Source organism: Rhizobium leguminosarum (genome assembly GCF_004123835.1).
GTDB classification, from domain to species: Bacteria; Pseudomonadota; Alphaproteobacteria; order Rhizobiales; family Rhizobiaceae; genus Rhizobium; species Rhizobium leguminosarum_M.
This window is the reverse complement of the sequence record NZ_MZMU01000003.1, coordinates 790,925-847,162: the sequence shown is the minus strand read 5'-3', so window position 1 is coordinate 847,162 and position 56,238 is coordinate 790,925. Positions and strand designations below refer to the sequence as shown.

The following is a 56,238-nucleotide window of genomic DNA, read 5'->3' as shown; positions in this document are numbered from 1 at the left end:
ATTGACGCTGAAGAACAGACGGGAACGTGGCTTCTTCGATGGCCAGTTCCTGATCGCCATGCCGGGCATGGAAGACCGCAATTTTGCGCGCACGGTGATCTATATCTGCGCGCATTCCGATGCCGGCGCCATGGGCTTCGTCATCAACCGGCCGCAGAGCCTCACCTTCACCGATGTGCTGCTGCATCTCGACATGATCAAGCAGGAAGATTCGATCGTGCTGCCGAAGCGGGCGCGCGATTTCCCGATCCAGACCGGCGGCCCGGTGGAAAGCGGCCGCGGCTTCGTGCTGCATTCGGACGATTATTCCAGCGACTCCAGCATTCCCGTCAGCGACGACATCTGCCTGACGGCGACGCTCGACATCATCCGCGCCATCTCCAAGGGCGATGGGCCGACGAGGGCGACGATGCTGCTCGGCTATTCCTCCTGGTCGGCCGGCCAGCTCGAAAGCGAGGTCGTCAACAATGGCTGGCTCACCTGCCCGGCCAATGAGGAATTGATCTTCGACCGCAGCCTCGACGACAAATACGAGCGGGCGCTTGCCGGCATGGGCGTAACCGCTGCCATGCTTTCGGCCGAAGCCGGCCATGCTTGAGAGTTGGCCTGACAGCAGCTGACCTGGCGGCAGCGGGAACGAATAGCCGCGAGTGACGTTTCATTTCGGCAAGCATGGACACGAGGCCCATGCCGACCAAGGAGACATCACAGATGGGTAGCACCAGCGACAAGATTTCCGGCAAGACAAACGAAATTGCCGGCAAGACCAAGCAGGCCGTCGGCAAGGCGACCGACGATCGCGAAATGCAGGCCAAGGGCGCCGTCCAGGAAGCCAAGGGCAAGGGACAGGTCGCGACCGGCAAGGTCAAAGATAAGCTCAAGGGCGCCGTCGACCGGCTCTGAGCAATAGTGCATCCTTCAAGAACCATGCCTGCTGCGCCCCTCGCGCAGCAGGCATTTTTAATCCCCCACCCTCATGCTTTGCAGAGATAGACAAGATGAAGCTTTTTGCCTGCGACAATTGCGATCAGGTCGTCCACTTCGACAACCGTCGATGCGTGCGTTGCAACCATCGCCTCGGCTTCCTGCCCGGCGATCTCGCGATGCATGCGCTGGAGCCGCGCGACGAGGCGCTCTGGCAGCTCGTTTCCAATCCCGATCGCGACGTCCGCTTCTGCGCCAATGCCAGCCTCGACATCTGCAACTGGCTGGTGGACGGCGATGGCGAAAGTGAATTCTGCGTTGCCTGCCGCCATAACCGGCTGGTTCCGAACACCGACACCCAGGACGGCATCGATCGCTGGCGGCGCATCAGCCAGGCGCAGCGTCATCTGTTTTATTCGCTGCTGCGCTGGAAGCTGCCGCATCCGGATCGAGCGCAAGATCCGCAGGGCGGCCTGGTCTTCGATTTTCTCGAGGATTCGATCGAGAGCAACGGCTATATCGTGCCGGCCATGACCGGCCACGAGGAAGGCCTGATCACCATCCGCGCCGCAGAGGCCGACGATGCCACGCGCGAACAGGCGCGCAGCTCGATGAACGAACCCTATCGCACGCTACTCGGCCATTTCCGCCACGAGGCCGGCCATTTCATCTGGAACAAGCTGGTGCGCGATCGGGGCGGCCTTGCCGATTTCCGCACGGTCTTCGGCGACGAACGGCAGGATTATATGGCAGCCCTCCAGACCCATTATGCCGGCGGGGCGCCCTTGGGATGGCCGGACAATTTCATCAGCGCCTATGCGGCGTCGCACCCCTGGGAGGATTTCGCCGAATGCTTCGCGCATTACCTCCATATCGTCGATACGCTCGAAACCGCGCGCGCCTTCGGCATCGCCATCGATCCGCGCGGCCATGAGGAAATCGCCGGCGAGGTGGATTTCATCCCCTACAGGGCAAGAAGCGCCGAACAGCTGGTCAGCGCCTGGGTGCCGCTCAGCATCGCGATCAACGCCATCCAGCGCAGCATGGGCCAGCCTGACTCCTATCCCTTCGTGCTGTCTTCGCCCGTCGTCGCAAAGCTCGAATATCTGCACCGGCTGATCCAGGGCGCGGCGACCGCGCCGCAGCAGCGGGCGGCGTGAAAGAGGTTCGGGCGCGCTGCTTGCTCCCTCTTCTCCCCAGCGGGGAGAAGGTGGCCCGAAGGGTCGGATGAGGGGGCCGCACGGCACACCATTCATTGCCCGTCGCTTGCGCTCAGCGCATTCGCTCCTAACGTCGCTCACCCCCTCATCTGCCTGCCGGCATCTTCTCCCCGCTGGGGAGAAGGGGGATGTGGCAGCGCCGTATCCTCTCATCCGTCAGGAGCCCGAAGGAACAGCAGGAACTCGGCATCGGAACAGCGCGGTTCTCTTGCTTCGAGTCAACTGGCGCGCGCCATCTTCAGCGAAGAGCTTAGATTCCTAAAACGAAACCGCCTTGCCCTTCTTGAAGGGCTCCATGCCCCGGCGGGCGAGTTCGTCGGCGCGTTCGTTTTCCGGGTGGCCGGCATGGCCCTTCACCCAGTGCAGCGTCACCTTGTGGCGGTCACGGGCCGCCTCCAGCGCCTGCCAGAGCTCGGCATTCTTCACCGGCTTCTTGTCGGCGGTTTTCCAGCCGTTCTTCTTCCAGCCGAAAATCCACTTGGAAATACCGTCCTTGACATAGGCGCTGTCGGTATAGAGATCGACCTCGCAAGGGCTCTTCAAGGCCGATAGCGCCGAGATCGCCGCCAGCAATTCCATGCGATTGTTGGTCGTATCCGCCTCGCCGCCGCAAAGCTCCTTTTCGACGTCTCCATAGCGCAGCACCGCGCCCCATCCACCGGGGCCGGGATTGCCGGAGCATGCGCCGTCGGTAAAAATATCGACGTGTTTCATAGGCTCAATCCGTATTCCGCTGGCGATTTGATCTGGCGGTGGAACCGCAGCTTGCGGAGATATTCGAGCGGGTCCTTCTTGGTGACCATGGCTCCCTCAGGCGTCGTCAACCAGTCGTAGAGCCGGGTCAGGAAGAACCGCAGCGCCGACCCACGCGACAGCACCGGCAGGGCTGAGATTTCGACGTCGCTCAGCGGCCGAACGCTCTGGTACCCCTCGAGCATCGCCGTGCCCTTGGTGATGTTGTAGGCGCCGTCCTTCTCGAAACACCAGGCATTCAGGCAGATCGAGACGTCATAGGCGAGCAGGTCGTTGCAGGCGAAATAGAAATCGATCAGGCCGGAGAGTTGATCGCCGAGGAAGAAGACGTTGTCGGGGAAGAGGTCGGCGTGGATGACGCCGGCAGGCAGGCCACTCGGCCAGGCGGCGGAGAGAAAATCGAGTTCGCTGCGGATCTCGGTCTGCAGGCCGGGCTCGACCTCGCCGGCGCGCACCTCGGATTTTTCCCAGAGCCCCCGCCAGCCGTCGATCGACAGCGCATTCGCCCGCTTCAACTCGAAACCGTCGCCGGCCACATGCATCTCGGCCAGCGCCCTGCCGACCTCGCGGCAATGTTTCGCCTCCGGCTTTCTCAGCCACATGCCTTCGAGGAAGGAGATCAGCGCCGCCGGACGGCCAGACAGCGAGCCGAGCAGCGCGCCATCCCGGCGCGACAGCGGCAGCGGGCAGGACAGACCGCGAGCGGAAAGATGCTGCATCAGGCCGAGGAAGAAAGGCAGGTCGCTCTTTTCCACCCGCTTCTCATAGAGCGTCAGGATCAGCGGATCCTTGGAGGTATGAAGCAGGAAGTTGGAGTTTTCGACGCCTTCGGCAATCCCCTTGTAGGAGAGCAGCGTGCCTGCGTCATATTCCGTCAGGAACCATTTCAGATCGTCTTCGGCGATATCGGTATAGACTGCCAAGTGAGGTCTCGTCTCTGCATTATGGATGAAGGATTGCCCAGGCCGCAATGACGACCTAGCCGTTGACGAAGGCCATGTCGGCGGCCGTCAGCTCGATGCTGCGCAGTTCGCGGTTGACCAGAAAATTTTCGGTTTCCTGTACCGTTTCGGCCAGCTCAACGCGGGCGTCGAAGCGGGCGCGGAAAGCCTCGATGATCTCGTTGACGATAACCTCGGGGGCGGAGGCGCCGGCGGAAAGGCCGAGCGTTGAAATCGCGCCGATCTCGTCCCAGTCGAGCTCGGCGGCGCGCTGCACGAGGATCGATTTCTTCGCCCCTGCCCTGAGCGCCACTTCGACGAGACGCTTGGAATTGGACGAATTCGGCGCGCCGACGATGATGAAGAGATCGCAGCCGGGGGCTGCCTGCTTCACCACTTCCTGGCGGTTGGTCGTCGCATAACAGATCGAGTCCGCTGCCGGCGCCGTCAGGTTCGGGAAGCGCTCGTGCAGGCGGGTGATGACGCCGGCCGTATCGTCGACAGACAGCGTCGTCTGGGTGACATAGCCGAGATTGTCGGGATCGACGGGGACATAGGCGTCGGCATCCTCGATCGTCTCGATCAGCGAGACCGACCCCTCCGGCAGCTGACCCATAGTGCCGATCACCTCAGGATGGCCGGCATGGCCGATGAGGACTACATGGCGGCCGAGGCGATTGTGGCGCATCGCCTGCTTGTGGACCTTGGAGACCAGCGGGCAGGTGGCGTCGAGATAGAAGAGGTTGCGGCTCGCTGCATCCTCCGGCACGGATTTCGGCACGCCGTGGGCGGAAAAAACCACCGGCTGGGCGCGATGTTCGGCCGGGATCTCGTCCAGTTCCTCGACGAAGACGGCGCCCTTGGCCTCCAGCCCTTCGACGACATAACGATTGTGGACGATCTCGTGGCGCACATAGACCGGCGCACCATAGGATTTCAGCGCCAGCACGACGATCTGGATCGCGCGGTCGACGCCGGCGCAGAAGCCGCGCGGACCGCAGAGCCTGATCGTCAAAGGAGGTTTCGCCGCAATATTCATGTCTGTTCCGGGTTGAGAGATTTAGGGACCTCTAGCCCAAAATGGTCGAGAATTGAAGTGATACTATTGCTGAGGTGTCTTGGCCCCCTTGCGGAACCAGGAGATCGCCACCACGACGACCAGCACGGCGGCAAGCCCGTACCAGGTGAAAGCATATTGCAGATGGTCGTTCGGCAGATCCACCTGGGTGACGCCGCCGATTGGCAGGCCGGCCGGATTGGGGGTGGAATCGGCATCGACGAAAAAGGGAATGACGCTCGCTTTCTCCAGCCCGACGCTCGCGGCCATGACGTCGAGATCCTTCCAGTAGAAGATGTTCTTGGCGACGTCGTTGTCGGGCACCACCCAGGAAGGCTTGCCGGGAAGCTTTTCGCGCGCCAGGCCGGTGACGGTCTGCTGATCCGTCAGCTGGCCCTGCATGCGCATTTCCGGCTCCTTGTTGTCATAGGGAACGAAGCCGCGATTGACGAAGAGAATGCGCCCGTCGGCAAGCTCCAGCGGGGTATAGATGTAATAGCCGGTCTGGCCGCGCCAGGTGGCGAAGAAGTGCCGCTCCTTGTTGTTGATATAGCGGCCGGTAGCGGTGACCTTGCGGTATTCGATGTCGCCACCTGCAGCCATCATCGCCTCGATGTCGGCAAGCGGCACGGGGCTTGCTGCCTGCCGCGCGGCGATATCGGCGATCAGGCCCTCCTTCCAGTGGAGGCGCTCCACCTGCCAGGTGCCGAGCGAAATGAGGATGGCAAGGGCGATCAGCACCAGGATGCCGGTGAAAACCGGCAGCCGGCGGCGCGGCGCGGCATGGTCGATATCAGTCACTCAGGCGTCCTTCGCGGGCATTATGGCGGTATTGCATGGCGATCAGGATGCCCTTGAACCAGCGTAGCGTCAGCAGCGACAGGATAATCGTCAACGGAGCGAAGAGCAGGATATGCACCCAGATCGGCGGCCCGTAATTCACCTGCAGCCACAGCACCATGCCGATGACGATGAAGCCGACGATGAGGATGACGAAGACGGCCGGGCCGTCACCGGAATCGGCAAAGGAATAATCGAGGCCGCAGGCCGCACAGCGCGGCTTCACGCCGAGCAGTCCATCGAACAGCTTGCCTTGCCCGCAGCGCGGGCAGCAGCCCTTGATGCCGGTTTTCACCGGATCGACGGGGGGAAAGTGGGCGCTGTCCTCGTTCATTCCACTCCTTCTGGCCATTCCTTCCGGCAGCCTTGGTGGCCGCGGCGCGATGCCGCCTTAACTCTCCCATAAAGTATTCGCAGGACGAAGGGAAATGCCTGCGTGATTTCGTCCCGCTGATAGTTCCTCACATCGGAATCGATGTGAGGAACTATCAGCAATTCAAAGTGTTACAGCGTCCTTGCCGCGTCAGAAAAGTCGCGCGGCGCTGTAATGATTCGCGCCAAACAGAAGAAGAAGACTGATGACCAATGATAGCCATTCCGTGCAGATCATTATCCTGAACGGCGCGCCGCGGAGCGGCAAATCGAGCATCGCGCGCGCCGTACAGGAACACTTCGAGGGGCCGTGGATCAACCTCGGCGTCGACAGCTACAATGCCATGACACCGAAACGCTACCTTCCGGGCATCGGACTGCGGCCGGGCGGCGAGCGGCCGGACCTGGAGGAACTGGTGCCGTTCTTTTATGCGGCGCTCTACGAATCGATCGCCATCCATGCCAGCCTGGGGCTTAATGTCATCGCCGATCTCGGCCACCACGACAGCTATTCGCAGCCGCTCGGCATCCTCGGCGATTGCGCCCGGCGACTGGAAGACTTTCCCGTGCTGTTCGTCGGCGTGCGCTGTCCGATCGAGACGATCATGCAGCGGCGCGACATTGCCCAGGAAGGGCGCGAGACGCTTTATCTGCGTGCCACGGAGGACGTGCCTGTTCCAGAACCGGTGCAACGCTGGCAGGATGAGGTTCATCGTCCTGGCATCTACGATATGGAGGTCGATACATCCGTGCTGACGCCGCTCGAATGCGCCGAGGCGATCCGCCACCAGTTGGATCTCGGTATTCCCGAGCCTTCGGCCTTAGAACGGATCGCTGGAGTACGCTGAGCCGAAAAAGCGGCCCGAGCCGCGCCTCAGATTGATGGCAAATCGGCACCTCGACTAAAGAGATCGGCGACCGTCCCTCCATCCGGCTGCCCCCGCAAATGGGGCGAAGGAAATGCCGCAACGTCTCGATTCCCTCTTCTCCCCTCGGGGAGAAGGTGCCCGTAGGGCGGATGAGGGGGCCGGCAAAGCCAGTCTTTCCGAATAAGGCCCATGCGGGTTCGACCGCGCTGGCATGGTCTCGACCGTATCGGCGCGGTTGGATAGGCGATCACGAGAGGGGTGTGCCGTGTAGCCCCCTCATCCGCCTGCCGGCACCTTCTCCCCGAGGGGAGAAGAGATTTGCGGCAACCTCCACTGCCCGTCCCACGATGACGGAGCGTGGGGAACCGCCAACAAAAAAGGCGGGCACCAGGCCCGCCTTTTCTCAAGTTTCGTTCCGGTCAGCCGGCTGCGACGGGTGCGCCCCAGCCGCCCCAGACGTAGATGCAGAAGAACAGGAACAGCCAGACGACGTCGACGAAGTGCCAGTACCAGGCTGCCGCCTCGAAGCCGAAATGCTGTTTCGGGGTGAAGTCGCCGCGCAGCGCACGGATCAGGCAGACGCCCAAGAAGATCGTGCCGACGAGGACGTGGAAGCCGTGGAAACCGGTCGCCATGAAGAAGGTCGCGCCGTAGATCGAACTCTTGAAGGCGAACGGGGCGTGAGCATATTCGTAGGCCTGAACGGCAGAGAAGAACATGCCAAGCAGCACCGTCAGCGTCAGGCCCTGGATCAGGCCCTTGCGGTCGTTGTGCAGCAGCGCATGGTGCGCCCAGGTGACCGTGGTGCCCGACAGGAGCAGAATGACGGTGTTGTAGATCGGCAGGTGCCAGGGGTCGAGAACCTCGATACCCTTCGGCGGCCAGGTGCCGCCGGTATAGAGCAGACGCGAGGCCTGGATCGCTTCGTTCGGATAGAGGCTGGCGTCGAAATAGGCCCAGAACCAGGCGACGAAGAACATCACTTCCGAAGCGATGAACATGATCATGCCGTAGCGCAGGTGCAGCGAGACGACACGGGTGTGGGCGCCCTCATGGGCTTCCTTCACCGTATCGGCCCACCAGCCGTACATGACGTAGAGCACCAGCGCGAAGCCGATATAGAAAACCCAGGGATTGGCAAGCTCGAAGCCGGCGACCTTGAACGAACCGCCGTTCAGGTAGCGCATGTAGGAGACGCCGCCGAGCGCCATGATGAAGGCGCCGAGCGAGGCGAGAATCGGCCACGGGCTCGGATCGATGATGTGGTAGTCGTGATTCTTCTGATGAGCATCGGCCATGTCGCTATCCCCGGATGTCTTCCTTCACTCCGCTCCCGGCATAACCGGAAACGAGCCTTGATCAAAGTTTCTTTTCAATCTTCTCCGCTCCACCCTCATTCGAAGCCACCGGCTTCGGACCCTCTTTCGGGTAGAACGTATATGACAGCGTAACCGTATGGATATTCTTGGATTCCACCGCCTTGACGATTTCAGGATCGATGTAGAACACCACCGGCATGTCGAGCTTCTCGCCCGGCTTCAGGTCCGTTTCCGTAAAGCAGAAACATTGCACCTTGTTGAAATAGACGCCGGCTTCGCCCGGCGTGACGTTGAAAACCGCCTGGCCGCGCTGGGTCTCGTTCGAACGATTCTCGGCGGTGAAATTGACCTGGATGGTCTCGCCGATCTTGGGATTGACCTCGCGCTCGACCGGCTTGAAGTCCCATTGCAGGCCGGGGGCGACATTGGCGTCGAAGGTGACGCGCATCGTGCGATCGAGCACGACGCTCGAAACCTGGTCGACGCGCTGCGTCGTGCCGTTATAGCCGGTCACCTGGCAGAAGATGCGGTAGAGCGGCACGGCGGCATAGCTCATCGCGCCCATGCCGAAGACGAAGCTCAGGCACATCATGACGACGGCGCCGTTGTTGCGGCCCTGCTTCTTCGGTGCGGCGGCGTTTTCGCTCATCCAGCCATTCCTCCGCCGATCTTCACGATGGTGATCGCGTAGAAGAGAATGACGAGGCCGGCAAGCACCAGCCCGAGGGCGATGTTGCGGTTGCGGCGCGACTTGCGCTGCGCTTCCGTGAGCTTGAGCAATTCCATCAGAACCAACCTCCCGCATGCGAGACCAGCACCGACGCCAGCCGGTCGATCATCAAGGCGGAGAACACGGCGAAAAGATAAAAGATCGAGAAACCGAAGAGCTTCTTCGCCGGGATCATCTTCAGATCGCCGTCGGGCATGCGCCAGACGGCGATGGAACAGTATATGAAGATCGCGCCGAGGGCGGCGGCGACAAAGCCGTAACCGAGGCTCGCGAAACCGAGGAAGGACGGCAAGACCGCGCAGACGGCGGTCAGCACCGCATAGGCGACGATCTGATGCTTGGTCACCCGCTCGCCGGCGACGTTCGGCAGCATCGGCACGCCGACGGCCTCGTAATCGCGCATCTTGAAGAGGGCAAGCGCCCAGAAATGCGCCGGCGTCCACAGGAAGATGATGAGGAACAGAACGGTGCTCTCGATCGTCACGCTGTTGGTGACGCAAGCCCAGCCGATCATAGGCGGGAAGGCGCCGGCGGCACCGCCGATGACGATGTTCTGCGGCGTCGAGCGCTTGAGCCACATGGTGTAGACCACGGCATAGAAGAAGATGGTGAAGGCGAGGATGCCGGCCGAGAGCCAGTTGACGGCCAGGCCGAGGATCACCACCGAAAAGCCCGACAGGACCAGACCGAAGGCGAGTGCCTCGGAGGGCGCGATGCGGCCGGCCGGGATCGGACGGTTGGCGGTGCGGCTCATGATGGCGTCGATATCGGCGTCATACCACATGTTCAGCGCGCCGGAGGCGCCGGCGCCGACGGCGATACAGAGAATTGCGATCAGGCCGAGGACGGGATGGATGTGGCCCGGCGCCAGCACGAGACCGGCAAAGGCAGTGAAGACCACGAGCGACATGACCCGTGGCTTCAACAATTCGAAATAATCGCGCGCACTCGCTTCCGACAATTCGCCGTCCTTTGCAAGCGCCCCGTGATTGTCGATGACCGTCATCATTCCGTCCTGAATGTCTTACGATCAGGACGCCGTATCGAATGCGGCGTCCTGATGTCCGCGCAATTTACTTGATGCGCGGAAGCTGTTCCCACTGGTGATAAGGCGGCGGCGAAGGCAGCTGCCATTCGAGCGTCGTTGCACCCTCACCCCACGGATTGTCGCCGGCGACACGCTTCCTGGCGAAGGCTTCGAAGACGCCGTAGAGGAAGATCAACACACCGAAGGCCGAGATGTAGGAGCCGATCGAGGAAACGTAGTTCCAGCCGGCAAAGGCATCCGGATAATCGATGTAGCGGCGCGGCATGCCGGCGAGGCCGAGGAAGTGCTGCGGGAAGAACACCAGGTTGACGCCGATGAACATGATCCAGAAATGCAGCTTGCCGACCAGCTCGTTGTACATGTAGCCGGTCATCTTCGGGAACCAGTAGTACCAGCCGGCGAAGATCGCAAAGACGGCGCCGAGCGACAGAACGTAGTGGAAGTGAGCCACGACGTAATAGGTGTCATGCAGCGAGCGGTCGAGACCGGCATTGGCGAGCTGGACGCCGGTGACGCCGCCGACCGTGAACAGGAAGATGAAGCCGATCGCCCAGAGCATCGGCGTGCGGAACGAGATCGAGCCGCCCCACATCGTCGCGATCCAGGAGAAGATCTTCACGCCCGTCGGAACGGCGATGACCATCGTCGCGAAGACGAAGTAGCGCTGCGCGTCGAGCGACAGGCCGACAGTGTACATGTGGTGGGCCCAGACGACGAAGCCGACGGCGCCGATCGCGACCATGGCGTAGGCCATGCCGAGATAGCCGAAGATCGGCTTCTTCGAGAAGGTCGAGATGATGTGGCTGACCATGCCGAAGCCCGGCAGGATGAGGATGTAGACCTCGGGGTGACCGAAGAACCAGAACAGGTGCTGGTAAAGGATCGGATCGCCGCCGCCTTCCGGAGAGAAGAACGCAGTGCCGAAATTGCGGTCGGTGAGCAGCATGGTGATGCCGCCTGCCAGAACCGGCAGCGACAGCAAGAGCAGGAAGGCGGTGATCAGCACGGACCATGCAAACAGCGGCATCTTGTGCAGCGTCATGCCGGGAGCGCGCATATTGAGGATCGTGGTGATGAAGTTGATCGCACCGAGGATCGACGAGGCGCCGGCAATGTGGAGCGCGAAGATCGCAAGATCGACCGCCGGTCCCGGCGTGCCGCTTGTCGCCAGCGGCGGATACATCGTCCAGCCGCCACCCGTGCCATAAGCGCCTGCCGGGCCTTCGACGAACATCGACAGCAGCAGCAGCGCGAAGGCGGGAACGATCAGCCAGAAGGAGATGTTGTTCAGACGCGGGAAGGCCATGTCCGGCGCGCCGATCATGATCGGCACCATCCAGTTGGCGAAACCGCCGATCATCGCCGGCATGACCATGAAGAAGATCATGATCAGCGCGTGCGCTGTCGTGAACATGTTGAACATCTGCTTGGCGCCGTCGATCGCGGCATCGCCCTCATAGCCGTAGACCATCGAGGCCAGGCCGTGGAAGATCTGGATGCCAGGATCCTGCAGCTCCATGCGCATGGCAACCGACAGCGCGCCGCCGATGATGCCGGCAATGATCGCGAAGATCAGGTAGAGCGTGCCGATGTCCTTGTGGTTGGTCGAGAACAGCCAGCGATTGGCAAAGCTCGGCTTGTGCCCGTGATCGTGATCGTCATGCGCGTGGTCATGATGGGCGGCGTGATCATGAGAATGATCGTCGTGAGCGGAAGGTCCAGCCATTGTCCCGATCCCCTTAATTACTGTGCTTCGGCGACGTTGACGGTCTTTGCGGGACCATCGGTTGCGGCCATGAGTGACTTGTAGGCGCCGGGCAGGTCGCTGGCGGCTGCGGTCAGCCACTGCTTATACTTGTCCTCGGAGACGACGCGGATGGCGATCGGCATGAACGCATGGTCCTTGCCGCAGAGCTCGGAACACTGGCCGTAGAACAGGCCTTCGCGCTCGGCCTTGAACCAGGTCTCGTTCAGGCGGCCCGGCACGGCATCGATCTTGACGCCGAAGGACGGCATGGCGAAAGCGTGAATGACGTCGGTGGGTGCTGCGGTCACGAGAACGCGGACCGTCTTATTGACCGGCAGGACCAGTTCGTTATCGACGGCGAGAAGACGCGGATAGATCGACTTGTCTTCCTTGCCGGCGGCCGGGCGATCCTGATCCTTCAGCAGGAAGGAATCGAAAGCGAGCGGGCTTTCGCCCGAACCTTCATATTCGTAGTTCCACTGCCACTGGGTGGCGGTCGCCTTGATCGTGACGTCGGGGTTTTCGGGCAGCGTCAGCTGCGCCGTCAGCAGGTTGAACGAAGGAATGGCGAGAAGAAGCAGCACCAGGACCGGCCCCACGGTCCAGGCAATCTCGATCAGCGTGTTGTGGCTCGTCTTCGAGGGAACCGGGTTCGCGCTGGCGCGGAACTTGACACAGACGACGATGAGCAGGACCAGTACAAAGAGCGTGATCGGAACGATAAACCACAGGGTATATTGTTCGAACCAGTGGATTTCCCGCATGATCGGCGTTGCCGCCGGCTGCAGCGTCGCCTGCCACGGCGTGGGCTGGTCGGCATATGTGCCGGAAGCAAAAAGCAGACAGACCAGCGTGGTCAGGGCTGCATAAGCCTTCTTCATCACCTTATTATCTCCCTCGAGCGCTTGACCTGCAAAATAGAACGCAGAATCCTTGCCATCTTCAGCGCTTCAAACCACAGTTTGGCATTCGCCGCAACAGGTCAGAGCAATTGTCTATGCGGCATTTTTGCTCAAAGCATAGGCAGGCCAGAACGGCAAAACATCCCAAGTTTTTCATCAGCATATGAAAAATCGGCTTTCCGGCCAATCCGTGCGCGACACATTATTTCGCAAAGGTCCAATTTCCGCCGCAGTCCCCCGGTTTTCACGGGGTGGGGCTTTTCATTTTTGGTGGGCAGCTTCAACAATAGCCGCAATGATTCGATATCCAGAGGTTTCCATGGGTTTCCGTTCCCTCGCGCAGTCGCTTCTCCTGGCTGCCAGCATCGCGGCCGCAGCGACGACGCCCGTTTTCGCACAGCAGCAACCCGCCCCCTCGCAGGCCAAGCCTCCGGCTGCCGCACCGGCACCTGCTCCCGCCCCGGCGCCGCAACAGCCGAGTGCCGCCAAACCGAATGTCGAACCGGTGACACCCGGCCAGACACAGCCGCCGGCGCCCGGCACGGTGAAGTCCAATCATGGCGCATGGTCCGTCGTCTGCGACAAGCCGGCGGGTGCGGCCACCGAGCAATGCGCTCTGATGCAGAATGTCATCGCCGAGGATCGGCCGGAGGTTGGGCTTTCCGTCGTCGTCCTGAAGACGGCCGACCGCAAGTCGAAGATCCTGCGCGTGCTCGCGCCGCTTGGCGTGCTGCTGCCGAACGGCCTCGGGCTCAATGTCGACGGCAAGGATATCGGCCGCGCCTATTTCGTCCGCTGCTTCGCCGATGGCTGCTATGCCGAAGTCGTGCTCGAGGACGAGCTGCTCAAGACCTTCCGCAGCGGCGCGCAGGCAACCTTCATCGTCTTCCAGACCCCGGAAGAAGGCATCGGCATCCCCGTCGACCTCAAGGGCTTCGCCGAAGGTTTCGACGCTCTGCCGTGAGGTCAATTGGCGGCTTCCGTGGGTCCGCCCCTCCCAGGCGGCGCGGAGGGTAGGTCGTTACGTCTCGATTCCCTCTTCTCCCCAGCGGGGAGAAGGTGCCCGTAGGGCGGATGAGGGGGCCGGCGAAGCCGGTCTTTTCAACAAAGCCCATGCGAGCTTCGACCGCGCTGGCATCGTCCTCGACCCGCGCTCAGGGTCTTGAGAGCGCGCGGTGTTATCGTGGGCGAACCGGGAATAGGATTTACGTGAGGATGTGCCGTGCGGCCTCCTCATCCGCCTGCCGGCACCTTCTCCCCGAGGGGAGAAGAGATTGCGCCGCGCCCTCTCCGTTCCCCGCCTGCTCATCGCGTGGTACGTTCCGTCTCGCCACATCATCCTGCCCAACAAAGAATAATTCGACGGCAGGGCTTCACTCCTTATTATATTGAGCCCTATCTAGATGACTAAGTGCATTCCCGAACGCATGCCCATTGGAGCCATATCATGACCACCGATCTCCTGACGCTTTTCGATGCCGACGAAGCTACGATGCGTGGCCTTGTCGCCGAGGCCTTGTCCGGCGCCGATGACGGCGAACTGTTCATCGAGCATGCGCAGGCGGAAGCGCTGACCTTCGACAATGGCCGGCTGAAGGGTGGCAGCTTCAACACCGAGCAAGGGTTCGGCCTGCGTGCCGTTGCCGGCGAAGCGGTCGGCTATGCCCATGCCGGCGATCTCTCGGTGGCGGCGTTGAAGCGGGCGGCCGATGCCGTCGGCGCGGTGACGCGCGGCTATTCCGGCTCCTATGCGGCCGCACCCCAGGGCACCAACAAGAAATTCTACAGCGATGAGAACCCGATCGGCCAGCCGAGCTTCGAGGAGAAGGTCAAGGTCCTGCAGGACATCGACGCTTATCTCAGGGGCAAGGATGACAAGGTGCGCCAGGTGACGGCCTCGGTCGCCGCAAGCTGGCAGGTCGTCGATATCCTGCGCGCCGACGGACACCGCGTGCGCGACATCAGGCCGATGACGCGCATCAACATTTCGGTCATGGTCGGCGAAGGCGAGCGGCAGGAGAGCGGCTCCTATGGCAGCGGCGGGCGCATCGGCTTCGGTGATTTCATCGCCGAGGGCAGCTGGCAATACGGCGCGGACGAGGCGCTGCGCCAGGCGCTCGTCAATCTCGAGGCGATCGATGCGCCGGCGGGCACGATGGACGTGGTGCTCGGCTCCGGCTGGCCGGGCGTGATGCTGCACGAGGCGGTCGGTCACGGGCTGGAAGGCGATTTCAACCGCAAGAAGACCTCGGCCTTTGCCGGCCTTCTCGGCCAGATGGTCGCCGCTCCCGGCGTCACCGTCGTCGATGACGGCACGATCGACAATCGCCGCGGCTCGATCACCATCGACGACGAGGGCACGCCGTCCGCCTACAACGTGCTGATCGAAAACGGCAAGCTCGTCGGCTATATGCAGGATCGGCAGAATGCCCGGCTGATGGGCATGGCGCCCACCGGCAACGGCCGCCGCCAGGGCTATTCCCATGTGCCGATGCCGCGCATGACCAACACCTATATGCTCGGCGGCGACAAGACACCTGAGGAAATCATCGCCTCGGTGAAGAAGGGCATCTACGCCGTCTCCTTCGGCGGCGGCCAGGTGGACATCACCTCCGGCAAGTTCGTCTTCGGCTGCACCGAGGCCTATCTGATCGAGAACGGCAAGGTCGGCGCGCCGATCAAGGGCGCGATGCTGATCGGCAACGGCCCGGATGCGATGAAGCGGGTGTCGATGATCGGCAACGACATGAAGCTCGATACCGGCATCGGCAATTGCGGCAAGGCCGGCCAATGGGTTCCGGTCGGCGTCGGCCAGCCACATCTGCGCATGGATCAGATGACGGTCGGCGGCACGCAGACCTGAGGCGAAAGGATTCACTGATGGCGGAGGTCGAAATCAGACCCTTCACAACCGATGACGCCGATGCCGTGCTTTCGGTGATCCTGCCGATCCAGCGCGAGGAATTCGGCATCGACATCACCGTGGATGCGCAGCCGGATCTCAGGGTCATCCCGGATTTCTATCAGTCCGGGAAGGGGCAGTTCTGGGTCGCCGTCAAGGATGGCGCTATCGTCGGTACGGTCGGGCTCAAGGATATCGGCAACAACCAGGCGGCGCTGCGCAAGATGTTCGTCTCAGCTGAGGTTCGCGGCTCCGAGCATGGCGTGGCCGCACGGCTTCTCGATCGGCTGTTTGCCCATGCCAGGGATGCCGGCCTCACCGATATCTTCCTCGGCACGACGGACAAGTTCGTCGCCGCGCACCGTTTCTACGAGAAGAACGGCTTTAGCGAGATCGCCAAAAGCGCCCTGCCCCGCGCCTTCCCGCTGATGGCGGTGGACAGCAAATTCTACCGCTATAAGGTCGGCTGACTTAAGCTGCGAGAGAATCCTTGTGCGGTTGACGAGGGACAGCCTCGCCTAAAGCGCGTCACATCGAAATGCCGTCGTCCCCAAACACATTGCGCATTTTCGGCGCCTTGGATCAGCTCTTCGACGTTTGCGCCGGCTGAAACAGCCACTTGCGTTCGATCGCGGCGGCAAGGTCGATATCGTTGTGTCGGGCGAAGAGCAGGAGGTGGCCGAGGACGTCAGCGGTCTCGTCGGCAAGGTCTTGCTGCATATCTTCCGGTGAACGCCCCTTCGCACGACCGCGCCCGGTCAGCCGGTTCCAGGCCTGTGTCAGCTCGCCCATTTCCTCCTGCAGTTTTAGAAGGAACCAATCGGCATCACGCTCAATGCCGTGGGCCGCAACATGGGTGGAGGAAGAAATTTCGAACTGGTCGGCGAGACGGCGCAGCATAGGCGTTCTCCTTTTGTTTAGGGAGGAGACGCTGATTCCCGCTGCTTGTCCAGAGTGGATTGTCCAGACCGCCGGGCGGCGATCAGCCGTGGTCCGGCAGCAGCATGCAGTCATAGGAGCGCTGCTTCAGGGCATCGCAGGCCGAGACGGCGGCATCCTTGCTGACGAAACCGACGAAGCGGGCGCGATAGATCTTGTTGGCCCCCTGCCCGACCGCTTCGGTATAGGGCGAAGCGGAAACGAGCGGCGCGCCACCTTCCGACTGCGCCTGGGCGAGAAGCGCACGCGCCGCATCGGCGCTCGGTGCGGCTGAGATCTGGATCTGCCAGTCGCCATTGGTCTTCTCTGCCGATGTCTTCGGCGTCTTGCCGGCGTTCAGGATCTCGTCCATCGCGACGGGACGCTCCAGCGGCACGACGGCGTCATCGGCATAGGCAAGGCTCTTTGCTGCGAGATCGTCGGCCGGGCGCGGTGCGTTGAGCGGCACCGGAACATCGGAGGCCTCGGCGGCGGACGCGACTTCGACGGGTTCCCGCGCGCCGACGCTCGCCATCAGCTTTGCGCCGCCGGAAGACGAGGCGCGGCCGAGATAACGGTCGAGCAAACCAGCCATCTTGGCGTCGCGGCTGCGGGCGGTGCGGCCGCCGAGCACGACGCCGACCACGCGGCGGTTGCCGTCTCTGACGGCGCTGACGAGGTTGAAGCCGGAAGCGTTGGTATAACCGGTCTTGATGCCGTCCATGCCCTGGTAGCGGTACATGAGATTGTTGTGGCCGCGCACCGTTCGGCCGCGGAAATTGAAACTGGCCGTCGAAAACAGCCGGTATTCGTTCGGATAATTCTTCATCAGCGCGATGGCGAGCGTCGACATGTCACGCGCCGTCGTGACCTGACGGCCGTCCGGCAGGCCGGAGGCGTTGACGAAGACGGTGCGGCTCATGCCGAGCTGGCGGGCTTTGGCCGTCATCACCCGGGCAAAGCCGCTTTCCGAGCCGGCGAGCTTCTCGCCCATTGCGGAGGCGGCATCATTGGCGGATTTAACGATCATGCCATAGACCGCCTCGCGCACGGTGATCGTGCCGCCCGCCTTGACGCCAAGCTTGGTCGGCGGGCGTGCGGCGGCGTATTTCGACATCTTGATCGGGGTGTCCCAGGTGATCTTGCCGCGCTTCAACGCCTCGAAGGTGAGATAGAGCGTCATCATCTTCGTCAGCGAGGCCGGATGGTTCAGCGTATCGGCGTTTTCGGCGGCGAGAACCTTGCCGGTCCGGGCATCGAGGATCAGCGAAGCGTTGCCGGCAAGGGCCGCAAGTGGCGCCGAAACGGCAAGCGTTACGGTCAAAACAGCCGCCAAAAGCTTTCTCATGCACTTTCCCCTCATACCCTGGCCCCTCATACCCTGGCCCCTCATACGCTTGGCCCGTTATGCGCCGGCTCTCGGTCAGACCGGCATTTGTGCCGTAATGTGACAGAAGCCGTAAGTTTGGCGCGACTTTGAGGCAACGCCTAACATTTTTCTAGTCTTTTCACCGTCTTGGTAAACAAGAAATGAAAGACCCGTGCCGGATCGGGATTCAGCAAGGCTTAAGTCGCGCTTGATAGTTTCCGCAAAAGGCAGGGGACAAGCGCCGCATGACGGGACAATTCAAGCGATTGGGCAAGCGACTGGCGATTGGCGCCGGGCTCGAGTTTTCCTGGCTGCTCGCATTGGCCGGGCTGATGCGCGAAGCACGCGGGCGCGGCGTCGTCTTCACGCTGCATCATGTCCGCCCTCACCTGCCCCAGGCTTTCGAGCCGAATGCGCATCTCGAAATCACCCCCCGTTTTCTCGATGCGGCGCTGCGGCAATTGCGGCGGGAGGGCTACCGCTTCGTGCCGCTCGGCGAGGTGCCGACGCTGCTGGCCGAGCCGGAAGGCGCAAGGCCCTTCGCGGCCTTCACGCTCGACGACGGATACAGCAACAATCTGGAACATGCGCTGCCGGTGTTCGAGCGGCATCAGGCGCCGTTCACAGTGTTCGTCGCCAAGGGTTTTGCCGAAGGCTCTCACAGCATCTGGTGGGAAACGCTCGCCGTCCTCTTGCGCCGGCCAAGCGAAATCCACTTCGATTTCGGCCGCGGCAGAGAGCGGCTGGCGTTCGACAGCCCGCAGGAGCAATGGCATGCCTTCGACCGCTTTGCCGCCTATATCCACGGCTCCGACGAGGCGCGCGCGGTTGCCGCCATCGATCTGCTGGCGCGCGAAAACGGCATCGAGCCGACGGATATCGTCCGCGAGCTGGTGATGGGGCCAGGCGAATTGCAATGGCTGGCGGCTCATCCGCTCGCAACACTTGGCGCCCATACGATCAGCCATCGGGCGCTCGCCCGGCTGCCGGAAGCCGAAGCGCGAATCGAAATGCAGGTTTCGGCGGACTACGTCGAGGCGGTGACCGGCATCCGTCCCGAGACGATCGCCTATCCCTATGGCACGCCGGCGGCTGCGACCGCCCGCGAGGCGCGCATCGCTCGCAATCTCGGCTTTACCCTTGCCGTCACCACGCAGCCCGGGTTGCCGGCAGCGCAATTGACCGGCTATCTCCCGCGCATTTCGCTCAACGGCTTCTACCAGAAGCGACGCTACGTCTCGGCGCTCGCCTCCGGCATACCGTTGAAGCTGATGGGCAGGTAAAGCCCGTTACGGATACATCCGCACCTTGTCCCATTCGCCTTCCGGTGACGGCCGGCGAAATTCGACGCGGTCATGCAGGCGGAATTTCTGGTCCTTCCAGAATTCGATCGAGGTCGGGCGGATGCGGAAGCCGGACCAGTGGGCCGGGCGCGGGATCTCGCCGATGGCATAACGCGCGGTATATTCGGCCACGGCCTTTTCCAGCGCGAAACGGCTTTCGAGCGGGCGGGATTGTTTGGAGGCCCAGGCGCCGATCCGGCTGCCGCGCGCCCGCGTCTTGAAATAGGCGTCCGCTTCGGCATCGGTGACGATCTCGACGGGGCCGCGCAGCCTTACCTGACGACGCAGGCTTTTCCAGTGAAAGCACATGGCCGCCTTTTTCTGGCCGAGAATTTCGCGGCCTTTCTGGCTCTCGAAATTGGTGTAAAAGACGAAACCGTCGTCGTCGAATCCCTTCAGGAGAACCATGCGGACATTGGGAAGACCATCCTCATCGACCGTTGCCAGCGCCACCGCATTGGGGTCATTGGGCTCGGAAGCCTCGGCTTCTTTCAGCCATTCGGCAAAGAGCTTGAAGGGCTCGCCACTTTCGGTAAAGTCACCGCTTGTTAACTCGTTTGCCGACATATTGGTTCAAATGCCCCGGATTATTCAAAACTCGCCCAGCTTTTGATAACTGGACAGGATGCAGGGTGGAAGTCATAGCAAAGTCATCTCGCCATACAAAGGGCCTGCGGCGACGCAGCAGCGCGTTCTTCGTCATCGGCGTCGCGATGTTGTCGCTGTCCGGCTGCGTCGGCGGCGGCATGGATTTCCTGAGTGAAGCCAAGGTCGACCGGTCGGTGGCAACCGGCACCGTGCCGCAGACGCCGCCGAGCACCGACACGCTTTCCGACGAAATGACCGTGCGCAATGCCGTGACCTCGGCCGACGTGCAAAGGCTCGAGGGCCAGCCGCTTCCCTGGGCGAACGCATCGACCGGCAGTGCCGGCGTCATCGATACGATCGTCGAGAATAACGAGTCCGGCCAGGTCTGCCGCCAGTTCCGCACGACCCGGCATTCCTATGTCGGCATCGCCAAATTCTACGGCAAGACCTGCCTCGTCGGCGGCGGCAACTGGCAGCTTCTGAGCTTCCAGCCGGAAAGCTGATCCGGCGGGCTGATCCGGCTCCCGCACAATTCCTTAAAATTTTGCAGCGTCCCTCGCGCGTCCGAAAAGACGCGCAGCGCCCTCACCAACAGGTTAACGCGTAACCGCTTTCTGCCGAATGCTTAGCAAAGAGCTAACCATTTACCGCGAAACACCCCGCATCTCTTCACAGAAATAACAAGTGATTAGCAACTCCGCCGCAGGATCGGCGTTGAGAGTGGCTGTTCCTGCCTTTGCAGCGGGTGACGCCACACACGTTTTATTGGACGGGGATGCCGGGCAAGGACGAGGCTTGCCGCATCGCAACACCGGCGGTTTTGACATGCGCGATCCTTACAAAATTCTGGGCGTCAAGCGCGACGCGGCAGCAGACGAGATCAAGGCGGCTTGGCGCAACATGGCCAAGGCTGCCCATCCCGACCACAATCAGGACGACCCGACGGCGACGGCCCGGTTCGCCGAGATCGGCCGCGCCTATGAAACCCTGAAGGACCCGCGCAAACGCAGCCTGTTCGACAATGCCCTGCGGATGGCCGAAGCCAAGAAGCACGAACAGACGATCATGCAGCAGCGCCAGGCCGCCCGCGAGGCGGCCGTGCGTGCCAAGGCAGCGCAGGCCAATGCCGAGCGCGTGATGGAAGAGCTGGCGCGCGCCGCCCAGAAGGCCGCTGCCGACGGCTCCAGGCAACAGGCAGGTTCGGCTGAGGCCGCCGACGAGATGGTGGATCGCATTTTTGGCGCCCAGGCTCGCGCGGCGGCCGGCAGCCAGGCGCAGGGTCGCGCCCAGCAGACGCAATATCAGCAGGCCCAAAATCCGCAGGCACAAAACACCCAGGACGATGCCGGCAGGCGCATGGATGGCGATGCCACCGAGGCCGAGGTCAAGGGCGATGAGGAACCGAGCGAAGCTGCTCAGAATGCCGCCGCCAACCTGTCGCTGCCGCTCAGCATCCTGACAAATCTGGTGCGCCGTTTCACCGGCGCCAAGGATACGGGCCTCGATAAAGCACCGGATGAGGTGACGACGGCGACGGTCACGATCGACGACGTGTTGAAGAGCGGCTGGATCACCGCGTCGCTGCCGGAGGGCCGCGAAATCGGCTTCGCATTGCCGGCAGGCACGACCGACGGTCACGAGGTCAGGCTCAAGGGACAGGGCTTCAAGCTGCCTGGCATGCAGCGCGGCGACGCCGTCATCAACATTCGCATCGCGCCCGATCCGCGCTTCACGGTCGATGGTTTCGATCTGCACGCCGTGCTGCCGCTCAGCATCGAAAATGCCGTGCTCGGCACCGAGGCGCGTATCGAAGGACCGAGTGGGCCGCTGAACGTGACGATCCCCGCATGGTCCGGCTCGGACAAGACGATTAGAATTCCCAACCAGGGATTGCCCCGCGAAGAGGGCGGCAGAGGCGATCTGGTCGTCGAATTGCGCATTATCTTGTGGGAAAAACCCGACGACAAAATCACCGATCTCATGCGGAGCATGCGCGAAGGCCTGTTCCTATGAAATTTTTATGACATTCGCACCCTTTATTACGATCCCTAACAGTTGATGATCCCGGCCAAGCTTGAACCGATTAACGGCCTATGCCATAGGCAGGATCGATTAGAATCCTAGGGAGCGAAATATGGCTCAAGCATCCGGCCTCATGGCAGGCAAACGCGGCGTCATCATGGGTGTCGCCAACAATCGTTCGATTGCGTGGGGTATTGCCAAGGCCATTCATGCGCAGGGCGGAGAAGTTGCGTTCACCTATCAGGGCGATGCGCTGAAGAAGCGTGTCGAGCCGCTCGCCGCCGAAATCGGCGCGACGCTCGTCGGCCACTGTGACGTCGCCGATGAAGCCACCATCGATGAGGTTTTCGGGAACGTCGAAAAGCTGTGGGGCAAGATCGATTTCCTCGTGCATGCGATCGGCTTCTCCGACAAGGACGAGCTGACCGGCCGCTACGTCGACACCTCGCCCGACAATTTCACCAAGACGATGCAGATCTCCGTCTATTCCTTCACCTCGGTCGCACGCCGCGCCGAGAAGCTGATGACGGATGGCGGCGCCATGCTGACGCTGACCTATTACGGCGCCGAAAAGGTGATGCCGAATTATAACGTCATGGGTGTCGCCAAAGCCGCGCTCGAAGCCAGCGTCAAATATCTCGCCGTCGACCTCGGACCGCAGAACATCCGTGTCAATGCCATCTCGGCCGGACCGATCAAGACGCTTGCCGCCTCCGGCATCGGCGATTTCCGCTACATTCTGAAGTGGAACGAATATAACGCGCCGCTGCGCCGCACCGTCACCATCGAGGAAGTCGGCGATGTCGGCCTCTATCTCCTGTCGGACCTGTCGCGCTCCGTCACCGGCGAAGTGCACCATGCCGACAGCGGCTATCATGTCATCGGCATGAAGGCGGTCGACGCGCCCGACATTTCCGTCGTCAAGGACTGATTTCTCCATAGGGATGTGAGACCGTGCTTATCTACGTGATCAGACACGGCCAGACCGCCTGGAATGCGGAGCGGCGTCTGCAGGGTCAGAAGGATATCCCTATGAATGCCACGGGCCTGGAACAGGCCCGGCAGAACGGCATCGCGCTTGCCGGGATTCTCGGCGACAGAACTGACGAATTCGATTTCGTCGCCAGCCCGCTCGGGCGCACACGCGCGACGATGGAAATCATGCGCACCGCCATGGGCCTGCCGCCGCTTGCCTATCGCACCGATCCGAGGCTGGTGGAAATTTCCTTCGGCGACTGGGAAGGCTCGACGATCAAGGAGCTGAAGGCGACGCAGCGCGAGCGGGTGGCGGAACGCAACGCCTCGAAATGGGATTTCATCCCGCCCGGCGATGATGCGGAAAGCTACGAAATCCTCTCCTGGCGCACCGGCTCTTGGCTGAACTCCGTCGATCGTCCGACGGTCTGCGTCACCCATGGCGGCGTCATCCGCACGCTTTTCCAGACGATCGCCGACCTGCCGAAAAGCAGCGCTGCGGAAGGCGCGATCCCGCAGGACCGGATTATCAGGATCGAAACCACTGAGCGGACAATCGCCTGGCTGTAACGCTTCGGATTCGCAAATCCGGCCATACGCTTAGCAGGTTGGATTGGGGATGCGAACGATCTGTCCGGCCATGATGTGGATCGGGATTTCCGGCAGGCTTGAGCTGAAGCCGTTCAGCTCGAAAAGATCAGTTATAGCTGCGGCGACCTTGGCCTTAAGGGCTTCAAAGGTGTGGGCCTCGATAGCCAGCCCGTCGATATCGTTGCTGCTGGCAACCCAAACGCCAGCCTCTTCATCCCAATCCGCGCGCACGACGATGGAGGCGTGCTTCATTCGGTCATTCTCCAGAGAACCGCCTATTTAACGATATCGAGATCGTTGATGACGCGTTTGCCGTCGACCTCGGTATAGAAGACGATCACCTTCACGCCGGCTTCGAGGCCGTCGAAATTGAATTCCTCGGGCGCCTGATAGGTCTTGCCGTCGTCGAGCGTCAGCACGAGATTGGCCGTGTCGACCTTCTTGATCGTCGCCTCGACATCGGCGCTCTCGGCAAAACCGCTCATCGGTGACAGGAAGCTTGCTGTTGCCAAAAGCGTGGCGACGACGAAACGCATGGCGACAATCCTTTTAAGACGCTGCACGAGAACATGACCGGCCACAGATAAGCTCCTGAATATGGCGAAAATTGCCCGTAAGGATGGCTTTTCCCGCCCAATTGATGAATAGGATTTTAAATATAATCAAAATGCCGCGTTAACCCGCGCTTTTTCCCTTCCGGCGATCTCTCGGCGTCCGAAGGCGGGCAATCGTAAATTAACCCGCGCGCCCTACAGTTGCTCGTCAACATGGGGGTTTCATTTTGTTATCCAGGCTCAGCGACAGCAAGCAGTTGCGGCGCGTGTTGAAGAATAGCCGCGTCTCGTTTCTGGTTTCGTCGCTTGTCGCCCTCGTCGTCATCATGGTCGGCTTCGGGCTCGACCAGGCCAATACTGCGTCCTATGTGCGCGAACTTCATATCCGCACCGAAAACGAGACGAACCTCATCCGCGCCCGCGTCATGGCCGAGATCAATATGGACCTCAGCGTCGTGCGCGACCTGACGAACCTGATCTCCGTCAGCGCGGCAAATGGAGAGGAGATGGAGCGCCAGATCAACTGGCTGCTGATCCAGAACCCGTCTTTCATTCATATCGCCGTCGCGCCTGATTTCATCATCCGCGACATCCACCCACCGCAATCCGTCAATGAGCGGATCGGCGGCGACGTGCGCGAGGCTCTCTTCTTTCGTCAGGCGATAACCGGCGCGGCCGGCAACCAGTCGGCACGCTTCTACGGCCCGATCAGCACCGACGGCCGGGACGCCTTTGCCATCTTCTTCCCGGTTTACGTCAAGGAGAATGGCCAGCGGCGGATCTGGGGGGCGGTCGAAGTCGCCATCGACCAGACGATGTTCTACCAGGCGACCGGGCTGATGCCGGCGCGCGACCGCGAAAACCAGGAGCGCTATCCGCATCTCGGCCATCTTTCGATCGCCATCCGCGATATCGGCTCGCCGACCGCCGCCAAAGCTGCTCCCCCGGCGCCGTTCTTCGGGTCCTCCGATATCGACGGCAAGGATCCGATGCGCCAGAAGATCGGTTTTGCCGGCGGCAAGTGGGAGCTTTCCGCTGTCCCGAACAGCGGCTGGAACGCGATACCCGAAAACCGCACCGAGTTGCGCCTGATCATCGTTGCCGCCGGCTTCATCATCATTGTGCCGATCTTCTTCGCGACCCTGCTGCTCGGCGAGCGCAATCGCAACATCACCGCGCTGGAGACGCGCGAAGCAAAATTGCTTGAACTGTCGCAGCGGCTCAACCTGGCGCTGGAATCCTCCAATATCGGCATCTGGGAGCTGGAGGATCATTCGAGCAGCCTGCTCTGGGACGCGCGTGCGGCGGCCCTGCACGGCAAACGGGCGGAAGAAGGAAGCCGGGCGCTCGACGAATGGCTGGCGGCGATCCTGCCCGAGGACCGTGAAACCGCCGAAGTGCATTTCTTCAGCTGCAGCATTGCCGGCGCTGCCTGCACCGCGCAGTACCGGATCCTGCTTGGCGACGGCGGCATCCGCCACCTGCGCTCGGTCGGCGCCTTCTATACCGATGCCGGCGGCGTCAGCAAGACAATCGGCATCGTCTGGGACGTGACCGCCGATGCGGAGATCACCGACACGCTGCGCAAGGCCAAGGACACGAGCGAGGTCAAGAATGCCGAGCTGGAGCTGGCGCTTGAAGAGCTCTCAAGCCGCGAGGGGCAGCTCGCCGAGCTTTCCAGCCGGCTCGACCTGGCGCTCAATTCCTATCAGTGCGGCATATGGGAGGCGCGGCCCGGCCTCGGCGGCTCGATCTGGAACGAGCGGATGCACGAGCTCTATGGCCTTGCGCCGCGCAACGGCTTCATGACCGAAGAGACCTGGCTTGGCTGCATCCACCCCGAGGACCGGGCCTTAGCGCTCGAAAGCGCGCGCCACTTCAAGCGCAACGGCGACACGCACACCCTCGTCTGCCGCGTGATCGTCGACGACGGCTCGGTGCGCTATGTGCGCTCGGTCGGCAAGGTCCACCAGACGGGGACCGGCGAGATGAAGATCATGGGCATCGCCTTCGACGCCACCGAAGACGTGCTGATGACGATCCGGCTGAAAGCGGCCAAGGACGAGGCGGTCGCCAAGAATATCGAGCTCGAGCTTGTCAAGAACAGGATCGAGCACAATTCGCTGCACGACCCGCTGACCGCACTCGCCAACCGCCGCAAGCTCGACATTGCGCTCGAAAATCTCACCCAGGACGGCCGTCAGCAGCGGCAGAAATTCTCGATCCTGCATATCGATCTCGACCGCTTCAAGGATATCAACGACACTCTCGGCCATGCCGCCGGCGATGCGATGCTGGTGCACGCCTCGAAGGTGCTCGCCAAGAACGTTCGTGGCAGCGACATCGTCGCGCGCATCGGCGGCGACGAATTCGTCATCCTCGCCCTCGACGTCGGCGACAAGGAGATGGCGCAGCTTTCGACGCGGATCATCGAGGAGATGCGCCAGCCGATCGATTTCCAGGGGTTTTCCTGCCGCTGCGGCGTGTCGATCGGTATCGCGCTCGCCAACGGCATCCATGTCGATGCGCGCAAGGTGCTGATCAATGCCGACATCGCGCTCTATCGCGCGAAAAGCACGGGCCGCAACCGCTTCGAATTCTTCAATCACAATCTCCAGGCCGATATCATCAACACCAAGCGCACCGCCGACGAGATCCTCGCCGGCATCGACAATGGCGAATTCACCGCCTGGTATCAGCCGCAATTCTGCGCCCGGACGATGGAGCTGACCGGTGTCGAGGCGCTGGTCCGCTGGAAGCATCCATCCAAGGGGTTGCTCACGCCCGACAAGTTCCTGCGCATCGCCGACGAGATCAATGTCGTGCAGATGCTCGACCGGATCGTGCTGGAAACGGCGCTGCACGACAAGATGCGCTGGACGGCGCGCGGCATTGCCGTGCCCAAGGTCTCGGTCAATGTTTCGGCGCGGCGGCTGCATGACGGCAGCCTGTTGGAATCGCTCGCCGACCTGCATATCCGTCCCGGCGAGATCTCCTTCGAGCTGGTGGAATCGATCTTCCTCGACGAGAGCGAGGACGTCGTCTCGCAGAATCTCGAGCGCATCAAGGCGCTCGGCATCGATATCGAGATCGACGATTTCGGCACCGGCCATACCTCGATCGTCAGCCTGTTGAAGCTGAAGCCGAAGCGGCTGAAGATCGATCGCCAGCTGGTGCAGCCGATCGTCAACGCCTCGCAGGAGCGGGCGCTGGTCAGCTCGATCATCGAGATCGCCCGCTCGCTCGGCGTCGAGACGGTGGCCGAAGGGGTGGAGACGGCGGCCCATGCCGAACTGCTGCGCGATCTCGGCTGCGACATCCTGCAGGGCTACGCCTTCTCGCGGCCGCTCTCCTTCGACGATTTCACCAACGAAGCCACAGGAACGGGATGGCGGCGGGCGTCCTGATCGCCGCCTGCCGATCGCCCTCCCCTGAGCTCTGGCCTGTCCGTGCAGAGAGGATGGCGCCAAGATGCGCCGTCCATCCCTGGGAAAGACAGAAACAGCATTTCCGCCGCTGCCGGTTTGACGCAAAGAAAGGCTTTTGCCTCGGCGGTTTTTTGGCCTATGAGTGTCGCGCCTTTTCAAGCAATGGCGCGGCCGGCAGCGATCGGCTTTGGCGCGCCACCGGTCGGAACACATGTCGCACAATACATTCGGTCACCTCTTCCGCGTAACCACCTGGGGCGAAAGCCATGGGCCGGCGCTCGGCTGCGTCGTCGACGGCTGCCCTCCGGGGCTCAGCTTCAAGCTCGAGGACCTGCAGGTCTGGCTCGACAAGCGCAAGCCCGGCCAATCCCGCTTCGTGACCCAGCGGCGCGAGGACGATCTGGTGAAGGTGCTGTCCGGCGTCATGCTGGACGCCGACGGCAAGACGATGACGACCACCGGCACGCCGATCTCGATGCTGATCGAAAACACCGACCAGCGCTCCAAGGATTACGGCGAGATCGCCAAGCAATACCGCCCCGGCCACGCCGATTATACCTATGACCTCAAATACGGCATTCGCGACTATCGCGGCGGCGGCCGCTCCTCGGCGCGTGAAACCGCTGCGCGGGTTGCCGCTGGCGGCATCGCCCGCCTTGTCGTGCCTGGCGTCACGGTGCGCGGCGCGCTGGTGCAGATCGGCAAGCACAAGATCGACCGCCGCAACTGGGATTGGGATCAAGTCGATCAGAACCCGTTCTTCTCCCCCGATGCCGCAATCGTCCCGGTCTGGGAGGAGTATCTCGACGGCATTCGCAAGAACGGCTCCTCGATCGGCGCCGTCATCGAAGTGATCGCCGAAGGTGTGCCGGCCGGCCTCGGCGCGCCGATCTATGCCAAGCTCGACCAGGATATCGCCTCGCTGCTGATGTCGATCAACGCCGTCAAGGGCGTCGAGATCGGCAATGGTTTTGCCGCCGCCGAAACGTCAGGCGAAGACAATGCCGACGAGATGCGCATGGGCAACGACGGCACGCCGATCTTCCTTTCCAACAATGCCGGCGGTATTCTCGGCGGCATCTCCACCGGGCAGCCGGTGGTGGCGCGTTTCGCCGTCAAGCCGACCTCGTCGATCCTGACCGAACGCCAGTCGATCGATGCCGAGGGCAAGAATGTCGATATCCGCACCAAGGGCCGGCACGACCCCTGCGTCGGCATCCGCGCCGTGCCGATCGGCGAGGCGATGGTCGCCTGCGCGATCGCCGACCATTATCTTCGCGACCGCGGCCAGACCGGCCGTCTGAAATAGGAGCGCTCGCCCATGTCTTATGACCAGAAGCGCGTCGTCGACGCCATCCGGGCCTTCGAGGCCGGCGAGATCGTCGTCGTCATGGACGACAATGACCGCGAGAACGAGGGCGACCTGATCGTCGCCGCCGTGCATTGCACACCGGAGAAGATGGCCTTCATCGTCCGCCACACCTCCGGCATCGTCTGCGCGCCGATGCCGAAGGAAGAGGCCAAGCGCCTCAACCTCAATGCCATGGTGGCGGAAAACGATTCGGCCCATACGACGGCCTTCACCGTCTCGGTCGATTTCAAGCACGGCACGACGACCGGCATCTCCGCCGACGACCGGACGCTGACGGTGCGCAACCTCGCCAATCCGAATGTCGGCGCTTCCGATTTCGTCCGTCCCGGCCACATCTTCCCGCTGGTTTCCCGCGAAGGCGGGGTGCTGATGCGCTCCGGCCATACCGAAGCTGCCGTCGACCTCTGCAAGCTTGCCGGCCTGCCGCTGATCGGCGTCATCTCCGAGCTCGTCAATGATGATGGCACGGTGACGCGCGGCCCGCAGGTGGTCGACTTTGCCGCACAGCACGGGCTGAAGCTCGTCTCCGTCGCCGATCTCATTGCCTACCGCCAGCGCAAGGAAACGCTGATCGAACTCGGCACCAGCTTCGACATCGAGACGCCGTTCGGCAAGGCCAAGGCCCATACCTATTCCCTGCCCTGGGACCCGATGCAGCATCTTGCCGTCGTCTTCGGCGACATCCGCGACGGCGTCGACATCCCGGTGCGTCTGCATCCGGAAAACGTCGCCGAGGATCTCTTCGGCAAGAACAGCCCGGTCGACTTCTACATGCAGAAGATTGCCGAACAAGGCCGCGGCGTCATCGTCTATCTACGCGAAGGCTCCGTCGGCGTCGGCCATCACGACAACGGCCGCAAGGCCCGCAACCAGGGCCGCGAAGCCCATGCCGAAGCCCAGACGCGCGACAGCGAATGGCTGGAAATCGGCCTCGGCGCACAAATCCTCAAGGACCTCGGCGTCAGCTCGATCAAACTGCTCACCAGCCGCGAGCGCCACTATGTCGGCCTCGAAGGTTTCGGCATCAAGATCAGCACGACGGAGATCTGCTGAGTACTCCCTTCTCCCCGGCGGGGAGAAGGTGGCCCGAAGGGTCGGATGAGGGGGCCACACGGTACACCCTTCATACTGCCCTTCGCTTGCGCTCAGTGCATTCGCGGCTTTGCCGCTCACCCCCTCATCTGCCTGCCGGCATCTTCTCCCCGCTGGGGCGAAGGGACACGTGGCAACGTCTCGGTCCCTTTCTCTTCGGTAGGAGCAGGTATATCCGACGAAGTTCGGTTACCCTCTCCACCCCTCCAAAAGCACGACCTTCTCCACACCCGCAAACCGCGCAACCCGGTCGAGCTCCGCTTCCAGCCTCTCCAGCCGGCCTGCCGAAGGCTTGACGCCCGGCTCAAGCCAGAGCCGTTTGACGTCGAGCGTCGACTTCTTCCGGTCCGCCTTCATGTCGATGCGGCCGATCAGCCGGTCGCCTTCGAGCAACGGGAAGACGTAGTAGCCATATTCGCGCTTCGGCTCGGGCACGAAGACCTCGATGCGGTAGAAGAAGCCGAACAGGCGTTCGGTGCGGTTGCGGTCGCGGATCATCGGGTCGAAGGGGCTGAGCACGCGGATGCGCGGCGGCGCACCGGGGTAATCGTCGAGCGTCGAGAGGAAATCGGCAAACGCCCAGGATGGGCGCGCCTTGCCGCCGAGCGCCGGTTCGATCAGCACTTCGATCAGTTCGTCGCGATGGGCCGATACCCAGGCCTTGGCCTCATCGGGCGAGACCAGGTTCCAGAAGGCTGATATCTCGCCATGGGTGGCGAAGCCGAGCCGGGTGAGCGCGCTGCGGCAGGCCCAGTCGACGAATTCCTCGCGGCTCACCTCGGGCTCGCGGAACTCGGCCGGGATGACGCGTTCCGCCAGATCATAGATCTTCTGGAAGTTCGAGCGGCCGGCGATGGCGAACTTGCCGGTGTGCCAGAAATATTCGAGCGCCGTCTTGTTCGGATGCCAGTTCCACCAGCCGCCGGAAACGTGTCCATCGGCCTTGATGTCGCGCGCCAGGATCGCGCCGTCGCGCTCAACGCGCTCATAGGTCTCTGCGAAAGCTGCCTCGAAGCCTTCGCCGCGCCATTTGCGCCAGCGCTCGACGATCACCTTCTCCTGATGGCGGAACTTGTGCTTCCAATAGACGAAGAAGGCGCTCGGCAGGATCGAAGCATCATGCGTCCAGTGCTCGAACAGCGCGCCGTCCTTTTCGAGCAGCGCAGTGAGATGCTCGCGCCTGTAGGTCTGGTTGCGGGAAAACAGGATCTGATGATGCGCCCGCTCCACCGTCTGGATGCTGTCCACCTGGACGAAACCCAGTTCATGGATGAGCTGCAGCAGACCGGCCTTGGTCAAGGCGCGGTTCGGCGGGGCGCTGAGGCCCTGCTTGGCAAGAAAGACACGGCGGGCGTCGGAATTGGAAAGCAGATTCGTCATACGTGCATCTTAATCCGGAAAATGTTCCTAGCCACCCGATATCGACAACGAGATTTGCTCTTTCATCATCACGGGTTCCCCGTATAGAAGCACTGCTGTCAGGTTGGCGCCGATGGCTGCCCCTCACCCTAGCCCTCTCCCCGTAAACGGGTAGAGGGGACGTGCCAAACGCAACGTCGAGGGTAAAGGAAGCCGGTGCGGCATATTCCCTTCTCCCCGCGAGCGGAGAGAAGGTGCCGGCAGGCGGATGAGGGGCAGGCGGCAATTTCCTGAGCCGGTCGTCGAAGACGTACCACGCCGCGAAACGTCGGCAGCGGGATCGCGTGGATGCGAGGGTTTGGTTTGGATATTCGTTTCGAAGGCGCCGGGGTCAGTTTCGGGGTGCGGGTGGCGCTGCAGCCGCTGACGCTCGGCATCAGCGGGAAACGCATCGGCGTCATCGGACTGAACGGCTCGGGCAAGACCACTTTCGCGCGGCTGATCAACGGATTGACCAAACCGTCGGTCGGCCGCGTCACCGTCAACGGCCGCGACACGAGCGACGAGAAGGCTGCGGTGGCCGATGTCGGCTTCATCTTCCAGTCGCCGCAGAACCAGATTATCCTGCCGATCGTCAAAGACGACATCGCTTTCGGGCTGAAGCGGCGCGGCTTCACCAAGGCGGAAATCGAGGCGAAGGTCGAGGGCGTGCTGGCCCGCTTCGGCGCCGAGGCGCTGGCCGATCGGCGTGCGCACGAGCTTTCCGGCGGCGAGTTGCAGGTGGCGGCGCTCTGCTCGGTCCTGGCAACGGGGCCTGGCATTCTCATTCTCGACGAGCCGACCAACCAGCTCGATCTCAAAAACCGGGCGCTGGTCGAAGGGATTATCGCCGGGCTGCCGGAAAGCGCCATCATCATCACGCATGATCTGGAGCTGATCGCCGATTTCGAGCGGGTGTTGCTGTTTCATGAAGGGCGGCTTGCCGCGGATGCGCCGGCTGCCGAAGCGATCGTGCGCTACAGGGAGATCGCGGCCTGATGCAGTCGCTCTATGTCGAAGGCAACAGCGTGATGCACCGGCTCTCGCCGCGGCTAAAACTGTTGTCGCTGACGGCCTTCGGCATTCTCCTGTTCATCAGCGATAACCTCGTGCTGCTTTCGAGCGCAGTGCTGCTGACGGCGGTTCTCTACCGCATGGTCGGCCTGCCACTCGGCGAAGCGCTCAGGCGGCTGCGGCCGATCTTCCTGACGATCGCGGTCGTCGCACTCTTCAACCTCCTCTTCAATCCCTGGCAGGAGGCGCTCGTGCCCCTGCTGCGGCTGACGGCGCTGATGCTGCTTGCCGCCACGGTGACGGCGACGACGTCGATCGCGGAGTTTATCGACGAGGTGACGACGCTTGCCCGCCCGCTCGAACGCACCGGCTGGGTGCAGGCCGACGATATCGGCCTGGCGCTCGGGCTGGTGCTGCGTTTCGTGCCGGAGATCGTCGGCCGTTATCAGGCGATCCGCGAGGCGCATAAGGCACGCGGGCTGAAGGTGCGGCCGACGACGCTGCTTGCGCCGCTGATCATCCTGACCCTTAAGGATGCGGATAATATCGCCGCGGCGATTGACGCGCGCGGCATTCGGCGGCATGTGAGTTAACGATTGATAAACACGGAATTCATGATGAGCACCCGCGACCTCGTTCTTACCGCCCTCTTTGCCGCGATCATCGTGGCGCTCGGCCTGCTGCCGCCGATCTCGCTCGGCTTCATTCCGGTGCCGATCACCGCCCAATCCCTCGGCGTCATGATGGCTGGCGTCGTGCTCGGCGCCCGACGCGGCGCCATTGCCGTGCTGATCGTGCTGGTGCTGGTGGCGATCGGCCTGCCGGTGCTTTCCGGCGGCCGCGGCGGGCTTGCGATCTTCGCGGCACCGACGGCCGGCTTCCTGATCGGCTGGATCTTTGCCGCCTTCGTCACCGGCTATCTCAGCGAGCGGATGGTCAACCATCAGCAATCCGGCCTGGTGCAGACGGTGAGCTTCTTCCTTGCCGCCATGATCGGCGGCATCGTCGTGCTCTACGCCTTCGGCATCACCTATCTGGCGACCGTCGCCGGTCTGGGGTTCCAGAATGCTTTCGTCGGCTCGATGGCCTTCGTTCCCGGCGATGTGATCAAGGCTTTCGTCGCAGCCCTGCTCGGCCGCGCCGTCATGGTCGGCTATCCCCTGCTGCCGGCGCGCGCTTAGGGCAAAGCCCGGCTGTCCGGCGAATGCCTCAACGGCCCTCTTCGGGGCCGTTGCGCCTAAAGACATAGAGCCCTTCACCAGAAGTCGCTTCCGGTCCGCATGAATGCGGGAACTTCCAAACCTTCTTTTCATTTGTCGCAATGAACATCCGTGAAGGAGAGAGCATGCGAGGCGACCAGCAGGAGGAGATGGCCGCCTGGTTCCGGTCGCTGGAACCCATCCAGCCAAAGGTCATGGTCGGCCTTTGGCGTGGCGTCGGCATTCCGTCGGGCCATCCACTGGACGGCGTGCTCGAGAATCTCAACTGGTTTGGCAAGCGCTTCCATTCCGACATGCGGGCGGACGCGCTGCTCTTCAACTGGAGACCGGGCCGTCTCGTGCCGATCGAGCCAAATTTCTTCCCAATTCGGCTGGCGATCAAGATGGCGCCCCTTGGCCGGACGTTCGTCGCCCGCCACTGCTTCTCCTACCTGCAGAAGCTGCTTCGAGCCAGAGGCACGACCGCTTCATTGCGGCTTCAGGCGCTCGACGGCATCGAAACGGCTGCGATGATCTACGACAAACAGCCGGTCGTGGACTATTTCCGGAGGATTGACGATGACGGGATTGCCGGGATGATGTGCGTGCGCGACGATCCTCGGCGATTCTTCTTCGAGCTCCGGAAAGTGATGGACTAGGCATGCCGCAAATGGCCGGGCGGCCGCCTCGGGAAAATCGCGGCACAGAGCCATCGAACCGTTGCCGGGCTGATCTTTCCTCGATCCAAAACAGGCGGAACATGTTATGAAAGCAGGGAAGAGGGCGAGATGACCGTCATCGATCGAAATCATGTTCAAGTCCGGGGCGATGGCCAGCGTGCGATGATCTTCTCGCATGGATTCGGGTGCGACCAGAATATGTGGCGCTTCGTGGCGCCGGCTTTTGAGGCCGACTTCAAGACAGTGCTGTTCGATCATGTCGGCGCGGGACGATCCGATCTTACGGCCTATGATGCCCGGAAATATTCTTCATTGTCGGGCTATGCAGATGACCTCGTCGAAATTTGCCGCGCGCTCGGCCTGACCCAAACGGTCTTCGTCGGGCACTCGGTCAGCGCGATGATCGGCGTCATCGCGTCGCTGCAGGCACCGGAACTGTTTGAAAGCCTGATCCTTGTCGGGCCGTCGCCGCGCTATATCAACGACGATGGCTATCTCGGCGGTTTCAGCGCGGCAGACATAGACGAACTGCTGACGTCGTTGGACGACAACCACATGGGCTGGTCTGCCGCCATGGCGCCCGTCATCATGGGCAATCCCAATCGACCGGAACTCAGCGAAGAACTGACAAATAGCTTCTGCCGCACCGATCCCGAAATCGCCAAGGCGTTCGCACGGGTGACCTTCACCTCAGACAATCGCAGCGACCTTCCGAACGTCACCGCCAGAACGCTGATCCTTCAATGCCGCGATGATATCATCGCCTCTGAAGAGGTCGGCGAATTCGTCCATCAGCAGGTCCCGAATAGTCAATTGGTGGTGCTGAACGCGAGTGGCCACTGCCCTAACCTCAGCGCTCCCGACGAGGTCATATCTGCAATCCGGCGGTTCGTCCGATGACCGGTAGCGACACGCAGATCTTCATGCCGGCGGAAGACCTTGAGGACTTGTACGAAAACGCGCCATGCGGCTATCTTTCGCTGCGGCCGGACGGGCGCATCGTCAAGGTCAACAGAACGCTGTCGACCTGGATCGGCATCCCTGCCGAGCAGCTCCTCGGCAAACGACTTCACGACCTGCTCAACACGTCGGGCCGTATATTCTACGAAACCCATTTTGCGCCTCTGCTGCGCATGCAAGGGTTTTTCAATGAGGTTGCCCTCGATCTCGTGACGGCGGACGGCAGAAAACTGCCTGTGCTCGCCAATGCCATGGAAAGACGTGCAGAAGACGGTGCCCTGCTTTTCACCCGCGTGACGATGTTTCAGGCTGCCGAGCGTCGCCGTTATGAACGGGAGCTGGTCGACGCGCGCACAGCCGCCGATGCTGCCGGCGCCACGATCAAATCCAAACTCGCCTTTGAACAGCAAACCGCCGAGTTGCGGGAAGAGTTCATTGCTGTTCTCGGCCACGACCTGCGCAACCCGCTTGCCTCGATTGCAGCCGCGGCGCGCATGCTGCGAAAAGAGAAGCAGACCGATCGCGCGATTAAAGTTCTCGATTTGATGCAGGGCAGCGTCGTTCGCATGTCTGCCCTGATCGACAACGTCCTCGACTTCGCGCGCGGACGATTGGGTGGCGGCATTACGCTCGAGAGGCGGGCGGAGCATCTCGAGCCGCTCTTGCGGCAGGTCATCGAAGAACTCCGCTTCAGTCATCTCGACCGCGGGATTGAGGTGACGATCGAATTCGATGGGCCGATAAACTGCGACAGCGGCCGGATCGGCCAGCTGGTGTCCAATCTTCTGGGGAATGCCCTGACCCATGGGACACCGGACGAACCCGTGCGGCTATCGGCGGCAACTGTCGACGGAAAACTGGAGCTTTGGATCGCCAACGGCGGCGCTCCGATTTCCAGCGACGCGATGACACGGCTTTTTCAGCCTTTCTTCACAGGCGAAGCCGGCACAAGTCAAAGAGGATTGGGGCTGGGTCTGCACATCGCCTCGGAAATCGCCCGCGCCCATGGCGGGACGATCACGGTCAGTTCCGATGACAAGGAGACGCGCTTCACCTTTGTGATGCCGTTGGATTGATCGGGAACGCAGCCGCGCCGGTATGGGCCGACTGTCCGGTTGATTGCCGCCTCGGCAGCCGGGGCAGCCCGGAATCCGGGCAACAAAAAACCGCCTTGAGGCGGTCGGGCATTCTATCGATTTCAGTTTGATTTAGTCTCCTCCTCCACCATCTCCGCCACCGCCGTCACAGTCGCCTGAGGCGTCGAACCAGCCTCCACCTCCATCGCCGGAGCTTCCTGAACTGCCTGAACTGCCCGACCTGCGCTTGGTGTTTGCGGTGGTCCGGGCGGTGCGCCCTCCTGCTGCCCCGGTGATCAGGGCAAACAGGCCAAAGCCTGCGATGAGTATGATAGTCATAAGAAATATACTCAATCAGTCTCCTTCGTTTGTTTCAGGAAATCTTGTTTCCTGATTAAAATAGTAGATTATTTTCCCGCTCCCGAAAATAGCCTGAATATGAAACTTTCATGACATACTGGATCACGTCAAAACTCTGCGCTGCCTAAGGTGCAGCGCAGAGAATTTCGGGCTGCCTCTCAAGCCGCCGTTCGATGCGGAAAGAGGACGGCGTGCGGGGCGGTTTTGACTCCAGCCACGATCAAGGGGTCCCGATAGAGGCGAGGAGACGGTATTCCCAGCCTCGAATGCAGCTTTGCGGCCGAACTTGGCAGGAACGGCAGGAGGCAGCGGGCAATGATCGCAAGGCCGTAGACCTGCTCGGCCAGGCAAGCGCCAAGGCGAGCAGTGGTCGCCTGCCGATCCTCCGGCGTGAGATCGGCAAGCAGGGCTTTCGCATCCGCCCACGGCGCGCATTTTGTAAACCGCCTGTTCGCCTCGCCGATGAACACAAAAATATCGGCGAGGCCGACATGGAGTTCGTAGGCATCGAAGGCTTCAGCCACCCTCCCCGGAAGGCGGGCAGCCTCGTCTACGAACGCGCTGTCCGGCACGGGCGGAACGATGCCGTCGAATGAGGTGGACAGAAGCGCAAGTACCCGGTTGGCGAGATTTCCGAGCTGTCCTGCGAGCTCTCCCGACCATGCGGCTTCGAGACGCTCGGCCGAGAAGTCGCCATCGTCGGCCGAGCGTATATGCCGGAGCAGGTAATATCGCAGCGCGTCCGGCGTTGCGTAGGATTGGATGATGCGTTCCGGATCGATGCCGTTGCCGGCCGACTTGCCGATCTTCCGGCCGTCCACCGTGACGTAGCCGTGCACGAGGATCGAGGATGGCGGCGGCAGGCCTGCGGATAACAGGATGGCCGGCCAGTAGATGGCGTGGAACTTGGAGATGCCCTTGCCGACGACATGGATACGTTGGCGGCCGTTCCAATAGCGCTGCAAGAGGGTTTCATCGGACCCGTGGCCAAGACCAGTGAGATAGTTTGCCAAAGCATCGAACCAGACATAGACGACCTCATCTCCATCGGGGACGGGAACGCCCCAGCCTCGCGCCCGCTCGGCACTGCGTGACACGCTGATGTCGGTCAGGCCACGCCGCAACAGGGCAAGGATTTCGTTGCGCCGATGAGCCGGGACGATCCGAAGCTTGCCGGTCTCGACCAGCTCGATGAGCCGGTCGCCATATCGGGAGAGACGGAAGAACCAGTTCTCTTCACGGATGGTCTCAAGAGCAATACCATGTTCCGGGCAGCGCCCGTCATCGAGTTCCGACGGCTCGTAGAATTGCTCGCAGCCGACGCAATAGAGACCCTCATATGCCTTGCGATAGAGATCCCCATTTCCAGCGCATGCCCTCCACAAGGCGTGGACGCAGGCGATATGCCTTGGATCGCGGGAGGTGCGGACGAATTCCTCGTTGGAGATATCGAGCAGGCCGCCAAGGCGCTCGAACCTGTCTGCATTCGCATCGACGAAGTCCTTGACCTGCACCCCCGCGGCTTCCGCCGACCGGACATTCTTCAGGCTGTTGTCATCGGTTCCGCACTGGAACCTGATGTCGTGGCCGAGAAGCCGGAAATGGCGGGCATAGGCATCGGCCTGGACCAGTTCGAGGGCAAAGCCCACATGCGGCGCGGCATTCACATAGGGGATCGAGGTGGTGACGTAGATCTTGTTCATCGGTGTTTCCTTTCGAAGGCTGTTTGCCCCGCGAGACGGATCGACCCATGAAAAGACCGCCTCGAGGGCGGTCTCTGGTGCATTCTGGACGCACGAAACCCGCCACGCTATGAGCGCGGCATCATCATCACGAAAGTGCTGATCACGGTGTTGTCCATGCATATTTCCTAGCATCAAGGGACGTTTTGGACAAGCGCGCTCGTCGATCCGGATGCGTTGGCCGCCGCGGGCCATGACCTGCGGCGGAAAGCGATGGTTCTTGGCAGCCCGCCGTCACACCAGCCCGGACACGACGAACACCAACCAGGCGACGATCGGGCCGATGATCGCGATCAGGGCGCTGTAGATCAGCAACTGTCGCAGCACCTGCTCACGGCTGTCATCCGGTGCATTGGCGACGACTAGCGCGCCATTGGTGGAGAATGGGCTGGTATCGACGATTGTCGTCGAGATCGCGATCGCCGCGACCACACCGATGGCGCTGACGTGCCCTTGCAGGAGGAATGGAACGGCGAGTGGGATGATCGCGCCGAGCAGCGCGGTCGAGGAGGCAAAGGCCGAGACGATGGCGCCGGTAAAGCAAAGCAGGAGCGCTACCAGCAGCGGCATGCCGAGACTGGATATGCCGTTCGCCACGTAGTCGACCGTACCGGCCTTCTCCATGACGCCGACATAGGTGATGATGCCGGCAATCAGCAGCACGGTCGACCAGCTGACCTTGTCGATTGCTGCCTTCTGGGTCTTCGGTGACAAGAGCGCCAGCGCGACAGCCACCGTCATGGCGACGAGGCCGACGTTGAACTTGAAGACCAGGGCGCCGATGCCGAGCGCCGTCAGGCCGATCAAGGTGGTAATTCTCTCATTGTTCAGGCGCAACGTCGTCGCGGTATCAGCCGCCGTACCATAGGCATGCTCCCTGATCGGTTTTGCCGGCGTGCCGCCGTGACCTCTGATCGACGCCGATACGCCCTCGGGATGGAGTTCGGGCAAGGGACCAAGCGATGCCGGATCTTGTTTCATCACCTTTGCGCCGCCGAATATGAAGAAGACCAGCACTGCGATCGCCAGGTTGAAGAAGAAGCTGGAGAGAAACAGCGACGTCGGAGCGAAAGGCAGGCCGGCCTTCGCAACGATCTGGTTGGTGATTCCGCCATAAATACTGATCGGCGAAAACCCACCTGCCTGCGCGCCGTGGATCACCATCAGACCCATCATCACCGGGTGAATGCGGTACTGCACGGCAAAGCTCAACGCGACGGGTGCGAGAATGGCAACCGCAGCGGGACCAAGGGCCCCGAAACCGGTAATGATGGCGGCGACCAGGAACATCACCCAGGGAATCAAGCCGATCCGCCCGCGCACCAGGCGGACGGCACATTCGACGAGCCAGTCGATCGTGCCGTTGATCTGCGCTATGGCGAAGAGGTAGGTGACGGCGACGAGCGTCAGGAACAGATCACTCGGAAAGCCGGCGAAAATGTCGGTGGTTTTCATCCCGATGATCATCGAGCCGAGTACGAAGGCGCCGGCAAACGCCAGCGCACCCATGTTGATCGGCTGGATCGTCGCAATGATGAACATAGCGACCAGCAGGCCTATGGCCAGCAATTCAATACCCATGATTCCCCTCCCTCCGACGCCTCCAGCGCCGTAGCTGTTGTGTTCAAGATTGATGCGGGATGTCGACGCACCCTCCTCCCAGAGGGCGCGGTCCTCTTACGTCCTGGTGTAAAGATCGGCGTATTGCTGCCGCAGTATGTTTTTCTGAACCTTGCCCATCGTGTTGCGCGGCAGGTCCTCGGCAAAGATGATGCGCTTGGGTTGTTTGTAGCGGGCGAGACGTTGCTGGAGGGCGCTGACGATGGTCTTTTCATCGAGGACTGCGCCGGGCTTGCATACGACGACGGCGGTCACGCCTTCTCCGAAATCGGGATGCGGCACGCCGATGACAGCGCTTTCGACCACACCCTCGATCTGGTCGATCTCGCCTTCGACCTCTTTCGGATAGATGTTGTATCCACCCGAAATCACCAGATCCTTGCCGCGGCCGACAATGTGGACATAGCCGTCCCGGTCGATCTTGCCGAGATCGCCGCTGATGAAGAATCCATCTGCCGTGAACTCGGCCGCCGTCTTTTCCGGCATGCGCCAATAGCCCTTGAAGACGTTCGGCCCTTTGATCTCGATCATCCCCGTTTCTTCAGGCGGCAGCTCGAGCCCGCTGGCGGGATCGGTGACGCGCACCGTCACATCAGGCAGCGGGAAGCCGACCGTTCCGGCAATCCGTTTCCCCTCATAGGGGTTCGACGTGTTCATATTGGTTTCCGTCATGCCGTAGCGCTCGAGAATGGCGTGACCGGTACGCGCGTGGAACTCGGTATGGGTTTCGGCAAGCAGGGGAGCCGAACCGGAAATGAAGAGGCGGATGCTGGCAACCGCTTGCTCGTCGAGGCGCGGGCTTTGGAGGAGGCGCACGTAGAAGGTCGGCACGCCCATCAGCATCGTTGCCTGCGGCATCAGCGAAACGACCTCGTCGGCGTCGAATTTCGACAGCAGGAACATCGAGGCGCCGGCGAGCAGCGTGACATTCGTGGCGACGAACAGCCCATGCGTGTGGAAGATCGGCAAGGCGTGGATCAGCCGATCACCGGCGGTGACGCGCCAATAGTCTCGCAACGTCAGGGCGTTCGAGAGCAGGTTTCCATGCGTGAGCATCGCCCCCTTGGAGCGTCCCGTCGTTCCCGACGTGTAGAGGATCGCCGCCAGATCATCGGCGGAACGGGAGGCATCGACAAAGTCGGCCGGCTCATCGCGTGCGAGATCCAGCAACGAGCCGCTGCCGTCGGCGTCGAGCGTTTCGACGATGGCGCCGTGGGGCTTGGCGATCGTCTCCACGCCTTCCCGGGCAGCCGGCGCAACAACCACCAAACGCGGCTCCGCATCGCCGATAAAATAATCGAGTTCAGCCAGCGTATAGGCTGTGTTGAGCGGCAGGTAGACGGCGCCGGTTCGAAGACAGGCGAGATAGAGGATCAATGCCTCGGGACTTTTCTCGACTTGCACCGCCACCCGGTCGCCGGGGCGAATGCCGAGCGCATCCATCGCGCTGGCAATGCGGCCGGAAAGAGCGAAAGCGTCGTCATAGGTCCATGTGCGGGTGTTATTGATCCGGATGAACGGCGCGTCACCGGGCGCGGCAGCCCGCATGGCGTCGAAAAGATGGTTGCTCACTTTCGCCCTCCTCCAAGCGTTGAGTTCATGATGTTTGCGAATGGCCGGGAGCCTTGCTGGCCATTGCCGCTACCGCGGCTTTCGTCGTTCTGGTTGAGCAGGCTTTTGACGGCAGGCGAGGCAATCACTTCGCCGCGCTGCGCCAGAGCCTCATGGTTGGCGACGATATCGTCGAGCTTGTAGAGGTAGTTGACCATCAGGCCGTGTGCCTGCTGCATCGCCTTGGTCGAGCGGTCGCCAAGAAAATTCAGTCTTTCAAGTCGAGCGCCGTTGCCGAGATGGAAGCGGGCGACAGGATCGACGGGGCGGCCCTCCTGCGTCCGTTCGGTCAGGAAATAGCGCGCCGCAAGCGGCAGCAGCACGCGCTCCACTTCGGCCACCGTCTTCTCGTTGTCGGGCCAGTTCGGATCGTCCAGCGCCATCAGCGTTTCGCGGGCCGCTTCCGGCAGCAACCGGTCGGTGGCCGAGGCACGCGCCTTGGCAAGCCAGCGGGCAAAGCCTGGAACGGGCGACAGCGTGACGAAATTCTTCAGGCCGGGCAGGTCTCTGCGCAGGTCTTCCACGACCTGCTTGATCAGGAAGTTGCCGAACGAGATTCCGCGCAAACCGTCCTGGCAGTTGGAGATCGAATAGAAGACAGCCGTCGTCGCCTCGTCGGCATTGATCTGCTCCCTGCCCTCGACGAGCACATCTCCGATCGCACTGGGCACGGATCGTGTGAGGGCCACCTCGACGAACACGAGCGGCTCGTCGGCCAATCGGGGATGGAAGAAGGCAAAGCATCGACGGTCGGCCGGCGCCAAACGACTGCGCAACTCCTCCCAGCCGGCGATCTCATGCACGGCCTCGTATTTGATGATCTTTTCAAGGATGTAGGCCGGCGTCGACCAGTCGATGGGTCGTAGCGTCAGAAAGCCGCGATTGAACCAGGAGCCGAACAGATGCGTGAAGTCGGCGTCAAGCGCGTGATATCCTGCGGATTGGTCTTTGGAAGCAAGCAGTTGCTCACGCATCCGGACAAGCTTGGCGGTGCCGTTCGGTGCGTGATTCAATCGGCGCAGAAGCTCCTGTCGCCGCGGCTCGGCTGCCTGATGGAGAGCAATGACCGCAGCAGAGCTTTTGTCGGTGCGGTAATTTTCAATCGCCTGGTCGAGCTTGGCCGTGTCGGGCCCGAACTTTTCATGCAGCATATGAAGGAATGCCTGCGCGCCCCCGCTCTCGAGCGCGCCCCAGCGATCGAGTATTTCGGCCGCAAGTGCCATGCCCGAGGCCTCGCCCCGGCTCGATAGCAGCATTTCACAGAGTGTCTGGAGATCGGCCTTGGCTGCGACCTGCGTGGCGCGCGAGCCGGAAAACAGAAGCTGGCGTCCGCGATCCGTGATGCTCTGCAGCATGTCGGTGAAGAAGGAAGCCTCAGACATGCCATTTCTCCTCTCTTCTAGCGCCGGTTGGGTGCACGGACTACTTTTGACGGCTGCTTCCCATCGTCGGGTTTCACCGGTAGTATGTAGAATGCCACTCTTCGTACACGAGGTCAACAATCGTGTATACAAGAATTGCGTTTATGTATGAAGGAAGTGAGACGAATGTCCGAGAATGTCGGCCGATGGCTTCGGGATGAGATTGAAAATTCAATTCTTTCCAACGAGTTCTCCCCCGGTGAGCGGCTCGACGAAACAGTGCTTGCGACGCGTTTCGGGGTCTCCCGCACACCGGTGCGCGAAGCGCTGATGCAGCTCGATGCGATCGGCCTCATCGAAATTCGGCCGCGCAGAGGCGCCATCGTCATCGATCCGGGGCCGCACCGCGTCTATGAAATGTTCGAGGTGATGGCCGAGCTGGAGGGACTGGCCGGGTCGCTCGCAGCACGACGGCTGGACGAGGCCTCGCGGGAAGCGGTCACGGCCACACACAGCCGCTGCGAGCAATCGGCCGCGGCCGGTGACAGCGACGCCTATTATTACGACAATGAGGAATTCCATAAGGCCATCTACGCAGCCGGCCGAAGCGAATTCCTGGAGGAGCAATGTCTGCAATTGCACCGCCGCCTGCGACCTTATCGCCGCCTCCAGCTGCGCGTGCGCAACCGCCTGTCGACCTCCTTCTCAGAACATTGCGCCATCGTCGACGCGATCTTTGCCGGAGACGGCGATGAAGCCCGCCGCCTGCTGCGGGGGCATGTTGGCGTTCAGGGCGAGAGGTTCAGCGATCTGGTCGCGAGCATGGCGGCCAGGTGACTTGACAGCGTGAGTAGTCTCAGGCGGCAGGAAACCCGAGGCGCATCGCCGGAAACCCACGACACCCCTGCATAAACCGTTAGCAGCGGGTTCTTAGTCTTGTGGTTCATCTCCGCGACGCGGAGATACGAGAGGCTTTTGCTTGTCGGGCCACACTGAACGAAGCGCTTTCCAGAAATCCCGCAGCGCCAGAAGAAGCGCGCCGTTGTATTTTCCGTACATGAACATCACAACGTCATCGGTGTCCCACTGCCCTTTCTCTCGCTCGTCTTTCACCGAAAACTCCACAATTCTGGTCGCAGGGCAATCAGGATGTCGTATGACGTGCATCATTTTACGTTGATGCAAGCAGCATCACGCCCTGAATTTAGACTTGCCTGATTGCATAACACCCGACCCGAAGCAGGTTAGGTTTGTTGTGCAATGGCTTGGGGGACTATCTCAAATTCGGGCGTGGCTGGTGTCACAACATCCATGCACGTCCAGGCAGTTACGAAGCGGAAGTGTGAAGTCGGGCCGTATATACCAACTGCCATCTTCCAGATTTCAGACTGCGACTTATTGAAGGCAGCTCCCTCCACTTGATATGCGAAGTGGTCGCGAACCAAGCCTTCGTCGGCACAGTGCTCGTGTTCCGTGCTCAGCGGCATTTCATCAATCAATCGGACGATACAGGGACCATCAAATGAGACCCTCAGCAAGAGTTCGGGGTCATCGATAAAAAAGTCTGCTTCGACGCGTTTGCCGGTCTTCCAGCGGAAGGAATGGAGGTCGCTGGCGCTAGCCCGAATGGCGACCCCGATGTTTAGTGGAATATATTTGCTCACCGGGCCATTCTTTGCCATTTAACTTGCATCGCGGAAGACTTATCCCAGGAAAATGCTGCAAACTTCATATGAAAAGCACAGGGCTATCGGAGCTAATATGCGGACATGTCGGCAGGAACCAATCAACACAATGGCCACCTTCCGACATGGACCGAACACCTAGCCTTTTGTTCTCACGTAATTCCCAGGAAACTGCTTTGCACTTTTCCTGGCATTGCCCTAATTCAAAAACCGATAAAGCCAATCGCGCGTCTCCTCGGGCAACGCGGCCGGGGACTGGTCTTCGGGGGCGTGGGCCTGCCAGATGATTTCCACTTCGGCGGCGCGCTCCTCGCCCGTCTCGATCGAAATGAGGAAGCCGATGGAGCGCACGCCGATCTTGTCGACGGTGGCGGTGAAGGTTGCCGGCTCGTCATAGTGCAGCGGACGGTGCAGCATGCAGGAAACCTTGCTGGGGCTATAGACGGGTTCGTCATCGACATCGGGCCGTGACGACCAAAAGCCTGCCAGGACGGATTCGGCATACGAAATATAGGAGGCCAGAAACATCTGGCCGTTCATATCGACATCGCGAAACGGCACGCGTATTTCCGCCACATCCGGGCGTTTCGACTGACTCATCTGCCCTACTCAGTTCCCCATGGTAACACTACTGCATAATTGCTTATACCGGAACCGGCTTAAGGATAAAATTACGCAATAGTTCAAAGTGTTACAGTATCCTCCGCGCGCATGAAAAGATGCGGCGCCGCTGCACTGGACCGGCTCGACGGAAACGGCGCAAAGGAGACAGCGGGAAAGGCGAACGGTCGGAAGGCGCGGCAAGAGCGCTTGTTGAAATCGTCAGGCGATGCCCCATCTGCTGTGGCACATGACATAAGCGACCGATAGAGTGTCTTCATGAGCACCCGTCTTTATGAACACCCGATCTTCCTGGAACATGTGACCCCCGCCGGCCATCCGGAGCGATCGGACAGGATCCGCGCCATCAATGTCGCGCTGGAACATCCGAATTTCGAGCGGCTGGAGCGCCGGCAGGCGCCGCAGGCCAACGAGGATGCAGTGCTGCTTGCCCATCCCGAAGAACATCTGACCGCCGTGATGCGGGAGATTCCCGAGGAAGAGGGGGAGATCAACCAGATCGAAGCCGATACCTATGCCAGCAGCAAGAGCCTGCAGGCGGCGCTGACCGGCATCGGCGGGGCGATGGCGGCGGTGGACGATGTCTTTACCGGTCGGGCCGACAATGTCTTCGTCGCCGCCCGCCCGCCGGGGCACCATGCCGAGAAGATGACGGCGATGGGCTTCTGCTTCTTCAACAATGCGGCGATCGCCGCCCGGCATGCGCAGAAGACGCATGGCGCCGAGCGCATCGCCATCGTCGACTGGGACGTGCACCACGGCAACGGCACGCAGGATATCTTCTGGGACGATCCTTCGGTGCTGTTCTGCTCGACGCATCAGATGCCGCTCTATCCCGGCACCGGGGCCAAGGATGAAAAGGGCAAGCACAACACCATCGTCAATGCGCCGCTGTCGCCGAATGTCGGCAGCGACCATTTCCGCGAGGCGTTCAAATCGCGCGTCCTGCCCGCCCTTGACGATTTCCGCCCGGATCTCATCATCATCTCCGCCGGCTTCGACGCGCATCACCGCGATCCGCTGGCGCAGATCAATCTGACCGGCGAGGATTTCGACTGGGCGACCGGGCGCGTGCTGGAACTCGCGGACCGGCACGCGAAGAACCGGGTCGTCAGCCTGCTCGAAGGCGGTTATGATCTCGAGGGACTCGCCGAATCGGCGGGCATGCATATTCTGAGAATGATGAAGGGTTGAGAATGACTGACAGCGCCAAGCCGGAGGTGTCCGGCCTTTCCTTCGAAAAGGCGGTTGCCGAACTCGAAAGTATCGTCGCCCGGCTGGAACGCGGCGATGTGGCGCTGGATGAATCGATCGAGATCTATGAGCGCGGCGAAGCGCTGAAGAAACATTGCGAGACCCTGCTTTCGGCCGCCGAGAACCGCATCGAGAAGATCCGGCTCGACCGCGCCGGCAAGCCGCAGGGCGTCGAGCCGCTCGACGGCGCCTGAGGCGCAGAAAACTCCCTTTCGAAGGCGCTTGGCTATCGGCTTCAGACCGATCTATGATCCCCATCCAAAACGATGAGGGGACAAGGAAATGTCGGACAGATTGAAGGGCAAGGTCGCCATTATCTCGGGCGGCGCGACCGGCATGGGCGGTGCCGCCTCGAGGCTTTTTGCGGCGGAAGGCGCGCGTGTTGCGATCATCGACCGCAATGGCGATGCAGCCGCCGAGACCGTGATGCAGATCCGTGATGCCGGCGGCGAGGCCGATTGCTGGACGGCCGATGTCTCGGACGAAGCCGCCGTCAAGGCCGCCGTCGCTGGTGTCGAGGCACGTTACGGCGCAGTGACCGTGCTCTTCAATCATGCCGGCACGATCGTCATCAAACCTTTTCTCGAAACGACCGTTAAGGAATGGGACTGGCTGCATGCCGTCAACGTGCGCTCGATGTTCCTGATGACCAAGGCGGTGCTGCCGAAGATGATTGCGAGCGGCGGCGGATCGATCGTCTGCACCTCGTCGATCTCGGCGGTCGCCGCCACGCCGATGGAAGTGCTTTACGACACGACCAAGGGGGCCGTGCATATGTTTGCCCGCGCCATCGCGGTGGAATTCCGGGACCGCAATATCCGCTGCAACGCCGTCTGCCCCGGCTTCATCCGCACGCCGCACGGCCTGCGCGAGGTGGCCGACCTGCAGGCGCTCGGCGTCGACGTTTCGGATGCCGCCATTGCCGCCCAGCAGGGGCGGATCGGCGAGCCCGAAGATGTGGCGCGGGCCGCGCTTTATCTCGCCAGCGACGAGTCAAGCTTCGTCAACGGCGCCCATCTCTTCGTCGATAATGGTTTTACCGCAATCTGAGCCCCGCCGCGTGTCCGATTGGACGCGCGGCGCGCTTTCAGGTGTTGGAGCGTCCCTTTGCGCGTCCGATTGGACGCGCGGCGCTCCAGGCGCTATCTGTGGGCGATGACGCTCGGCACTGTAGCGATCGGAGATCCCAATGTCCTTCTTTCCCGGTAAAGACCCCCTGCCCGGCGATGCCTTCGCCTGCGATGCGATCGAGAACCTGATCATCCCGCGCACCAGCGATATCGGCGGTTTCCAGGTGCGCCGCGCACTGCCCAGCCGGCAGCGGCGGCTGGTCGGGCCGTTCATCTTCTTCGACCGCATGGGGCCGGCGATCCTGAAGCCGGACGAGGCGCTCGACGTCAAGCCGCATCCGCATATCGGATTGTCGACGGTCACCTATCTGTTCGACGGCGAGATCCGCCATCGCGACAGCCTCGGCACCGAAAAGGTCATCCGTCCCGGCGATATCAACCTGATGACGGCCGGCCGCGGCATCGTCCATTCCGAGCGCACGCCCGACAATCTGCGAGGCCATCCGCTGCTGATGTCGGGGCTGCAGACCTGGCTGGCGCTGCCCGACGACAAGGAGGAGATCGATCCCGCCTTCGCCCATACGGAAAAATCCGCCATGCCGCTGATCGAGACGGCAGGCGTGCGCGGGCGTGTGGTCATCGGCTCGTTCGAAGGCATGACATCGCCGGTCGGTGTTTTCTCCGACACGCTCTATGTCGATCTCGACCTGCAGCCGGGCGCCAAATTTCCCTTCGGCGCGGGCCACGAGGAGCGCGCCGTCTATGTGCTCTCGGGCGAGGTCGTCATATCAGGCGACCGTTTTGCCGCCGACCAGCTGCTGGTCTTCCGGCCGGGCGATGCGATCACGCTGGAAGCCGGCCGCGATGGCTGCCACCTGATGCTCTTCGGGGGTGCGGCGCTCAATTCGAAACGTTATATCTGGTGGAATTTCGTATCCTCCTCAAAGGAGCGGATCGAAAAGGCCAAGGAGGAATGGCGCAGCGGCCGCTTCGATATCGTGCCCGGCGACGAAGAGGAATTCGTGCCTTTGCCGGAGGGCTGAACAGCCCCGATCCGGATCGAGATCGAAGAAATAGAGCAGGATATCTTCCGAAAACCGCTCACACTTTCCGGCGTCATGCTTTAATAGTGGGAGCATGATGTTGCCCGAAAACCGCTCACACTTTTCGGCATCATGCTCTAAGGTGAAAACCTTCGGTTCCTGAAATGCACTTGTTTTGCCGCAATCTAATCGAATAAAGCGGAGCAAGGAAAAGCAAGAAAGAGCGCCCGCCCGTGACACAACTGCCGAAGACCCCCCTGCTCGACCAGGTCATCTATCCCGCCGACCTGCGCAAGCTCGAGGATCGCGACCTGCCGCAGCTTGCCCGCGAAGTCCGGGACGAAATGATCGATGCGGTGTCGCGCACCGGCGGCCATCTCGGCGCCGGTCTCGGCGTCGTCGAATTGACGATCGCCATCCACAGCGTCTTCGACACACCGAGCGACCGGCTGATCTTCGATGTCGGCCATCAATGTTATCCGCACAAGATCCTCACCGGCCGCCGCGACCGCATCCGGACGCTGCGCCAGGAAGACGGGCTGTCCGGCTTCACCCGCCGGGCCGAAAGCGAATATGATCCGTTCGGCGCGGCGCACTCCTCGACCTCGATCTCGGCCGGCCTCGGCATGGCGATTGCCGCCGACCTCGACAAATCAGACCGCCGCGTCATCGCCGTCATCGGCGACGGGGCGATGTCGGCCGGCATGGCCTATGAAGCGCTGAACAATGCCGGTGCGCTCGATGCGCGCCTCATCGTCATCCTCAATGACAACGACATGTCGATCGCGCCGCCGACAGGGGCGATGAGCGCCTATCTCGCCCGCCTCGCCTCGGGGCGCACCTATATGGGCTTCCGCGATCTCGGCAAGAAGCTGACGGCCTATCTCGGCAAGAATATCGACCGGGCGATCACCCGCGCCGTCGAGCATGCGCGCGGCTACGTCACCGGCGGCACGATGTTCGAGGAGATGGGCTTCTATCATATCGGGCCGATCGACGGGCATTCCTTCGACCACCTGCTGCCCGTGTTGCGCAACGTGCGCGACAATGGGCGCGGACCGGTGCTGATCCATGTCGTCACCCAGAAGGGCAAGGGCTATCCGCCGGCGGAAGCCGCAGCCGACAAATATCACGGCGTCAACAAGTTCGACGTCATCACCGGCGCCCAGGCCAGGGTCAAGCCGAATGCGCCGAGCTATACCAGCGTCTTTGCTGAAGCGCTGGTGCAGGAAGCCGCCCTCGACGACAAGATCGTCGGCATCACCGCCGCCATGCCGAATGGTACCGGCCTCGACAAGCTCGCCGAGGCCTATCCGTCGCGCTGTTTCGATGTCGGCATCGCCGAACAGCATGCCGTGACCTTTGCCGCCGGCCTGGCGGCGGAAGGCTACAAGCCGTTCGCAGCCCTCTATTCCACCTTCCTGCAGCGCGCCTACGACCAGGTCGTGCATGACGTGGCGATCCAGGGACTGCCGGTGCGTTTTCCGATCGACCGTGCCGGTTTCGTCGGCGCCGACGGGCCGACCCATGCCGGCTCCTTCGATACCGCCTTCCTCACCACCCTGCCCGGCTTCGTGGTGATGGCGGCGGCCGACGAGGCCGAACTCAAGCATATGGTGCGCACGGCTGTCGCCTATGATGGCGGGCCGATCTCGTTCCGCTATCCGCGCGGCGAAGGTGTTGGCGTCGACATGCCGGCGCGCGGCGAAATCCTGCAGATCGGCAAGGGCCGCATCGTCAAGGAGGGCACCAAGGTGGCGCTGCTCTCCTTCGGCACACGGCTTGCCGATTGTCTGCTGGCCGCCGAGGATCTCGACGCCGCGGGGCTTTCGACGACGGTCGCCGATGCGCGTTTCGCCAAGCCGCTCGACCATGATCTGATCCGCCAGCTTGCCCGCCACCACGAGATGGTGATCACCGTCGAGGAAGGCTCGATCGGCGGTTTCGGCAGCCATGTGATGCACTTCCTCGCCACCGAAGGCCTGCTCGACAACGGCCTGAAGCTGCGCTCGCTTGTGATGCCCGACATCTGGATGGAGCAGGCCAAGCCCGAAGCCATGAACGCCCATGCGGGGCTCGACCGCGCCGGCATCGTCTCGACGGTGTTCAGGGCGCTGGGGCGCGGTGTTGCGGTTGGCGTTGCGGGATAGGTTATGATGAGAGGGGTGATGCCGTGTGGCCCCCTCATCCGCCTGCCGGCACCTTCTCCCCGAGGGGAGAAGAAATTCGCGGCGACGTCTCGGTTCCCTCTTCTCCCCTCGGGGAGAAGGTGCCCGTAGGGCGGATGAGGGGGCTGCCCGGCAGGTCCTCTCAACAAAAAAGGCGGCGCATCACTGCACCGCCCTCTTCATTTACGGTCCCTAAGAAGGGCGCCTCTCAGAACTCCGTCCAGTCTTCCTTCACGGCCGCAGCGCTCGCCTGTCTTCCGCCGAAGGCCTTGGCGACGGTGCGGGTCAAAGCGTGGGCCGGGGAGGCGACCGGGCGGGCGTTGGTGCCGGCAACGCTTGCGCGCGGCGCCGGGGTCACCTGGCCGAGCTTGAACTGGCGCAGCAACTCTTCGAGGGCGTTTGCCTCCTGGGCGAGCGCATGGCTTGCCGCAGTCTGCTCCTCGACCATGGCGGCGTTCTGCTGCGTGCCCTGGTCCATGTTGTTGACGGCTGTGTTGATCTCCTGCAGGCCGATCGACTGTTCGCGCGTGGCGGTGACGATGGCGCTGACGTGGTGGTTGATCTCCTGCACCTCGGAGACGATGACCTCCAGCGCCTTGCCGGTTTCGCCGACCAAGCCGACGCCGGCGACGACTTGTTCGCCCGAGGTGGTGATCAGCGCCTTGATCTCCTTGGCCGCCTTCGCCGAGCGCTGGGCGAGCTCGCGCACTTCCTGGGCGACGACCGCAAAACCCTTGCCGGCATCGCCGGCGCGGGCCGCTTCGACGCCTGCATTCAAGGCCAAAAGATTGGTCTGGAAGGCGATGTCGTCGATGACGCCGATGATGTTGGAGATTTCGCCCGAGGACTTCTCGATCTGCTGCATGGCAGAGACGGCCTTGCGGACGACTTCGCCTGATTTCTCGGCGCCGAGGCGGGCGCGCTCGACGAGATTGCCGACATCCTCAGCGCGCTTGGCGCTGTCGCGGACGGTCGTCGTCACTTCCTCGAGCGCTGCGGCGGTCTGTTCGACGGCAGCAGCCTGCTGCTCGGTGCGGTGGGCAAGATCGTCGGCGGCCGAGCGGATTTCGCCGGCGCCGGCATTGATCGCCGAGGCATTGCGGCCGACCGATTGCAGCGCCGCCTGCAGCTTTTCGACGGCATGGTTGAAGTCGTTGCGCAGGCTGTCATATTGCGGGGCGAACGGCGTCTGGATACGACCAGCCATATCGCCATTGGCAAGCTCGGCAAGGCCGCCCGCCAGAGCATCGATGGCATGGCGGATCTCGCCTTCCTCGCGCGCCTTCTGCTCATCAGCTGCCCGGCGCTGGCGCTCGGCGTCGTCGCGCATGCGGTCGGTCTCGCCGGCAAGGCGCAGCTTCTCGATCGCCGCCTGCTTGAAGACCAGGACGGACTGAGCCATGCGGCCGATTTCGTCGCCGCGCTCGACAGCCGGAACCTCGATATCGTTCTGACCGCCAGCGAGGCGGTCCATGGCGCTCGTCATGCCGACGACCGGGCGGACGATGATGCGCGACATCAGCCAGGCAAGCATGGCGGCGGCAAGCGAGGCGACGATGCCGCCGGCAAGCAGCGTCATCTTCAGATCGCTGTTGGCATCGGCGCGGATCGCGGCAAGCGCATTCGACTTTTCACGCGCGGTGGCCTTGATCTTGGCGGAGGCCTGGCGGAAGCCGTCGAGCTGGCCCTTGGTGGCGTTGACGCCGATCTTGACGACCTCTTCGATCGGCATGTCGGTTTCCTTGCGCGCCTTGGTCTGCGGCTCGGCAAGTTCATGGAAATAGAGATCGGCAGCCTTCTGCATGCCGTCGATCATCTCGACCAGCTGCGGCTCGCCGGCCGCCGTCTGCTTGGCGGCAGCAATCGCCTTCAGCATGCGCTCGCGATTGGCGAAGACATCGCCATAGGTGCTGTCGCTGCGGAAGAGGATGAAGCCGCGCAGGTTAACGGCCTGCTCGAGCATCGCCTGCAGCGCATCGTCGATCTGGTTGACGAGCAGCTCGGACTTTTCCTGCTCGGCAGACGCTGCCGCGGACGCCGTCGCCTTGGAATAAACGAAGGCGGAAACGGCGACGAAAATGAGAATGAGGGCTGCGAACGTGGCCGCAAGCTTACCGTTCAAGGATATGTTTTTGGCGGACATCGGTGATTTCTCCTGACGACAGTCGACGCGGCGAGAGGCAGGTCGCGCGAGACGCAACCGCCGGGATGTTTGACACTGAGAACATGATCGGCGTGCAAACGCTTGCGCCGTCATGGCGCCGAGCGGCTTGGATGAACCGCTACAATCACGCCGAACCTATCCGGGCAGGCTTTAAATTTGTTTAAATTTGTGCAGCGCAACAGCGGCCAAGCCCGAGGATTATTGTGCCGTTTCTGGAGGATTGAGGATCAGGATGTCAAAATCTTTTGTGGGATCGAAATCCTCGGCCGTCATCCGGAAGGTCGTCGGGCCGATCTTCTGAACGTTGCTGCCGCAGAAGCTGATGAGGCTGCCGGGCTTGCCCTTGTCGATCGTCAGCTGGAAGCGCTTGATCGGCCCCGCCCAGTTGGCGCCGGTCGACAGCACATAGGAGATCCAGCTTTCGGTATAGTTGGCGCCGCCGGCCTCGGCTTCCCGCGCACGCTGCTGGGCAACCCTGACGAAATCTCCGTCGAGGCAGTATTTGCGGGAATATTCCTCGAAGCGTTCACCCTTCGGCTCGCCACCTTCGAGAAAACTGATGGCGACGGTGCCGCCGACGGCCGGCTTGTAACGGTGCGCGACGCTGACCTTCTTCTTTGCCGGAAAGGTGGTGCGCCACCAATAGGTCGAGCGCAGCGTCCAGAGCGGCACGAGATCGACCTTGGCATCGCCGGCGCCCATGGGATAAACGAGGCCGCGGGCGATCCAGTCCTTGCGGACGGTTTCGGGAAGTTTGGCGAGGGCCTCGGTCGTCTTCTGGCTATAGGGCAGGACGGGAATGCCCTGCTTGGCGAACTCGTCGGTCACGTCGATGCCGAGCGAGATGACGCGCTGCTGCAGCTTGGCGGTGATCGGACTGCCGTCCTGCAGGGTGGAGAAATGCAGGAAATTATCGCTGTCATAATCGGAGATGGCGGAATTGTTGTCGACCTGACCTGATAAGTCAGGCATCGGAAAGGCGACCAGGCTTTCGACATCCTTGTCGGAGCTGTTCTCGAAGACGTAGTCGACACGCACTTCCGAAGCGGAGATGAAGAGATCCTCTTCCGCCATGCTGACATCGTCGGATTGGGCAAAGACCAACCCGCCGGTCTTGATCTCGGCCAGAGTATCGTTCGCGAGCGCGGGCGATACGATCCCCGCCGCGACAAGTCCCACCGAGACAGGTAGAGTGAAGAGCTTCAGCATAGAGCACCCCCGTGTCTGCGGCACGCCCCGCGATCGCCGCGGTGGGATTATCGCCGAAAGCTTTTGAGGGTCAATGACGGTCTTGGGAACAAAATGCTTGCAACCGGCGGCTTTGCCGGTCATGCACAGCCGATGTCAGATCAAAACACCCAACGTCTCGACCAGCTTCTCGTCTCCCTCGGCCTCTTTGCCAGCCGCTCGCGCGCCCGCGACGCCGTGCAGCGCGGCACTGTCAGGATCGGCGGCCAGGTGGTCACGAAGGCCGGCGCGCTGTTTAGCGCAGACGCGGCAATCGAGATCGACGATCCGGCGCAGGACTACGTTTCGCGCGCCGCGCTGAAGCTTGCCGCAGCGCTTGACCATTTCCGGCTCGATCCCGCCGGCCATCACTGTCTCGATGTCGGTGCTTCCACCGGCGGCTTCACCGAGGTGCTGCTGCAGCGCGGTGCCGCGCATGTCACCGCGATCGATGTCGGCCATGGGCAGATGCATCCGCGCATATCAGGCGATCCGCGGGTGACGAACAGGGAGGGCCTCAACGCCCGCAACCTGACGGCAGACGATATCGGCCATCCCGCGACCTTCATCGTTTCCGACGTCTCCTTCATCACGCTGAAGCTGGCGCTCGCGCCGGCTCTTGAGATCGCCGAACCCGGCGCTGCCGCCGTGCTGCTGGTCAAGCCGCAGTTCGAGGCCGGGCGCGAGGCGATCGGCAAGGGCGGGTTGCTGAAGGATCCCTCGTCCGCTCCCGCCGTCGCTGCGGAACTGGAGCGCTGGTTCGTCGAGGACATGGGCTGGAAAAGCCTCGGCCTCATCCCCTCCCCGATTTCCGGCGGCGACGGCAATCAGGAATTCCTTCTGGCAGGATTGAAACCGTGAGCACCGAAACCGTCACGATCGAGAAGCTCGGCGCCCAGGGCGACGGCATCGCCAGCAGCGCCGGCGGACCTGTCTATGTGCCCTTTTCCCTGCCCGGCGAAACTGTAGCGATTGCCCGCGTCAAGAGCCAGGGCACGATCATGTCGATCACGACGCCCTCGCCCGATCGGCAGGAGCCGCCCTGCCGGCATTTCGGCCCGGATGGTGTCAACGGCACCTGTGGTGGCTGCACACTGCAGCATATGGCAGACGCGCCCTACCGCGCCTTCAAGCGCCAGCTGGTCATCGACGCGCTGAAATCCAAGGGGCTGACATCAGAGGTCGGCGAGATCGTTCCGGCCCGGCCGGGCGAACGGCGGCGTGTGGTGTTTGCGGCGCGCAAGACCGAGAAGGACATGCTTGTTGGATTCAACCAGGCCGAAAGCCACCATATCGTCGCCATCGAGGAATGTCCGATCTCGTCGGCAGGGATCATCGCCCGGCTGCCGGCGATCAGGGCGATTGCGGCTTCGCTGGCGACCAGTGCCGAACCCTTCCGCGTCGCGGTGCTCGAAACGCTTTCCGGCCTCGACATCTCCGTCGACGACGTCAAGAAACTCTCTGATCCACAGCGGCGCAAGGCGATCGAGACCGCGCTCAGCCTGCGCGGCATCGCCCGTGTTTCGCTGAACGGCGAAATCCTGGTCGAGCCGTCGAAGCCGATGGTCGAATTCGGCGGCGTCCAGGTTTCACCGCCGCCGGGCGGCTTCACCCAGGCAACCAAGCCGGCGGAAGAGGCGATGGCGGAGCTGGTCACGGCCCATGCCGGCAAGGCGAAGCGGATCGCCGATCTCTTTGCCGGCTCTGGCACGTTTTCGCTACGGCTGGCGCGGATCGGCCGCGTGCACGCCGTCGAAGCCGAGGCAAAGGCGCTCGCCGCACTCGACCATGCCGCCCGCAACACGCAAGGGCTGAAGCCGGTCACCGTCGAAAAACGCGATCTCTTCCGCCGTCCCCTGATGACGCAGGAGTTCAAGCCCTATGATGCCGTCGTCTTCGATCCGCCGCGCGCCGGTGCCGAGTTCCAGTGCCAGGAGCTTGCCCGCTCAGGCGTGAAGAAGATCGTGGCCGTCAGCTGCAATCCGCTGACGCTGGCGCGCGACCTGGCGATCCTCGTCGAGGGCGGCTACCGGATCACGCAAGTGACGCCGATCGACCAGTTCCTCTGGACCTCGCATGTCGAGGTGGTGGCGACGCTGGAGAAATAGG

Annotated in this window: 55 protein-coding genes and 1 pseudogene (1 of these 56 running past the window's edge); 30 read left to right on the top strand and 26 right to left on the bottom strand. The window is 62.1% G+C overall.

Going from position 1 to position 56,238, the window contains the following annotated elements; all coding sequences use genetic code 11:
* The 3 genes from B5P46_RS07830 to B5P46_RS07820 form a co-directional block, all read left to right on the top strand.
* Positions 1-598: the 3' portion of a YqgE/AlgH family protein gene (locus B5P46_RS07830; RefSeq protein WP_129418183.1), read on the top strand. 8 nt of this gene lie to the left of the window's left edge; 598 of the gene's 606 nt are visible here — the last part of the coding sequence; the start codon falls outside the window, past its left edge; it ends in the stop codon at positions 596-598.
* Positions 599-711: 113 nt separating this feature from the next.
* On the top strand, positions 712-903 hold the full coding sequence (locus B5P46_RS07825) for a CsbD family protein (protein WP_129418182.1): 192 nt from the start codon (positions 712-714) through the stop codon (positions 901-903).
* 95 nt (positions 904-998) lie between these two features.
* Complete coding sequence (locus tag B5P46_RS07820) at positions 999-2,084, top strand: zinc-binding metallopeptidase family protein (protein ID WP_129418181.1); 1,086 nt, start codon at positions 999-1,001, stop codon at positions 2,082-2,084.
* A gap of 318 nt (positions 2,085-2,402) precedes the next feature.
* Here the strand turns inward: B5P46_RS07820 and rnhA are convergent, their stop codons facing one another.
* The 5 genes from rnhA to B5P46_RS07795 form a co-directional block, all read right to left on the bottom strand.
* Positions 2,403-2,858, bottom strand: coding sequence for a ribonuclease HI (rnhA, locus tag B5P46_RS07815; protein ID WP_003545999.1), 456 nt, complete (start codon positions 2,856-2,858; stop codon positions 2,403-2,405).
* Complete coding sequence (locus tag B5P46_RS07810; RefSeq protein ID WP_129418180.1) at positions 2,855-3,820, bottom strand: homoserine kinase; 966 nt, start codon at positions 3,818-3,820, stop codon at positions 2,855-2,857. Before B5P46_RS07810 ends, rnhA begins: the two co-directional genes overlap by 4 nt.
* A 55-nt stretch (positions 3,821-3,875) precedes the next feature.
* Positions 3,876-4,877 (bottom strand): 4-hydroxy-3-methylbut-2-enyl diphosphate reductase, encoded by a 1,002-nt coding sequence (gene ispH, locus B5P46_RS07805; RefSeq protein ID WP_003545997.1) that lies wholly within the window; start codon positions 4,875-4,877, stop codon positions 3,876-3,878.
* 63 nt (positions 4,878-4,940) lie between these two features.
* On the bottom strand, positions 4,941-5,696 hold the full coding sequence (locus B5P46_RS07800; protein ID WP_129418179.1) for an SURF1 family protein: 756 nt from the start codon (positions 5,694-5,696) through the stop codon (positions 4,941-4,943).
* On the bottom strand, positions 5,689-6,069 hold the full coding sequence (locus B5P46_RS07795) for a DUF983 domain-containing protein (protein ID WP_003545995.1): 381 nt from the start codon (positions 6,067-6,069) through the stop codon (positions 5,689-5,691). The genes B5P46_RS07800 and B5P46_RS07795 overlap by 8 nt, the downstream gene beginning before the upstream one ends.
* 244 nt (positions 6,070-6,313) lie before the next feature.
* On the opposite strand from B5P46_RS07795, the gene B5P46_RS07790 reads away from it, so the two are divergent.
* Positions 6,314-6,955 carry a chloramphenicol phosphotransferase CPT family protein gene (locus B5P46_RS07790; RefSeq protein WP_129418178.1) on the top strand — a complete coding sequence of 214 codons (642 nt, stop codon included), beginning with the start codon at positions 6,314-6,316 and terminating at the stop codon, positions 6,953-6,955.
* A 440-nt stretch (positions 6,956-7,395) separates the two neighbouring features.
* Here B5P46_RS07790 and B5P46_RS07785 read toward each other — a convergent pair whose 3' ends face one another.
* The 6 genes from B5P46_RS07785 to coxB all read right to left on the bottom strand — a co-directional run bounded on the left by B5P46_RS07785 (position 7,396) and on the right by coxB (position 12,701).
* Positions 7,396-8,274, bottom strand: a complete 879-nt coding sequence (locus B5P46_RS07785; protein WP_129418177.1) for a cytochrome c oxidase subunit 3 — start codon at positions 8,272-8,274, stop codon at positions 7,396-7,398.
* A gap of 61 nt (positions 8,275-8,335) precedes the next feature.
* A complete protein-coding gene (locus B5P46_RS07780) occupies positions 8,336-8,944 on the bottom strand; it encodes a cytochrome c oxidase assembly protein (RefSeq protein ID WP_129418176.1) in 609 nt (202 codons plus the stop codon).
* Positions 8,941-9,081: a hypothetical protein gene (locus B5P46_RS34305; protein ID WP_164986459.1), complete on the bottom strand. Its 141-nt coding sequence runs from the start codon at positions 9,079-9,081 to the stop codon at positions 8,941-8,943. The genes B5P46_RS07780 and B5P46_RS34305 overlap by 4 nt, the downstream gene beginning before the upstream one ends.
* Positions 9,081-10,031, bottom strand: coding sequence for a heme o synthase (locus tag B5P46_RS07775; RefSeq protein ID WP_129418856.1), 951 nt, complete (start codon positions 10,029-10,031; stop codon positions 9,081-9,083). The genes B5P46_RS34305 and B5P46_RS07775 overlap by 1 nt, the downstream gene beginning before the upstream one ends.
* A 67-nt stretch (positions 10,032-10,098) precedes the next feature.
* The gene (ctaD, locus tag B5P46_RS07770) at positions 10,099-11,799 is read right to left on the bottom strand and encodes a cytochrome c oxidase subunit I (RefSeq protein WP_129418175.1); all 1,701 of its coding nucleotides are present in this window, start codon (positions 11,797-11,799) and stop codon (positions 10,099-10,101) included.
* 17 nt (positions 11,800-11,816) lie between these two features.
* A complete protein-coding gene (gene coxB, locus B5P46_RS07765; RefSeq protein ID WP_129418174.1) occupies positions 11,817-12,701 on the bottom strand; it encodes a cytochrome c oxidase subunit II in 885 nt (294 codons plus the stop codon).
* Positions 12,702-13,017: 316 nt separating this feature from the next.
* Here coxB and B5P46_RS07760 point away from each other — a divergent pair, with 316 nt between their 5' ends.
* From B5P46_RS07760 to B5P46_RS07750, 3 genes are all read left to right on the top strand, one after another.
* The gene (locus B5P46_RS07760; RefSeq protein ID WP_206735322.1) at positions 13,018-13,686 is read left to right on the top strand and encodes an invasion associated locus B family protein; all 669 of its coding nucleotides are present in this window, start codon (positions 13,018-13,020) and stop codon (positions 13,684-13,686) included.
* A 483-nt stretch (positions 13,687-14,169) separates the two neighbouring features.
* Complete coding sequence (gene tldD, locus B5P46_RS07755) at positions 14,170-15,585, top strand: metalloprotease TldD (protein WP_129418172.1); 1,416 nt, start codon at positions 14,170-14,172, stop codon at positions 15,583-15,585.
* Positions 15,586-15,602: 17 nt separating this feature from the next.
* On the top strand, positions 15,603-16,094 hold the full coding sequence (locus tag B5P46_RS07750) for a GNAT family N-acetyltransferase (protein ID WP_129418171.1): 492 nt from the start codon (positions 15,603-15,605) through the stop codon (positions 16,092-16,094).
* Between the two features lie 112 nt (positions 16,095-16,206).
* Here B5P46_RS07750 and B5P46_RS07745 read toward each other — a convergent pair whose 3' ends face one another.
* Complete coding sequence (locus B5P46_RS07745; RefSeq protein WP_129418170.1) at positions 16,207-16,524, bottom strand: MazG nucleotide pyrophosphohydrolase domain-containing protein; 318 nt, start codon at positions 16,522-16,524, stop codon at positions 16,207-16,209.
* An 82-nt stretch (positions 16,525-16,606) separates the two neighbouring features.
* Positions 16,607-17,890 carry a D-alanyl-D-alanine carboxypeptidase family protein gene (locus B5P46_RS07740; RefSeq protein WP_129418169.1) on the bottom strand — a complete coding sequence of 428 codons (1,284 nt, stop codon included), beginning with the start codon at positions 17,888-17,890 and terminating at the stop codon, positions 16,607-16,609.
* Between the two features lie 266 nt (positions 17,891-18,156).
* On the opposite strand from B5P46_RS07740, the gene B5P46_RS07735 reads away from it, so the two are divergent.
* Positions 18,157-19,194, top strand: coding sequence for a polysaccharide deacetylase family protein (locus B5P46_RS07735; protein WP_129418168.1), 1,038 nt, complete (start codon positions 18,157-18,159; stop codon positions 19,192-19,194).
* Between the two features lie 6 nt (positions 19,195-19,200).
* Here B5P46_RS07735 and pdxH read toward each other — a convergent pair whose 3' ends face one another.
* Positions 19,201-19,821: a pyridoxamine 5'-phosphate oxidase gene (gene pdxH / locus B5P46_RS07730; RefSeq protein WP_028742776.1), complete on the bottom strand. Its 621-nt coding sequence runs from the start codon at positions 19,819-19,821 to the stop codon at positions 19,201-19,203.
* Between the two features lie 65 nt (positions 19,822-19,886).
* Here pdxH and B5P46_RS07725 point away from each other — a divergent pair, with 65 nt between their 5' ends.
* The 4 genes from B5P46_RS07725 (at position 19,887) to B5P46_RS07710 (ending at position 23,409) form a co-directional block, all read left to right on the top strand.
* Positions 19,887-20,345: an RT0821/Lpp0805 family surface protein gene (locus tag B5P46_RS07725; protein WP_129418167.1), complete on the top strand. Its 459-nt coding sequence runs from the start codon at positions 19,887-19,889 to the stop codon at positions 20,343-20,345.
* Positions 20,346-20,637: 292 nt separating this feature from the next.
* Positions 20,638-21,855 carry a DnaJ C-terminal domain-containing protein gene (locus tag B5P46_RS07720; protein WP_206735321.1) on the top strand — a complete coding sequence of 406 codons (1,218 nt, stop codon included), beginning with the start codon at positions 20,638-20,640 and terminating at the stop codon, positions 21,853-21,855.
* 121 nt (positions 21,856-21,976) lie between these two features.
* Positions 21,977-22,795, top strand: coding sequence for an enoyl-ACP reductase FabI (gene fabI / locus B5P46_RS07715; RefSeq protein WP_129418165.1), 819 nt, complete (start codon positions 21,977-21,979; stop codon positions 22,793-22,795).
* Positions 22,796-22,818: 23 nt separating this feature from the next.
* Positions 22,819-23,409, top strand: a complete 591-nt coding sequence (locus tag B5P46_RS07710; RefSeq protein WP_129418164.1) for a histidine phosphatase family protein — start codon at positions 22,819-22,821, stop codon at positions 23,407-23,409.
* 30 nt (positions 23,410-23,439) lie between these two features.
* Here B5P46_RS07710 and B5P46_RS07705 read toward each other — a convergent pair whose 3' ends face one another.
* Together B5P46_RS07705 and B5P46_RS07700 are read right to left on the bottom strand one after the other, a co-directional pair.
* Entirely contained in the window at positions 23,440-23,682 is a 243-nt protein-coding gene (locus B5P46_RS07705; protein ID WP_129418163.1) for a DUF1902 domain-containing protein, read from the bottom strand.
* 23 nt (positions 23,683-23,705) lie between these two features.
* Positions 23,706-23,966 carry a DUF1344 domain-containing protein gene (locus B5P46_RS07700; RefSeq protein WP_003569889.1) on the bottom strand — a complete coding sequence of 87 codons (261 nt, stop codon included), beginning with the start codon at positions 23,964-23,966 and terminating at the stop codon, positions 23,706-23,708.
* 245 nt (positions 23,967-24,211) lie between these two features.
* Between B5P46_RS07700 and B5P46_RS07695 the strand changes: the two genes are divergently transcribed.
* The 3 genes from B5P46_RS07695 to ribB all read left to right on the top strand — a co-directional run bounded on the left by B5P46_RS07695 (position 24,212) and on the right by ribB (position 29,837).
* The gene (locus tag B5P46_RS07695) at positions 24,212-27,391 is read left to right on the top strand and encodes a bifunctional diguanylate cyclase/phosphodiesterase (protein ID WP_129418162.1); all 3,180 of its coding nucleotides are present in this window, start codon (positions 24,212-24,214) and stop codon (positions 27,389-27,391) included.
* 232 nt (positions 27,392-27,623) lie between these two features.
* Positions 27,624-28,721: a chorismate synthase gene (gene aroC / locus B5P46_RS07690; RefSeq protein WP_129418161.1), complete on the top strand. Its 1,098-nt coding sequence runs from the start codon at positions 27,624-27,626 to the stop codon at positions 28,719-28,721.
* Between the two features lie 12 nt (positions 28,722-28,733).
* Positions 28,734-29,837 (top strand): 3,4-dihydroxy-2-butanone-4-phosphate synthase, encoded by a 1,104-nt coding sequence (gene ribB, locus B5P46_RS07685; protein WP_129418160.1) that lies wholly within the window; start codon positions 28,734-28,736, stop codon positions 29,835-29,837.
* 228 nt (positions 29,838-30,065) lie between these two features.
* Here ribB and B5P46_RS07675 read toward each other — a convergent pair whose 3' ends face one another.
* Entirely contained in the window at positions 30,066-31,256 is a 1,191-nt protein-coding gene (locus B5P46_RS07675) for a winged helix-turn-helix domain-containing protein (RefSeq protein ID WP_129418159.1), read from the bottom strand.
* A 342-nt stretch (positions 31,257-31,598) separates the two neighbouring features.
* On the opposite strand from B5P46_RS07675, the gene B5P46_RS07670 reads away from it, so the two are divergent.
* From B5P46_RS07670 to B5P46_RS07645, 6 genes are all read left to right on the top strand, one after another.
* Positions 31,599-32,273: an energy-coupling factor ABC transporter ATP-binding protein gene (locus B5P46_RS07670; protein WP_129418158.1), complete on the top strand. Its 675-nt coding sequence runs from the start codon at positions 31,599-31,601 to the stop codon at positions 32,271-32,273.
* Positions 32,273-32,881 (top strand): energy-coupling factor transporter transmembrane component T family protein, encoded by a 609-nt coding sequence (locus B5P46_RS07665; RefSeq protein WP_129418157.1) that lies wholly within the window; start codon positions 32,273-32,275, stop codon positions 32,879-32,881. Before B5P46_RS07670 ends, B5P46_RS07665 begins: the two co-directional genes overlap by 1 nt.
* Positions 32,882-32,905: 24 nt before the next feature.
* The gene (locus tag B5P46_RS07660) at positions 32,906-33,469 is read left to right on the top strand and encodes a biotin transporter BioY (RefSeq protein WP_129418855.1); all 564 of its coding nucleotides are present in this window, start codon (positions 32,906-32,908) and stop codon (positions 33,467-33,469) included.
* A 140-nt stretch (positions 33,470-33,609) separates the two neighbouring features.
* Positions 33,610-34,146, top strand: coding sequence for a GXWXG domain-containing protein (locus tag B5P46_RS07655; RefSeq protein WP_129418156.1), 537 nt, complete (start codon positions 33,610-33,612; stop codon positions 34,144-34,146).
* Between the two features lie 129 nt (positions 34,147-34,275).
* Positions 34,276-35,067, top strand: coding sequence for an alpha/beta fold hydrolase (locus B5P46_RS07650; RefSeq protein ID WP_129418155.1), 792 nt, complete (start codon positions 34,276-34,278; stop codon positions 35,065-35,067).
* Positions 35,064-36,203, top strand: coding sequence for a PAS domain-containing sensor histidine kinase (locus tag B5P46_RS07645; protein ID WP_129418154.1), 1,140 nt, complete (start codon positions 35,064-35,066; stop codon positions 36,201-36,203). The genes B5P46_RS07650 and B5P46_RS07645 overlap by 4 nt, the downstream gene beginning before the upstream one ends.
* A gap of 518 nt (positions 36,204-36,721) precedes the next feature.
* On the opposite strand, the gene B5P46_RS07635 is transcribed toward B5P46_RS07645, so the two are convergent.
* From B5P46_RS07635 to B5P46_RS07620, 4 genes are all read right to left on the bottom strand, one after another.
* Entirely contained in the window at positions 36,722-38,266 is a 1,545-nt protein-coding gene (locus B5P46_RS07635; RefSeq protein WP_129418152.1) for a methionine--tRNA ligase, read from the bottom strand.
* Between the two features lie 273 nt (positions 38,267-38,539).
* Positions 38,540-39,886 carry an SLC13 family permease gene (locus B5P46_RS07630; protein WP_129418151.1) on the bottom strand — a complete coding sequence of 449 codons (1,347 nt, stop codon included), beginning with the start codon at positions 39,884-39,886 and terminating at the stop codon, positions 38,540-38,542.
* Positions 39,887-39,982: 96 nt separating this feature from the next.
* Complete coding sequence (locus B5P46_RS07625) at positions 39,983-41,497, bottom strand: malonate--CoA ligase (RefSeq protein ID WP_129418150.1); 1,515 nt, start codon at positions 41,495-41,497, stop codon at positions 39,983-39,985.
* Complete coding sequence (locus tag B5P46_RS07620) at positions 41,494-42,918, bottom strand: malonyl-CoA decarboxylase (RefSeq protein WP_129418149.1); 1,425 nt, start codon at positions 42,916-42,918, stop codon at positions 41,494-41,496. The genes B5P46_RS07625 and B5P46_RS07620 overlap by 4 nt, the downstream gene beginning before the upstream one ends.
* Positions 42,919-43,083: 165 nt before the next feature.
* Between B5P46_RS07620 and B5P46_RS07615 the strand changes: the two genes are divergently transcribed.
* A complete protein-coding gene (locus B5P46_RS07615; protein ID WP_129418148.1) occupies positions 43,084-43,734 on the top strand; it encodes a GntR family transcriptional regulator in 651 nt (216 codons plus the stop codon).
* 93 nt (positions 43,735-43,827) lie between these two features.
* Here the strand turns inward: B5P46_RS07615 and B5P46_RS07610 are convergent, their stop codons facing one another.
* From B5P46_RS07610 to B5P46_RS07600, 3 genes are all read right to left on the bottom strand, one after another.
* Positions 43,828-44,010 (bottom strand): hypothetical protein, encoded by a 183-nt coding sequence (locus tag B5P46_RS07610; protein WP_129418147.1) that lies wholly within the window; start codon positions 44,008-44,010, stop codon positions 43,828-43,830.
* 131 nt (positions 44,011-44,141) lie between these two features.
* Complete coding sequence (locus B5P46_RS34830) at positions 44,142-44,579, bottom strand: hypothetical protein (RefSeq protein ID WP_245456113.1); 438 nt, start codon at positions 44,577-44,579, stop codon at positions 44,142-44,144.
* Positions 44,580-44,780: 201 nt separating this feature from the next.
* Positions 44,781-45,182 carry an acyl-CoA thioesterase gene (locus B5P46_RS07600; RefSeq protein ID WP_129418146.1) on the bottom strand — a complete coding sequence of 134 codons (402 nt, stop codon included), beginning with the start codon at positions 45,180-45,182 and terminating at the stop codon, positions 44,781-44,783.
* 279 nt (positions 45,183-45,461) lie between these two features.
* Between B5P46_RS07600 and B5P46_RS07595 the strand changes: the two genes are divergently transcribed.
* From B5P46_RS07595 to B5P46_RS35505, 6 genes and pseudogenes are all read left to right on the top strand, one after another.
* Positions 45,462-46,397 carry a histone deacetylase family protein gene (locus tag B5P46_RS07595; protein ID WP_017959231.1) on the top strand — a complete coding sequence of 312 codons (936 nt, stop codon included), beginning with the start codon at positions 45,462-45,464 and terminating at the stop codon, positions 46,395-46,397.
* 2 nt (positions 46,398-46,399) lie between these two features.
* A complete protein-coding gene (locus B5P46_RS07590; RefSeq protein WP_003545921.1) occupies positions 46,400-46,651 on the top strand; it encodes an exodeoxyribonuclease VII small subunit in 252 nt (83 codons plus the stop codon).
* Positions 46,652-46,739: 88 nt separating this feature from the next.
* Positions 46,740-47,507 (top strand): SDR family NAD(P)-dependent oxidoreductase, encoded by a 768-nt coding sequence (locus B5P46_RS07585; RefSeq protein ID WP_129418145.1) that lies wholly within the window; start codon positions 46,740-46,742, stop codon positions 47,505-47,507.
* Between the two features lie 139 nt (positions 47,508-47,646).
* The gene (locus tag B5P46_RS07580) at positions 47,647-48,570 is read left to right on the top strand and encodes a pirin family protein (protein ID WP_129418144.1); all 924 of its coding nucleotides are present in this window, start codon (positions 47,647-47,649) and stop codon (positions 48,568-48,570) included.
* A 233-nt stretch (positions 48,571-48,803) separates the two neighbouring features.
* Entirely contained in the window at positions 48,804-50,720 is a 1,917-nt protein-coding gene (gene dxs / locus B5P46_RS07570; protein WP_129418142.1) for a 1-deoxy-D-xylulose-5-phosphate synthase, read from the top strand.
* 25 nt (positions 50,721-50,745) lie between these two features.
* A pseudogene (locus B5P46_RS35505) lies at positions 50,746-50,865 on the top strand (endonuclease domain-containing protein); the annotation flags it as partial.
* A gap of 81 nt (positions 50,866-50,946) precedes the next feature.
* Here the strand turns inward: B5P46_RS35505 and B5P46_RS07565 are convergent.
* Together B5P46_RS07565 and B5P46_RS07560 are read right to left on the bottom strand one after the other, a co-directional pair.
* Positions 50,947-52,881 carry a methyl-accepting chemotaxis protein gene (locus tag B5P46_RS07565; RefSeq protein ID WP_129418141.1) on the bottom strand — a complete coding sequence of 645 codons (1,935 nt, stop codon included), beginning with the start codon at positions 52,879-52,881 and terminating at the stop codon, positions 50,947-50,949.
* A gap of 219 nt (positions 52,882-53,100) precedes the next feature.
* Positions 53,101-54,111, bottom strand: coding sequence for a DUF4424 domain-containing protein (locus B5P46_RS07560; RefSeq protein ID WP_129418140.1), 1,011 nt, complete (start codon positions 54,109-54,111; stop codon positions 53,101-53,103).
* Between the two features lie 93 nt (positions 54,112-54,204).
* On the opposite strand from B5P46_RS07560, the gene B5P46_RS07555 reads away from it, so the two are divergent.
* Together B5P46_RS07555 and B5P46_RS07550 are read left to right on the top strand one after the other, a co-directional pair.
* Entirely contained in the window at positions 54,205-54,990 is a 786-nt protein-coding gene (locus B5P46_RS07555) for a TlyA family RNA methyltransferase (protein WP_432431466.1), read from the top strand.
* Entirely contained in the window at positions 54,987-56,237 is a 1,251-nt protein-coding gene (locus B5P46_RS07550; protein ID WP_129418138.1) for a class I SAM-dependent RNA methyltransferase, read from the top strand. The genes B5P46_RS07555 and B5P46_RS07550 overlap by 4 nt, the downstream gene beginning before the upstream one ends.
* The last annotated feature ends 1 nt before the right edge of the window (position 56,238 follow it).

Bases quoted from the DNA above. Each gene is read 5' to 3' on its own strand.
- B5P46_RS07825 (WP_129418182.1), top strand. From the start codon at position 712: ATGGGTAGCACCAGCGACAAGATTTCCGGCAAGACAAACGAAATTGCC.
- B5P46_RS07700 (WP_003569889.1), bottom strand. From the start codon at position 23,966: ATGCGTTTCGTCGTCGCCACGCTTTTGGCAACAGCAAGCTTCCTGTCA.
- B5P46_RS07775 (WP_129418856.1), bottom strand. From the start codon at position 10,031: ATGACGGTCATCGACAATCACGGGGCGCTTGCAAAGGACGGCGAATTG.
- B5P46_RS07580 (WP_129418144.1), top strand. From the start codon at position 47,647: ATGTCCTTCTTTCCCGGTAAAGACCCCCTGCCCGGCGATGCCTTCGCC.
- B5P46_RS07790 (WP_129418178.1), top strand. From the start codon at position 6,314: ATGACCAATGATAGCCATTCCGTGCAGATCATTATCCTGAACGGCGCG.
- B5P46_RS07735 (WP_129418168.1), top strand. From the start codon at position 18,157: ATGACGGGACAATTCAAGCGATTGGGCAAGCGACTGGCGATTGGCGCC.
- B5P46_RS07795 (WP_003545995.1), bottom strand. From the start codon at position 6,069: ATGAACGAGGACAGCGCCCACTTTCCCCCCGTCGATCCGGTGAAAACC.
- B5P46_RS07565 (WP_129418141.1), bottom strand. From the start codon at position 52,881: ATGTCCGCCAAAAACATATCCTTGAACGGTAAGCTTGCGGCCACGTTC.
- coxB (WP_129418174.1), bottom strand. From the start codon at position 12,701: ATGAAGAAGGCTTATGCAGCCCTGACCACGCTGGTCTGTCTGCTTTTT.
- B5P46_RS07655 (WP_129418156.1), top strand. From the start codon at position 33,610: ATGAACATCCGTGAAGGAGAGAGCATGCGAGGCGACCAGCAGGAGGAG.
- B5P46_RS07585 (WP_129418145.1), top strand. From the start codon at position 46,740: ATGTCGGACAGATTGAAGGGCAAGGTCGCCATTATCTCGGGCGGCGCG.
- B5P46_RS07650 (WP_129418155.1), top strand. From the start codon at position 34,276: ATGACCGTCATCGATCGAAATCATGTTCAAGTCCGGGGCGATGGCCAG.
- rnhA (WP_003545999.1), bottom strand. From the start codon at position 2,858: ATGAAACACGTCGATATTTTTACCGACGGCGCATGCTCCGGCAATCCC.
- B5P46_RS07560 (WP_129418140.1), bottom strand. From the start codon at position 54,111: ATGCTGAAGCTCTTCACTCTACCTGTCTCGGTGGGACTTGTCGCGGCG.
- fabI (WP_129418165.1), top strand. From the start codon at position 21,977: ATGGCTCAAGCATCCGGCCTCATGGCAGGCAAACGCGGCGTCATCATG.
- B5P46_RS07750 (WP_129418171.1), top strand. From the start codon at position 15,603: ATGGCGGAGGTCGAAATCAGACCCTTCACAACCGATGACGCCGATGCC.
- tldD (WP_129418172.1), top strand. From the start codon at position 14,170: ATGACCACCGATCTCCTGACGCTTTTCGATGCCGACGAAGCTACGATG.
- pdxH (WP_028742776.1), bottom strand. From the start codon at position 19,821: ATGTCGGCAAACGAGTTAACAAGCGGTGACTTTACCGAAAGTGGCGAG.
- B5P46_RS34305 (WP_164986459.1), bottom strand. From the start codon at position 9,081: ATGGAATTGCTCAAGCTCACGGAAGCGCAGCGCAAGTCGCGCCGCAAC.
- ribB (WP_129418160.1), top strand. From the start codon at position 28,734: ATGTCTTATGACCAGAAGCGCGTCGTCGACGCCATCCGGGCCTTCGAG.
- B5P46_RS07595 (WP_017959231.1), top strand. From the start codon at position 45,462: ATGAGCACCCGTCTTTATGAACACCCGATCTTCCTGGAACATGTGACC.
- B5P46_RS07615 (WP_129418148.1), top strand. From the start codon at position 43,084: ATGTCCGAGAATGTCGGCCGATGGCTTCGGGATGAGATTGAAAATTCA.
- B5P46_RS07555 (WP_432431466.1), top strand. From the start codon at position 54,205: ATGCTTGCAACCGGCGGCTTTGCCGGTCATGCACAGCCGATGTCAGAT.
- B5P46_RS07635 (WP_129418152.1), bottom strand. From the start codon at position 38,266: ATGAACAAGATCTACGTCACCACCTCGATCCCCTATGTGAATGCCGCG.
- B5P46_RS07630 (WP_129418151.1), bottom strand. From the start codon at position 39,886: ATGGGTATTGAATTGCTGGCCATAGGCCTGCTGGTCGCTATGTTCATC.
- B5P46_RS07590 (WP_003545921.1), top strand. From the start codon at position 46,400: ATGACTGACAGCGCCAAGCCGGAGGTGTCCGGCCTTTCCTTCGAAAAG.
- aroC (WP_129418161.1), top strand. From the start codon at position 27,624: ATGTCGCACAATACATTCGGTCACCTCTTCCGCGTAACCACCTGGGGC.
- B5P46_RS07620 (WP_129418149.1), bottom strand. From the start codon at position 42,918: ATGTCTGAGGCTTCCTTCTTCACCGACATGCTGCAGAGCATCACGGAT.
- B5P46_RS07600 (WP_129418146.1), bottom strand. From the start codon at position 45,182: ATGAGTCAGTCGAAACGCCCGGATGTGGCGGAAATACGCGTGCCGTTT.
- ispH (WP_003545997.1), bottom strand. From the start codon at position 4,877: ATGAATATTGCGGCGAAACCTCCTTTGACGATCAGGCTCTGCGGTCCG.
- B5P46_RS07785 (WP_129418177.1), bottom strand. From the start codon at position 8,274: ATGGCCGATGCTCATCAGAAGAATCACGACTACCACATCATCGATCCG.
- B5P46_RS07745 (WP_129418170.1), bottom strand. From the start codon at position 16,524: ATGCTGCGCCGTCTCGCCGACCAGTTCGAAATTTCTTCCTCCACCCAT.
- B5P46_RS07820 (WP_129418181.1), top strand. From the start codon at position 999: ATGAAGCTTTTTGCCTGCGACAATTGCGATCAGGTCGTCCACTTCGAC.
- B5P46_RS07760 (WP_206735322.1), top strand. From the start codon at position 13,018: ATGATTCGATATCCAGAGGTTTCCATGGGTTTCCGTTCCCTCGCGCAG.
- B5P46_RS07705 (WP_129418163.1), bottom strand. From the start codon at position 23,682: ATGAAGCACGCCTCCATCGTCGTGCGCGCGGATTGGGATGAAGAGGCT.
- ctaD (WP_129418175.1), bottom strand. From the start codon at position 11,799: ATGGCTGGACCTTCCGCTCACGACGATCATTCTCATGATCACGCCGCC.
- B5P46_RS34830 (WP_245456113.1), bottom strand. From the start codon at position 44,579: ATGGCAAAGAATGGCCCGGTGAGCAAATATATTCCACTAAACATCGGG.
- B5P46_RS07675 (WP_129418159.1), bottom strand. From the start codon at position 31,256: ATGACGAATCTGCTTTCCAATTCCGACGCCCGCCGTGTCTTTCTTGCC.
- B5P46_RS07740 (WP_129418169.1), bottom strand. From the start codon at position 17,890: ATGAGAAAGCTTTTGGCGGCTGTTTTGACCGTAACGCTTGCCGTTTCG.
- B5P46_RS07660 (WP_129418855.1), top strand. From the start codon at position 32,906: ATGAGCACCCGCGACCTCGTTCTTACCGCCCTCTTTGCCGCGATCATC.
- B5P46_RS07645 (WP_129418154.1), top strand. From the start codon at position 35,064: ATGACCGGTAGCGACACGCAGATCTTCATGCCGGCGGAAGACCTTGAG.
- B5P46_RS07780 (WP_129418176.1), bottom strand. From the start codon at position 8,944: ATGAGCGAAAACGCCGCCGCACCGAAGAAGCAGGGCCGCAACAACGGC.
- B5P46_RS07665 (WP_129418157.1), top strand. From the start codon at position 32,273: ATGCAGTCGCTCTATGTCGAAGGCAACAGCGTGATGCACCGGCTCTCG.